The organism is Chryseobacterium taeanense (genome assembly GCF_900099685.1).
GTDB lineage: Bacteria > Bacteroidota > Bacteroidia > Flavobacteriales > Weeksellaceae > Chryseobacterium > Chryseobacterium taeanense.
This window is the reverse complement of record NZ_FNDW01000006.1, coordinates 230,687-288,357: the sequence shown is the minus strand read 5'-3', so window position 1 is coordinate 288,357 and position 57,671 is coordinate 230,687. Positions and strand designations below refer to the sequence as shown.

Annotated in this window: 53 protein-coding genes (1 of these 53 cut by a window edge); 30 read left to right on the top strand and 23 right to left on the bottom strand. The window is 34.3% G+C overall.

What is annotated here, in order from left to right; all coding sequences use genetic code 11:
* Window positions 1-149 precede the first annotated feature (149 nt).
* The 6 genes from BLR30_RS10900 to BLR30_RS10875 all read right to left on the bottom strand — a co-directional run bounded on the left by BLR30_RS10900 (window position 150) and on the right by BLR30_RS10875 (window position 8,003).
* Entirely contained in the window at window positions 150-2,639 is a 2,490-nt protein-coding gene (locus tag BLR30_RS10900) for an exopolysaccharide transport family protein (protein WP_089858276.1), read from the bottom strand.
* A 4-nt stretch (window positions 2,640-2,643) separates the two neighbouring features.
* Window positions 2,644-3,519, bottom strand: coding sequence for a polysaccharide biosynthesis/export family protein (locus BLR30_RS10895; protein ID WP_089858273.1), 876 nt, complete (start codon window positions 3,517-3,519; stop codon window positions 2,644-2,646).
* Between the two features lie 28 nt (window positions 3,520-3,547).
* The gene (locus BLR30_RS10890) at window positions 3,548-4,675 is read right to left on the bottom strand and encodes a glycosyltransferase family 4 protein (protein WP_089858341.1); all 1,128 of its coding nucleotides are present in this window, start codon (window positions 4,673-4,675) and stop codon (window positions 3,548-3,550) included.
* Window positions 4,676-4,764: 89 nt separating this feature from the next.
* Entirely contained in the window at window positions 4,765-5,766 is a 1,002-nt protein-coding gene (locus BLR30_RS10885; RefSeq protein ID WP_089858270.1) for a glycosyltransferase family 2 protein, read from the bottom strand.
* 3 nt (window positions 5,767-5,769) lie between these two features.
* Complete coding sequence (locus tag BLR30_RS10880; protein ID WP_089858266.1) at window positions 5,770-6,840, bottom strand: formimidoylglutamase; 1,071 nt, start codon at window positions 6,838-6,840, stop codon at window positions 5,770-5,772.
* 77 nt (window positions 6,841-6,917) lie between these two features.
* Window positions 6,918-8,003: a glycoside hydrolase family protein gene (locus tag BLR30_RS10875; protein WP_089858263.1), complete on the bottom strand. Its 1,086-nt coding sequence runs from the start codon at window positions 8,001-8,003 to the stop codon at window positions 6,918-6,920.
* 187 nt (window positions 8,004-8,190) lie between these two features.
* On the opposite strand from BLR30_RS10875, the gene BLR30_RS10870 reads away from it, so the two are divergent.
* On the top strand, window positions 8,191-9,261 hold the full coding sequence (locus BLR30_RS10870) for a hypothetical protein (protein WP_089858260.1): 1,071 nt from the start codon (window positions 8,191-8,193) through the stop codon (window positions 9,259-9,261).
* Between the two features lie 95 nt (window positions 9,262-9,356).
* Here BLR30_RS10870 and topA read toward each other — a convergent pair whose 3' ends face one another.
* Genes topA through BLR30_RS10855 form a run of 3 tightly spaced genes read right to left on the bottom strand, consistent with a single transcriptional unit; the run spans window position 9,357 to window position 14,307 of the window.
* Complete coding sequence (gene topA, locus BLR30_RS10865; RefSeq protein WP_089858257.1) at window positions 9,357-11,933, bottom strand: type I DNA topoisomerase; 2,577 nt, start codon at window positions 11,931-11,933, stop codon at window positions 9,357-9,359.
* 52 nt (window positions 11,934-11,985) lie between these two features.
* Complete coding sequence (locus tag BLR30_RS10860) at window positions 11,986-13,134, bottom strand: hypothetical protein (RefSeq protein WP_089858254.1); 1,149 nt, start codon at window positions 13,132-13,134, stop codon at window positions 11,986-11,988.
* 24 nt (window positions 13,135-13,158) lie between these two features.
* Complete coding sequence (locus BLR30_RS10855) at window positions 13,159-14,307, bottom strand: hypothetical protein (protein ID WP_089858251.1); 1,149 nt, start codon at window positions 14,305-14,307, stop codon at window positions 13,159-13,161.
* 169 nt (window positions 14,308-14,476) lie between these two features.
* On the opposite strand from BLR30_RS10855, the gene BLR30_RS10850 reads away from it, so the two are divergent.
* Window positions 14,477-15,613 (top strand): EpsG family protein, encoded by a 1,137-nt coding sequence (locus tag BLR30_RS10850; protein ID WP_089858248.1) that lies wholly within the window; start codon window positions 14,477-14,479, stop codon window positions 15,611-15,613.
* Here the strand turns inward: BLR30_RS10850 and BLR30_RS10845 are convergent.
* A complete protein-coding gene (locus BLR30_RS10845) occupies window positions 15,576-16,607 on the bottom strand; it encodes a hypothetical protein (protein ID WP_089858245.1) in 1,032 nt (343 codons plus the stop codon). The two genes, BLR30_RS10850 and BLR30_RS10845, sit on opposite strands and share 38 nt — an antisense overlap.
* A 172-nt stretch (window positions 16,608-16,779) precedes the next feature.
* On the opposite strand from BLR30_RS10845, the gene BLR30_RS10840 reads away from it, so the two are divergent.
* The 11 genes from BLR30_RS10840 to BLR30_RS10790 all read left to right on the top strand — a co-directional run bounded on the left by BLR30_RS10840 (window position 16,780) and on the right by BLR30_RS10790 (window position 28,538).
* Window positions 16,780-20,430 (top strand): MMPL family transporter, encoded by a 3,651-nt coding sequence (locus tag BLR30_RS10840; RefSeq protein WP_089858242.1) that lies wholly within the window; start codon window positions 16,780-16,782, stop codon window positions 20,428-20,430.
* A 42-nt stretch (window positions 20,431-20,472) separates the two neighbouring features.
* Window positions 20,473-21,387, top strand: a complete 915-nt coding sequence (locus BLR30_RS10835; RefSeq protein WP_089858239.1) for a hypothetical protein — start codon at window positions 20,473-20,475, stop codon at window positions 21,385-21,387.
* A gap of 1 nt (window position 21,388) precedes the next feature.
* The gene (locus BLR30_RS10830; protein WP_089858236.1) at window positions 21,389-22,528 is read left to right on the top strand and encodes a dialkylresorcinol biosynthesis protein DarB; all 1,140 of its coding nucleotides are present in this window, start codon (window positions 21,389-21,391) and stop codon (window positions 22,526-22,528) included.
* A complete protein-coding gene (locus tag BLR30_RS10825) occupies window positions 22,528-22,959 on the top strand; it encodes a hotdog family protein (protein ID WP_089858233.1) in 432 nt (143 codons plus the stop codon). Before BLR30_RS10830 ends, BLR30_RS10825 begins: the two co-directional genes overlap by 1 nt.
* Window positions 22,960-23,028: 69 nt before the next feature.
* The gene (locus BLR30_RS10820) at window positions 23,029-23,472 is read left to right on the top strand and encodes a hotdog family protein (RefSeq protein WP_089858229.1); all 444 of its coding nucleotides are present in this window, start codon (window positions 23,029-23,031) and stop codon (window positions 23,470-23,472) included.
* A gap of 5 nt (window positions 23,473-23,477) precedes the next feature.
* A complete protein-coding gene (locus BLR30_RS10815) occupies window positions 23,478-23,882 on the top strand; it encodes a flexirubin biosynthesis protein DarG (RefSeq protein WP_089858226.1) in 405 nt (134 codons plus the stop codon).
* Between the two features lie 55 nt (window positions 23,883-23,937).
* Window positions 23,938-24,933: a BtrH-related acyltransferase DarH gene (locus BLR30_RS10810; RefSeq protein ID WP_089858224.1), complete on the top strand. Its 996-nt coding sequence runs from the start codon at window positions 23,938-23,940 to the stop codon at window positions 24,931-24,933.
* Between the two features lies 1 nt (window position 24,934).
* On the top strand, window positions 24,935-25,690 hold the full coding sequence (locus BLR30_RS10805; RefSeq protein WP_089858221.1) for an ABC transporter ATP-binding protein: 756 nt from the start codon (window positions 24,935-24,937) through the stop codon (window positions 25,688-25,690).
* Window positions 25,677-26,945 (top strand): ABC transporter permease, encoded by a 1,269-nt coding sequence (locus BLR30_RS10800; RefSeq protein WP_089858216.1) that lies wholly within the window; start codon window positions 25,677-25,679, stop codon window positions 26,943-26,945. The genes BLR30_RS10805 and BLR30_RS10800 overlap by 14 nt, the downstream gene beginning before the upstream one ends.
* Window positions 26,935-27,357, top strand: a complete 423-nt coding sequence (locus tag BLR30_RS10795) for an acyl-CoA thioesterase (RefSeq protein WP_089858213.1) — start codon at window positions 26,935-26,937, stop codon at window positions 27,355-27,357. Before BLR30_RS10800 ends, BLR30_RS10795 begins: the two co-directional genes overlap by 11 nt.
* Window positions 27,357-28,538 carry a beta-ketoacyl synthase N-terminal-like domain-containing protein gene (locus tag BLR30_RS10790; RefSeq protein WP_089858210.1) on the top strand — a complete coding sequence of 394 codons (1,182 nt, stop codon included), beginning with the start codon at window positions 27,357-27,359 and terminating at the stop codon, window positions 28,536-28,538. Before BLR30_RS10795 ends, BLR30_RS10790 begins: the two co-directional genes overlap by 1 nt.
* A 36-nt stretch (window positions 28,539-28,574) precedes the next feature.
* Here BLR30_RS10790 and BLR30_RS10785 read toward each other — a convergent pair whose 3' ends face one another.
* Both BLR30_RS10785 and BLR30_RS10780 read right to left on the bottom strand, forming a co-directional pair.
* On the bottom strand, window positions 28,575-29,366 hold the full coding sequence (locus BLR30_RS10785) for a DUF6438 domain-containing protein (protein WP_089858206.1): 792 nt from the start codon (window positions 29,364-29,366) through the stop codon (window positions 28,575-28,577).
* 18 nt (window positions 29,367-29,384) lie between these two features.
* Window positions 29,385-30,683, bottom strand: coding sequence for a hypothetical protein (locus BLR30_RS10780; protein WP_089858203.1), 1,299 nt, complete (start codon window positions 30,681-30,683; stop codon window positions 29,385-29,387).
* A 306-nt stretch (window positions 30,684-30,989) separates the two neighbouring features.
* Here BLR30_RS10780 and BLR30_RS10775 point away from each other — a divergent pair, with 306 nt between their 5' ends.
* From BLR30_RS10775 to BLR30_RS10725, 11 genes are all read left to right on the top strand, one after another.
* Window positions 30,990-31,529 (top strand): 3-oxoacyl-ACP synthase, encoded by a 540-nt coding sequence (locus BLR30_RS10775; RefSeq protein ID WP_089858201.1) that lies wholly within the window; start codon window positions 30,990-30,992, stop codon window positions 31,527-31,529.
* A 129-nt stretch (window positions 31,530-31,658) separates the two neighbouring features.
* A complete protein-coding gene (locus tag BLR30_RS10770; protein WP_089858199.1) occupies window positions 31,659-31,916 on the top strand; it encodes a phosphopantetheine-binding protein in 258 nt (85 codons plus the stop codon).
* Window positions 31,917-31,993: 77 nt separating this feature from the next.
* A complete protein-coding gene (locus tag BLR30_RS10765) occupies window positions 31,994-33,193 on the top strand; it encodes a beta-ketoacyl-[acyl-carrier-protein] synthase family protein (protein ID WP_089858197.1) in 1,200 nt (399 codons plus the stop codon).
* Complete coding sequence (locus tag BLR30_RS10760; RefSeq protein WP_089858195.1) at window positions 33,190-34,251, top strand: beta-ketoacyl synthase N-terminal-like domain-containing protein; 1,062 nt, start codon at window positions 33,190-33,192, stop codon at window positions 34,249-34,251. Before BLR30_RS10765 ends, BLR30_RS10760 begins: the two co-directional genes overlap by 4 nt.
* A 207-nt stretch (window positions 34,252-34,458) precedes the next feature.
* Complete coding sequence (locus tag BLR30_RS10755) at window positions 34,459-35,202, top strand: polysaccharide deacetylase family protein (RefSeq protein ID WP_089858193.1); 744 nt, start codon at window positions 34,459-34,461, stop codon at window positions 35,200-35,202.
* Between the two features lie 5 nt (window positions 35,203-35,207).
* Window positions 35,208-35,834 carry a flexirubin biosynthesis/transport protein LolA2 gene (locus BLR30_RS10750; protein ID WP_089858191.1) on the top strand — a complete coding sequence of 209 codons (627 nt, stop codon included), beginning with the start codon at window positions 35,208-35,210 and terminating at the stop codon, window positions 35,832-35,834.
* Window positions 35,800-36,435 (top strand): flexirubin biosynthesis protein LolB2, encoded by a 636-nt coding sequence (locus tag BLR30_RS10745; protein ID WP_089858189.1) that lies wholly within the window; start codon window positions 35,800-35,802, stop codon window positions 36,433-36,435. Before BLR30_RS10750 ends, BLR30_RS10745 begins: the two co-directional genes overlap by 35 nt.
* Window positions 36,436-36,442: 7 nt before the next feature.
* Window positions 36,443-37,045 (top strand): outer membrane beta-barrel protein, encoded by a 603-nt coding sequence (locus BLR30_RS10740; protein ID WP_089858187.1) that lies wholly within the window; start codon window positions 36,443-36,445, stop codon window positions 37,043-37,045.
* Between the two features lie 5 nt (window positions 37,046-37,050).
* On the top strand, window positions 37,051-37,428 hold the full coding sequence (locus tag BLR30_RS10735; protein ID WP_089858185.1) for a 3-hydroxyacyl-ACP dehydratase: 378 nt from the start codon (window positions 37,051-37,053) through the stop codon (window positions 37,426-37,428).
* Window positions 37,428-37,904, top strand: a complete 477-nt coding sequence (locus BLR30_RS10730; RefSeq protein WP_089858183.1) for a hypothetical protein — start codon at window positions 37,428-37,430, stop codon at window positions 37,902-37,904. Before BLR30_RS10735 ends, BLR30_RS10730 begins: the two co-directional genes overlap by 1 nt.
* Before the next feature lie 4 nt (window positions 37,905-37,908).
* On the top strand, window positions 37,909-39,081 hold the full coding sequence (locus BLR30_RS10725) for a DUF2062 domain-containing protein (protein ID WP_089858181.1): 1,173 nt from the start codon (window positions 37,909-37,911) through the stop codon (window positions 39,079-39,081).
* Here BLR30_RS10725 and BLR30_RS10720 read toward each other — a convergent pair.
* The gene (locus BLR30_RS10720; protein ID WP_089858179.1) at window positions 39,078-40,793 is read right to left on the bottom strand and encodes a helix-turn-helix domain-containing protein; all 1,716 of its coding nucleotides are present in this window, start codon (window positions 40,791-40,793) and stop codon (window positions 39,078-39,080) included. The genes BLR30_RS10725 and BLR30_RS10720 overlap by 4 nt on opposite strands.
* A gap of 241 nt (window positions 40,794-41,034) precedes the next feature.
* Between BLR30_RS10720 and BLR30_RS10715 the strand changes: the two genes are divergently transcribed.
* The 5 genes from BLR30_RS10715 to BLR30_RS10695 all read left to right on the top strand — a co-directional run bounded on the left by BLR30_RS10715 (window position 41,035) and on the right by BLR30_RS10695 (window position 43,960).
* Entirely contained in the window at window positions 41,035-41,271 is a 237-nt protein-coding gene (locus tag BLR30_RS10715) for a hypothetical protein (RefSeq protein ID WP_139164619.1), read from the top strand.
* 70 nt (window positions 41,272-41,341) lie between these two features.
* Window positions 41,342-41,638, top strand: a complete 297-nt coding sequence (locus tag BLR30_RS10710) for a hypothetical protein (protein ID WP_089858172.1) — start codon at window positions 41,342-41,344, stop codon at window positions 41,636-41,638.
* A gap of 72 nt (window positions 41,639-41,710) precedes the next feature.
* Window positions 41,711-42,238: a hypothetical protein gene (locus BLR30_RS10705; RefSeq protein ID WP_089858169.1), complete on the top strand. Its 528-nt coding sequence runs from the start codon at window positions 41,711-41,713 to the stop codon at window positions 42,236-42,238.
* Window positions 42,235-43,152 (top strand): HTTM domain-containing protein, encoded by a 918-nt coding sequence (locus tag BLR30_RS10700; RefSeq protein ID WP_089858167.1) that lies wholly within the window; start codon window positions 42,235-42,237, stop codon window positions 43,150-43,152. Before BLR30_RS10705 ends, BLR30_RS10700 begins: the two co-directional genes overlap by 4 nt.
* Window positions 43,097-43,960 carry a GLPGLI family protein gene (locus BLR30_RS10695; protein ID WP_089858164.1) on the top strand — a complete coding sequence of 288 codons (864 nt, stop codon included), beginning with the start codon at window positions 43,097-43,099 and terminating at the stop codon, window positions 43,958-43,960. Before BLR30_RS10700 ends, BLR30_RS10695 begins: the two co-directional genes overlap by 56 nt.
* 60 nt (window positions 43,961-44,020) lie before the next feature.
* On the opposite strand, the gene BLR30_RS10690 is transcribed toward BLR30_RS10695, so the two are convergent.
* The 10 genes from BLR30_RS10690 to BLR30_RS10645 all read right to left on the bottom strand — a co-directional run bounded on the left by BLR30_RS10690 (window position 44,021) and on the right by BLR30_RS10645 (window position 56,362).
* Complete coding sequence (locus BLR30_RS10690) at window positions 44,021-46,033, bottom strand: FG-GAP-like repeat-containing protein (protein ID WP_089858162.1); 2,013 nt, start codon at window positions 46,031-46,033, stop codon at window positions 44,021-44,023.
* 29 nt (window positions 46,034-46,062) lie between these two features.
* Window positions 46,063-47,157: a hypothetical protein gene (locus BLR30_RS10685; protein ID WP_089858159.1), complete on the bottom strand. Its 1,095-nt coding sequence runs from the start codon at window positions 47,155-47,157 to the stop codon at window positions 46,063-46,065.
* A gap of 229 nt (window positions 47,158-47,386) precedes the next feature.
* A complete protein-coding gene (locus tag BLR30_RS10680; protein WP_089858338.1) occupies window positions 47,387-49,075 on the bottom strand; it encodes a C45 family autoproteolytic acyltransferase/hydolase in 1,689 nt (562 codons plus the stop codon).
* Between the two features lie 68 nt (window positions 49,076-49,143).
* Window positions 49,144-50,676, bottom strand: coding sequence for a phytoene desaturase family protein (locus tag BLR30_RS10675; protein WP_089858156.1), 1,533 nt, complete (start codon window positions 50,674-50,676; stop codon window positions 49,144-49,146).
* Between the two features lie 79 nt (window positions 50,677-50,755).
* The gene (locus tag BLR30_RS10670; RefSeq protein WP_089858153.1) at window positions 50,756-51,640 is read right to left on the bottom strand and encodes an LpxL/LpxP family acyltransferase; all 885 of its coding nucleotides are present in this window, start codon (window positions 51,638-51,640) and stop codon (window positions 50,756-50,758) included.
* A gap of 115 nt (window positions 51,641-51,755) precedes the next feature.
* Window positions 51,756-52,010 (bottom strand): acyl carrier protein, encoded by a 255-nt coding sequence (locus BLR30_RS10665; RefSeq protein WP_089858150.1) that lies wholly within the window; start codon window positions 52,008-52,010, stop codon window positions 51,756-51,758.
* A gap of 4 nt (window positions 52,011-52,014) precedes the next feature.
* The gene (locus BLR30_RS10660; RefSeq protein ID WP_089858146.1) at window positions 52,015-53,235 is read right to left on the bottom strand and encodes a beta-ketoacyl-[acyl-carrier-protein] synthase family protein; all 1,221 of its coding nucleotides are present in this window, start codon (window positions 53,233-53,235) and stop codon (window positions 52,015-52,017) included.
* Between the two features lie 74 nt (window positions 53,236-53,309).
* A complete protein-coding gene (fabG, locus tag BLR30_RS10655; protein ID WP_076396267.1) occupies window positions 53,310-54,041 on the bottom strand; it encodes a flexirubin biosynthesis SDR family reductase FlxB in 732 nt (243 codons plus the stop codon).
* A gap of 16 nt (window positions 54,042-54,057) precedes the next feature.
* Window positions 54,058-54,840 (bottom strand): hypothetical protein, encoded by a 783-nt coding sequence (locus tag BLR30_RS10650; RefSeq protein WP_089858143.1) that lies wholly within the window; start codon window positions 54,838-54,840, stop codon window positions 54,058-54,060.
* Window positions 54,830-56,362 (bottom strand): flexirubin biosynthesis tyrosine ammonia-lyase FlxA, encoded by a 1,533-nt coding sequence (locus tag BLR30_RS10645; RefSeq protein WP_089858140.1) that lies wholly within the window; start codon window positions 56,360-56,362, stop codon window positions 54,830-54,832. The genes BLR30_RS10650 and BLR30_RS10645 overlap by 11 nt, the downstream gene beginning before the upstream one ends.
* A 98-nt stretch (window positions 56,363-56,460) precedes the next feature.
* Here BLR30_RS10645 and BLR30_RS10640 point away from each other — a divergent pair, with 98 nt between their 5' ends.
* Window positions 56,461-57,671, top strand: the 5' portion of a protein-coding gene (locus tag BLR30_RS10640) for an NAD(P)/FAD-dependent oxidoreductase (protein ID WP_089858136.1). The gene runs 28 nt beyond the window's last position; the window shows 1,211 of its 1,239 coding nt (coding positions 1-1,211); it begins with the start codon at window positions 56,461-56,463; its stop codon lies beyond the right edge, outside the window.

The window sequence follows — 57,671 nt, the reverse complement described above, 5'->3', positions numbered from 1 at the left end:
TAATGATAATCTTAATGTTTAGTTAAAAATAAACAAAAAAACATAATTTGTTATAAAGTAAACGATAAACTCGTCAAATTATTCTTTTTTTAATAGAATCAACAGAATTATCACATAATAAACCCCCATTAAATGAGGGCTTAAAAGTATTATTTTTTATTGAATATTTCCCGTACTTTATTTCTAATTCTTATTAGCAACGGTTCTTTATAATTTTTATCCTCATCAAAATAGCCATATCCATAGCCGTAACCGTACCCATAACCATAGCCGTAGCCTTGTTTACTGACATAATCATTATATACTATTCCAAGATTTTCCGCTTCTCCTTTATGATACTTTTCCGTAATCATCTTCAGCATATATTTCTCTGTGTACTCATGGCGCACAACGTAAATATTGGCATCTGAATATTTCATCAATTCATAAGAATCTGCCACCAGCCCTACCGGTGGAGAATCGATAATGATAAAATCATATAGTTTTTTAAGATCTTCTAGAAATTTGATATTTCTTTCACTCATTAAAAGTTCGGAAGGATTTGGCGGAATTGGCCCCGAAGTGGCAACATCAAGATTCGGGATTCTCGTCTTATTGATAATCTGCTCCATTTCCACTTCTCCTGTAAGGTAATTTGAGATCCCGAATTTGTTATCAATTCTGAAATCTCCGAAAATTTTTGGCTTTCTGAGATCCATCCCCAAAAGAATTGTTTTTTTATCACTCAGCCCCAGAACAGAAGCGAGATTGATAGAAACGTAGGTCTTTCCTTCTCCTCCGATGGAGGATGTTACAAGAATGATCTTGCTTCCGTCATTCTCTCCAGAGAGAAATCTTATATTAGCACGTATCCCTCTAAAAGCCTCAGAAACAGAAGACTTCGGCTGCTCAAGAACCGTGAGCATATTTTCATTATTATTATTTCCTATTACGCCGAGAAGCGGGATACGAGTAGCATTCAGCAATTCTTTAATGTTTCTGATCTTTGTATCAAGTACTTCGCCGATCAGGATGAAGAGTAAAGGAATAACAAGCAAGCCGCCCATAATCGTTATTTTCACTACTTTCACATTCGGACCTATCGCTGCCTGCCCAAGATTTTTAGCAGGGTCAATTACCGTAATATCCGACTGATTGGCAGCCATTTTCATTTGGGTTTCATTTTGTCTGGTAAGCAGACTATTGTAAGTAGCCTCAATCATATTATATCCTCTTTCGGCATCCAGATATTTTCTCTGTTTTTCCGGATAGGCATCAAGATCAGAATTGGCTTCCGAAACTTTTTCATTGATCTTCTGAATGTCTTTATAATACTGAGCGTAATAATTCGTCAATACTCCACCGGAATTCATTCTGGCTTCATTAATCAATTTATTGATTTCAATCATCGGTTCAGAGTTTGGCGTATAAATCAATGCCATTTCACGCTTTTTCAGATACAAAGCTTTTAACTCTGAAACTGATGCGGTAAAGGCTCCATCCTGAAATCCTGCCGCACTGGTGCTTATCATCTTATCGAAATTCTGAGTGGCAAGTGATTGTTTTATTTGATTTAATGAACTGATTTTACTTTCCAGGTCTGCTTTTTTAGCCTCCAGATCTTTAATTTCGTTGAGAGATTTTTCGTCTCTGTCTTTAATATCGTAAAGCTTTTCATTCGTTTTCATATCATTCAGAACATTGGCACTAGAATCCAATTTCTTTCTTATTTTGTCTAAACTTTCCTGAAGATAAGCCTCTGTATTTTTGTCTACTATCAGTTTGTCAGCCTGTCTTTTTTTCTGTAGCTGACTAACTGATGTATTAAGAAAATTAACCGTTCCGTTGAGATTATAACCTGTTTTGGTAATAATCATAATGGTATTAATTTCTTTATCAAAGTCGACCGATATGGTAGAAACAATATCATTTACTGATTTATTCACCGTATTTAGCCTAACAATGATATTTTCGAGCCTGATTTTAGGAACAATCGGATTTTTCACCAGCCTGAACCTAAAATTCGGGGAAGTGTACCACTCTCCTATCGAAATTATTTTATTGACAGGTCTTTCATATTGATCCACCATTGAAAAACCTTCCGTTTCATAACTGTACAGATTAATTGTATGCCCGTCTTCCGGCTGCACCACTTCATACCTGTCATTTCCTTTAGGAACCAAAGTAAAAGGATAATCAACCTGCTGAAGATGCTTCTTATCTATTTCTATAAGTACGGGAACATCATCTTTGTCCAGATATGTTGATTTTATTGCTCCTTTTGTGGAATAATTCACATAAAGGGCAAGCTCTTTCACTAAAAATTCGTTATGGGTTCTTGATAAAAGCATCTTTTTCAAATAAACACCATCCTGATTTCCTCCATTATTCCAGATAAGGTTGACAGACTGGCTCGGGGTAAAATAGCTCGCTGTACCATTAGAAATGCTTAACGACAAATTAGAGGCGTAAATACTCTGCGCATAGTATTTACTGTATATCCATGATACTGAATATCCAATAAAAATCATTATTACGAACCAATACCAGTTTTTGAGGATTCTTCTTAAAAAATGTTCAATATCAAACAGTGCGAAAGAACCGTATTTCTCCTTCTGAGAATTTGTTTTCTCTGTAGTTGTATCTTTTCCGGGGATCATGATTTTATAGATTTTTAAGAAGAAGATAAATTGATAAAGCTGTCGTAATAACAGAGACTCCTGTTGTAAGTGTCTGAATAGGATCTTTTCCTAAGCCATTCAGGCTTTTTGATCTTGTATTCAGATAGATTTCGTCTCCGTTCTGTACGTAATAGTAAGGTGAATTCATTACATCTTCTCTCGTGAGATCGATCTTCGCTATTTTAATTCCTTCAGGAAGTTTTCTGTGAATAACAATATTTTTTTTATCAATAGTCCTGTTTAGTCCTCCGTTGATAGCAATCGCTTCGGAGATATTGAGGGTATTTTTGTGGGCTACCTTTTCCCCGGTAAGTCCGGTCGTTTCTACGTCTCCTATCAGATAGTAGGTGATCCCGTCGGTATTCAGCCTTACTTCAGATTTTCCTTCCTGAAAATTTTCATTAACCTTGGTCTGTATTTCCTGAGCAACCTCATCAATTGTCCTCCCTTCAGCTTTAATATATCCTATACCGAATACATTAATATCTCCGTTGGAATCTACTTTCAATCCGTTAAAATAAAAAACAGCATTTCCTCCTGCCCCTGATCCTCCACCGATTCCGTTACTGCGGCTTAATGCGGGCGAAGAATTACCTGCTCCTGCGGTCACGGCAGATCCGGAAGTATTCAGAGAAGAATAAAACTGAGCAGCATCTCCTTTGGGAGTGGTAACGATATTAAGATTTAAAATATCATTTCTGGTAATCCTGTAAACAGGAATATTGTATGGAACAAGACCTTCTTCATTGATGACAAGGCTTTCGTTGGGTTGCATATATCTGACATCTTTTGTTGTAATGCAGGATGTCATCACAAAGGGCAACATTAAATAAAATAAATACTTGTATTTTTTCATCATATTTGTAAATTAATGCAAAAGTAGAGATTTAATCTTTAGTGTTTTTAATATTTTTAAAAACATAAATAAAATCCGGAATATAAGCTCCTAAAAAGCCTAAAGATAAGATTACGAGCAATAGAATATTGACGTTCATGTGTCTGAGAAAATAAGCTACACTTACCACAAAAAGATAATACATAATAATATAGAAAGATGATCTTCTGTGAGTAAGGTTGAGCTTTAAAAGCTTGTGGTGTATATGATTTTTATCCGCATCAAACGGAGATCGTTTGTTGAGTATTCTTACGATAATCACATTCAGAGTATCTACAATCGGCAGAATGAGAATAGCAACAGCTACAACAGGGGCAGACTGAAGATGATACCTGGGAACATCGGGAAGTTTTTTATCTATAAAAATATCGATAAAGCATATTGAGGTAAATGCCAGCAGAAATCCCAGCAGCATGGAGCCGGTGTCTCCCATGAAAATTTTATTTGTGCGATAATTGGAAAGATTATAATATAAAAAAGCCAGAACGGCTCCAATGATAATCACTGACAAAATCACAAGGGGATAATTATACTCTCCCAAACGGTAATAACTAATCCCAAACAGTGCGCTGCATATAAAAGAATAACCTCCAGCAAGTCCGTCGATACCGTCGATAAGATTAAAAGCATTGATAAGAATAATAAAGGTAATTATGCTAAAAATAACACTCACGAAATATTCAATCTCATAGATTCCGAAAATACCGAAAAGATTTCTTATCCTGATATCTGAACCGATAACAATAAGTATAGAAACAACAACCTGTGCCACGAGTTTTTTGTAGGCTCTCATCACCACGATATCATCCATCACGCCTACATACAGCAGAATAACCAGAGAAGCAAACAGGAATTTATAAAGATCAAAAAGTTCGTAAGCAAAAATAGGTGCGCAGATTCCTATCGAATAGAAAATAGCAATTCCTCCCAGATTAGCGATTTTCCGCAAATGAGAACTTCTGATTCCCGGCTCATCCATCAGATTTTTCCTTCTGGAAATTTTGATAATGGTAGGTATGGAAAAAAATGTGATTAAAAAAGAAAATAAAAACCCCAGTATTATCTTGATACAAAATATAGGGAGACCTGTCTGGTTTAGGAACAATTCAAAATTTTTCATCTTTTTTTCATTTAAAGCACTGCTTCTCATGAAGAAATTCGGAATAAATATGTGTTATTTTTACTTCCGAAACAGTACTAACATTTGTGTTACATTAATTTTCTTATCAGTTTTTTCTGCCTGGCAAAAAACAGAAGATAAAATATACTTTTTTTCAAAGGCAAAGATAATAGATAATTCTTACCAAAACGAGTATAATTCAAAATATTTTTCAGTTTTATATCACTTTTATGTATGAATTGTTCTAAATTTTCAGACATTCTATAAAAAACATCATCATCTTTTATAAAAGCGAGATAAGCAATAAAGGAGTATATGCCTTCAAAAATCAGAAAGTTTTCAAGCTCTTTTTTCCGATCTGCATAAGTCGTTTTATTGAAAAATTCCTTTACGTCTTCTATTGCTTTAAAAATATCAAGACCCTTTTCGGTATGTGTTTTTGTAATGGAGTCTGATCTTTCAAGATATTGATAATGGAAATTCTGTGTCTGAGCGATGGTTTTACACATTAATAAAAGCTGCGGGATCAGCTGAATATCTTCAAAATGAACATTTCTTTTAAACCTTTTTTCATTAAAAAGCGTCTTCCTGAATAATTTATTACAGGCAAAATAACTTATATCCGAAAACACAGAAAAATTCTTTTCAAGATCAATTTTTTCGGGCATATTGGGAACCTGAGTCAGCTTCTGTACAATCTTTCCTTTCTGATTTACTTTCTGAATATTACAGATCACCATCTCTGCGTTATGCTTTTCAGCCAGCCCAACCATATCTTCATACATGTTGGGCGTAATATAATCATCACTGTCTACAAATCCTATATAATCGCCGGCCGCCCTGTCGATACCGAAATTTCTGGCATCACTCAGTCCGCCGTTTTCTTTATTGAAAGATTTTATTTTATCGGGATATTTGCGCGCATAATCTGTAATAATCTGTGCAGAGTTATCTGTACTCCCATCATTTACCACCAGAATTTCGACATTCTGATAGGTTTGACGGATCACAGAATCGAGACATTTTGCAAGATATTGCTCTACATTATAAACAGGAATAATTATAGAAATTTTTGAGGGAACTTGTGTCATGAATTAATTTTTCGTCAGTCGTGTGTTTAGCCAGCCTTTTTTAGCTTCATCAAAATCTTTTCTGGAACAGGGGACGCAGTTTTCTATATTCTCATCATCCCCGAAATACCAGAGGTTACTGAAAGTATCCCGCTTAAAAGTGTACTGTCGGTCATCAATCAACACATAGAATATTTCGTAATGCCTTTCTTTCGGGTGAGATCTCTGAATATTAATTCCTTCGATCAGATACCAGATCATTTGTGCGAGAAGCTGATGATTGAGCTGATTTTCAGAATAAATATTATAATTAAAAATCCCTACGGATTTAAGGTTTTCACTCAATCCTATTTCTTTCATATAGGCGCAGACCTCCCTTCTGTTCAGTCCGTTTACTTGCGGGTTCATGGAAAAAGGTTCACCAAAGCTTTCAATCGCATCACAATTTACCGTCACAAGATCTGCCTTTCTGAAAAACGGCTCCGTTTTTTCCGTAGAGTTCATCATTTCAGCAAGACGAACGATGTCAAATTCCACTTCCTTGATTAATCTTACAGAGTCTGCTTCATTCAGATGTTTCTGATATCCTAAATGATGATAATTCTTAATGGAAAAATTCTTGGATCCGAATATTTTGCTTAAAAAAGTATATTCGTCAATCATCTCACCCTGTTTCAGGGAAATAATATTACTAATCTGCGTATAATTAATATTTTTAGTGTGAAAATTCAGCGCCGAAAAAAGGGAAAAGGCAAAATCGTTGGAACCTCCTATAATCACCGGAATAGCTCTTTTATAATGACAGGCCGACAAGACTTCCTGTAAAATATAGTGAGAATCCTGAACCGTTTTTCCGGAAACCAGATCTCCCAGGTCTACAACAGGAATCTCAAAGTCAAGTTGTGACAATTTATAAAACTCTCTTCTGATCCCGGTAAAATCCTGCACCTCAGCATCACCGTTCGCTCCTCTGTAGTCGGAAACGAACAGCAGGACAATACTGTCTTCTTTAATATTTTTTGTGATATGATTCCCGATCTGCCAGCTTTCTGTCTTGAAATTTCTGGGCGAAATGATAAAATCTTCAAAATCCATTTGTAGTCCGCATTATTTTCACAAACTTACAAAAAGTTCGCGGCTTAATAACTTTGTTAAAGTTATCCAGAGAAAAATTATTTTTTATTTAAAATCTCAAAAACATAAGTTGTAGAAGTTTCAAATTCTCCTCCTTGCGTTGCTCCAAATAAAAATCGCGGAGTTTCTCCATCTTTATCCAACAAAAGCATAGGTCTTTCCAGCCTTCCGAATCTGTTTAAATTCTTAGGAGGAGTTGGTTCGGTGATATAACTTTTCATATTAAGATAAGCGACTTCAGGTTTCGACCAGTGAATACCGTCTTTTGTGGTTAGATGTAACCCAAATTCATGATTAAAAAATCCCATATCACGAGCAATCATATGATATTTCCCTTTTTGTTTCCAGACAAAAGCGTCTTCCAATTGAGCATTATCCGGCAATGATGAAAAATCAATCACAGGATTTTCGGATATTTTTATGTAAGGCCCTTCCGGGGAATCTGATTTTGCTAAACCATATTTTCTATTTCCACGAATTGATCCTTTTTGAGTTTCGTATTCATGAGTGTTCCATGATTTATAAAATAACCAGTATTTTCCGTCGTTACCTTTCACAAAAGCAGGATTTGTTGTGCAATGGTCGTCCCACGAACCCTCTTTTCCGGGAAGCAATAAAGGTTCATCTGGTCTTTCCCATTCTCCATAAAGACTTTTTGAAGTTGCTAAACCAATTCTTTTGGTATTGGTTTTTCCATTGGAAGTTCCCATAAAAAACAACAAATATTGATTTCCGACTTTCTTAATTAAAGGATTGTGACAAGTCGTTGCGTCCCAAAAGCTTCCACCTCTTGGCGTAAGAATGACTTGCTTATGTTCAAATGTATCAAATGGAGAATTTGCTTCTGCACGACAAATTTCAGAACCGTTGAGCCAACCTCCCATTCCTTTTTCTTTTTTCCATCGGGAATAAAAAAGATGAACCTTTCCATCTTCGCCCCAAATCGGAGAACTGCACCAAATGTAATATCCTTCCAAAGCAAGCGATCTCCCAATTGGTTTTAAATTGAAATATGGTTTTTCGTCTGAAGACAATAAGCTCGTAAACGATGATCCAAAAAATACAGCCGCAATTCCTAACGCTGAAGTTTGCAGAAATTCTTTGCGCGTGAAGGGTTTTTCCATTGCACTTATTTTAAGGCTAATTTAGAAGAAACGGATAAATTATGTATCCTGCGCTTTGGGGCATAATAATTAAGAAAATTCACAATAAATATACATTAAGCTTTTTTTAAACTTACTTTGGATTATGGTTTTCCGTAAATTCAAAGTTAAAATAAGCAATATATTTGAAAATTCCTTAACTACTTAAATGAAAAATAAAGTTCTATTTGGAAGTATGTTATCTTTAGTTTTTGGAACTGCAATTTATATATTGTTCAGATCTTCTTCGTTAAAAATTTTTAATTGGTTAGAAGTGTTAAATATAGATTTTTTAAGTTCAGATTTCAGAAAATTCAGTATTTCCCACATCGAAAGCTTTCCAGATTGGTTTCTATATTCTTTGCCAGATGGTTTATGGATTACTTCTTATACATGTCTCATAATCTATATATGGAATTTCAAAATTAAATTACAAAGTATTTTTTGGATCAGTATAATTCCTTTCATCGCAATTTCATCAGAAATTGGTCAAGGGGTAGATTTTGTGCAGGGAACTTTTGACTCTCTGGATTTACTATTTTATGTACTTGGCTTTATTATCCCTTTAATATTAATATTTAAAAAAAACATTATAAATTCTAATACTATGAACAAAATTCTAAAAACTATGGCTTCAATTGGAACATTTGTATTTTTTATCTTTATCGCTTTTGGAAGTGAAGACGAAAAAAAATCAGAAACTTCAATTACTACATCTATCGAAAATAAGAAAAATGCCTTATCTACAATACCTTTAAAAACAAGATTAGAAAATAATATTAAAAGTTTAAAATCTGATGATTTTACAAAAGATATTAATTCTCTTGATGGAATTGTTATTTCAATAGCATTATATAAAGCATATTTTCAAATAATAAAAGAAGGTAAAGAGAGTCAAAATCCGGAGGAACAAAAACTAGCAAAGCAACTTGAACAAAAGGTTTCAAATTCACAAATAAAAAACTTTCCTAAATTACGAGCTAAATATGCCAAGCTAATTGGGGATAAACTATGGGAAAACGATGTAGATGTTAGTGTTGGTGGTGTAAGAAATATCAATTTAAATTTAACCGCTCATTATTTTGCATCCAATAAAAATATTAAGGAAAGCCAAGAAGCACTTCACGAAATGTTAATTAATCTACGTTTCAAACAAACTAACTACAGATGGTATAAAGGTGAGGATGAATATACATATTATACTATTGAATCACCGAAAGATTCAGAAGTTATAGAGTAAAATTAAATAAAATAGCAAATCAAAATGACGAGTTAGTCTACCAAACCAAAAAAGCACAGACCAAAAATCTGTGCTTAATATTTTATAAAAACTATTTATTTCTTCGCCGCCGGTTTCTTCGCCGCCGGCTTTTTCGTTGTCGTCGTTGTCTTTTTCACAGTTGCAGCTTTCTTCGCCGCCGGTTTCTTTTTCTCTGCAAAAGCTTTCGGATCCTGATCGGTGATCCATTTTTTAACCTCATCCAAAGAAACTTCTTTCAGCTCTTCGGCATCGTATTTAGAATCATCCTTTTTCTTCGGAATCTTGAACATTGCTTTTCCAAATTTAACGAAAGGTCCCCATCTTCCGTTTTCAATGGAGATCTTTTCTTTTTCCCATTGCTGGATGTATCGATTGGCTTCTTTTTCAAGTTTAGCATCGATCAATTCGTTGATATCGCTTTGAGAAAGATTTTCAAAATCATATCTCTTCGGAACGTTTACAAAAATACTCTGATATTTAATGAAAGGGCCGAATCTTCCTGTTCCTTTTGTTACAGGTTCACCTTTGTATGTAGCAATCGGCGCGTCTGCAATTTTCTTTTCGTTGATAATTTCTTCCGCACGTTTCTGATCTACAGAAAGCGGATCTTCACCTTTCGGAATACTGATGTAAGTTTCTCCCCATTTCACATAAGGCCCAAATCTTCCTACACCCACTGAAACCGGCTGTCCGTCAACTTCACTTAAATCGAACGGGAGCTTGAATAATTCCATTGCTTCTTCGAAAGTGATGGTTGCGATATTCTGACCAGCCATTAATGAGGCAAAAATTGGTTTTTCTTCGTCGTCCGTTTCGCCAATCTGGATCATTGCTCCGAATCTTCCGATTCTGGCATGAACATTTTTACCGGTTTTCGGATCAACCCCAAGAAGTCTGTCGCCCGTTGCTCTGTCAGCATTTTCTTCTACATCTTCAATTCTCGGATGGAATTTTGAGTAAAAGTCCGTCATCATGTTTTTCCATTTCTGGTCACCGCTTGCAATTTCATCGAAGCTTTCTTCTACTCTGGCTGTAAAACCGTAGTCAAGAATTTCCTTAAAATTATCTGTAAGAAAGTCATTCACGACTTCACCGATGTCCGTAGGAACGAATTTATTTTTATCGCCCCCGAATTTTTCTTCGAGGACTTCTTTTTTAATTTTATCTTTTGCTAAAGAAATCTTTACCACTTCTCTTGTTTGTGGCTCGATTTCACGCTTATCAACATATTCACGATTCTGAATGGTCTGAATGGTTGGCGCATAAGTAGAAGGACGGCCGATTCCCAATTCTTCAAGCTTTCTTACCAGGCCAGCTTCGGTGTATCTTGCACTTGGCCTTGTGAATTTTTCTGCCGCTGTAATTTTTTTATAGTCTAAAACTTCTCCCACATTTACTTTCGGAAGCAGTTTTTCGTTGTTTTCTTCGTCGTCGTCTTCAGTTTTTACAATACCGTACGCTTTTAAAAATCCATCGAAAATAATAACCTCTCCCTGGGCTTCAAAATGCTGCGGCAATTTGGCATTACCAATTTCGATTACCGTTTTCTCAATTTTAGCATTCGCCATCTGAGAAGCTAATGTTCTTCTGTAAATCAGCTGGTACAATCTGTTCAGCTGTGCATCTCCGATACTTTTCACGGTAAAATCAGTCGGACGGATCGCTTCGTGAGCTTCCTGAGCCGATGATGATTTGGTAGTATAATTTCTTGGTGAAGAATACTCAGCTCCGTATTCTGAAGTGATCTGCTTTTTTGCTCCGTCAATAGCTTCCTGAGAAAGATTTACCGAGTCAGTTCTCATATAGGTAATGTATCCCTCTTCATATAATCTTTGTGCCAGACGCATGGTGTTGGTCACATTATATCCTAATCTGGAAGAAGCTTCCTGCTGTAAGGTAGAAGTCGTAAAAGGCGCTGAAGCAGATCTTGTTCCCGGTTTTGTCTCAACATTTAAAACTTTAAATTCTGTTGTTTTTGCCAGTTCCAGAAAATTTTCTGCATCCTGTTCCTTATCAAAATCTTTTTTAAGTTTTGCTGAAATCTCCTGGCTGGTTTTATTCAGGAAAACACCATCAACTTTGAAGCTTGCTTTCGGAACAAATTCACGGATTTCTTTTTCTCGCTCAACAATCAGTCTCACTGCTACCGACTGCACTCTTCCGGCAGATAATCCCGGTTTCACTTTCTTCCATAGCACGGGTGACATTTCAAAACCTACGATTCTGTCGAGTACTCTTCTCGCCTGTTGGGCATTTACGAGATTCTGATCGATATCTCTAGGGTTATCGATTGCTTTTAGAATGGCATTTTTAGTAATTTCATGGAAAACAATTCTTTTTCTGTTTTCAGGTTTCAGTTTCAGCTCGTCTGCAAGATGCCATGCAATGGCTTCTCCTTCACGATCTTCATCGGAAGCCAGCCAAACCATATCGGCTTTTTTCACAGCAGCTTTCAGTTCTGTTACCAATTTCTTTTTGTCTGCAGAAACTTCGTAATCGGGACTGAAGGTAGCCAAATCGATCCCCATTCCTTTTTTAGGCAGATCACGGATGTGTCCGAAACTGGATTTCACTTCGAAATCCTTTCCTAAATACTTCTGAATCGTTTTTGCTTTTGCCGGTGATTCGACGATTACTAAATTTTTCGACATTCTAAAAATTTTTTGCAAAAGTAAAGTTTTTTTATTAGATAGGTTTTTGGAATTACATTTTATTTAATAATTCTATAGGTGCAATGAACAGTCTGTAGAATATTCCTTCAAATGTGAAACCTCTTCCTGACATTTCAACTCTATAGATGAGCGAGAAAATAATGATGAACATGGTGATGTAAAATTTCCTGTTCACGACTATTGGTTCTGATGCTAAAACCGAGTCGCTTTCAGGCAGTAGCAGGGTAAAAGCTACGATAATAAGCATCATATGAATATACATCCATCTTCCCCAATCGATCGCCAGATAAAATAGCGGAAGCGAGAACAAAAAAGCGCCGATTAACAAAATAGATATAACCTTTCTGTCTTTTAGAAATTTTAAATAATAATAAAGATGAAAAATACTGAACGCTAAACTGATGAAATATAAAAGATATTCACCCCAATGTTCTTTAATGTAATCTCTTTCATTAATATTCCAGTAAAATATTCCGTAAGTGGGATGAACACCTCTTGAGGCGAGAATTTGTAACGACTGTCCTTCATTTACATTTTTCCCGAACGCTAAAATCAGCAAAACAGGAATTCCGGCTGAAAGGAAATATTTGATATATCTTCTGTACTCGAACTTTCCTTTCTTCAGATACAGTGCAATGGCAAAATACGGAACGTAAAAAAGAACTACTTCGTGCAGAAAAGTTGTTATAAAAATTGCCATACAAAAAAGATATTCTTTATTTTTTGAAAGCTTATCGTTATTGAGCAGATACACGAAACAGGTGAAGATCAGAAAGACAATAAATTCTTTCTTGCCAACATAAGTAACCGTATTTAAAAGTCCGACGAAACCCAAAGACGACATCAATAGCGACAGATAAAGTAAGTCGGTGACTTTATATCGTATAAGCTTGGTGTACATCAGAAAAAAGCCTGAAATAATGAGAAACTGAGCGAAATAGACAAGATAATTAAGCCTTAAACCTGTTAAGTCCTGTAAGAGAAAAAAGAAACTGCCGGACAATCCTCTTCTTTTAAATCCTCCATCCTGATAATTAATCAGCCAGTCGGCGAGAATGTAGCCGTCGTCTTTAAAGTTGTAGTAATAAGTAAATACAAGTGTATAAACAGCCGTAACTGCAATTAAAAAATAAATAAAAATCTTAATGTTGAAGTATTGTGTAGGCTTCTCTATCATCATTATGTGTTTTAATAAATTGAACGTTTAAAAAGAATGAATTCCGAAAAGGTGCAGAAAAAATCTTAATGGCAGCCCTGTTTGTATTCCTATCAATGCGGAAGGAACTCTGTAGACGAAATCAGCCAATAGAACAAGGAAGATAAAAATCAACATTCCGCGGTTCTTGAAAATCTCAACGTTAAAAAAACTGGTTTCAGAAACAGGAATCAGAGAAATAAGAAGTATTTCAAAAAGAATAAAACTATTGTAGAACCATCTTCCTACATCAATAGCAATTAGAAATAAAGGAATACTTATGAAAAAAGCAAGTGCAAAAGAGATTAAAAGTTTTTTTCTGTTTTCCGGCGGAAACTTCTTCAGAAACATATAAAATATCACAAAACCTAGTTGAAGCGCCACACTTATAACATACAAACTCAGGTTTTTAATTTCTTTTGTGTAATAATCTATTTTAATAAGTTGCGTTTCTTTCCACTGGAAAATATTTTCTTCCTGAAGATTAATCTTGCATTCTCTGATGATCTGTAAGGTTTTATGGTAATCGGTATTGATTCCTGTCAATAAGATAATTCCTGCCGGAATGCCAAACGAAAGCATAATGAGTAGAAACATTTTGACATCAATCTTTTTATTGTGAAAGTAGAGAGCAATTAAAAAGTATGGAGTATAAAAAACAAAACTTTCATGAATGAACACCGAAACGGCAAATAATACCAGAAAGATATATTTTTTGGTTTTGGTAAGCTTATTTTGTGAAAGATAGTAGATAAAAGCAACAAAAAGTAGCCATAAAATGCCATCTTTCCTTGCTCCTATCGCAGGATCGGAAAAAAATCCCCACAGGCAAAACGGAGTGAGGAGAAACAAAGCATCTATTATATTGGCTTTTTTAAATCTGAGAAGTTTATAAAGAAAATAGAAGAACAATACATACACAATCGTTTGTGTGAAGAACACCGAGTACTGAACCTTTATCGAAAATACTTTATATAAAAAAATAAAAACAGTTCCGGATAAACCTCTCCTGCCGAAACCTGCCTCCTGATAATTAATCAGCCAGTCGGCAAATGCATATCCGTTGCATGTAATATATGCAAAATATACTTTGAAAATACATAAGAAAATAACAATAATGAAATAGAGAACGAATTGATAACTTGTGTTTTTTTTCATCTTTAAAATTTGATTGTGTTAGAATTAATCTCATTTTTAAAAGAGCTTGATTTGTGTTTATCAGATGTGCGAAATTACGCATTTTCTTTTAAGCTTTACTTATTTTTAATTACTGTATATTAATTATTTCATTACTTTTGCATCACACAGACTTTGAAAAACACAATTTATGCATCTATTGCACCCCTACTATTTAGTTCCCTTCATTATCATTCTATGCCTGAGCTTTGCCGAAGCCTACCGGGACGAAAAACCAAGTACAAAATACCTGATTCCCATTGCTGCATGGTTTATCCTTGTTGTCGGTTTCAGAGATGCCGGGCCGGATTACGGGAGTTATAAAAACATTTATCTTTGGTACAGTTCCCACACGAATTATACAGATATTTTCAGGAAAGCACTTAAATTGGATAGCCCGCTGGATATGGAATGGCTGTATATTCTTATCAATAAACTTATATTTGATGTTTTCCTGGCACCACCTTTCTATATAGTCACCTTTTTTCTGGCATTGATCTCTATTCCGTTAAATTATATAAACATCAAAGAAAATTCTCTCTACCCTTATACCACAATTCTACTCTTCTTTTTTCCGAGTTTCTTCATTGGGGAAAACGGACAGATGCGACAGGCGCTGGGAACAATTATCTGTTACTTTTCAATACGTTTTATTAAAGAAAGAAAGGTTTGGTATTATCTTATCTGCATTTATTTGGCAATGGGAATCCATAATGTGTGTATCTTTTTCCTGCCTATGTATTGGCTTGCCAGAGTTCCTATCAATAAAACGATTATGGCAACCGCTATCATAGGATCAATGATTCTTTCTCCATTTGAGATATACAAATATTTCGGCAGCTTGCTCCCCGAAGAAAGCAGTTTAATGACCGGATTCAATAACTATATTAATCTGAGTTCTACCACGGAAAGACTGAATGGCGGAATTGGTGTTCCTGAAGGAAATGCTATACTTTCCACAATATTTTTATTTGCATTCGACAATAACATGAAAGAAAAGTATCCTTACTATGAATACATGAGAAATTTTTGTGTATTGGGAATATGTTTCTTTTTTATCTTCAGAGGAAGTACTATATTTTCTTCCAGACTTACCGGCATCTTCTTTACGGCAACAGGATATTTAATGCCGTATGCCATGTATTCGGCGAATAGTGGCAACAAAAAAATAATACACACGATCATTATCTGCTACAGCCTTTTCAACTTTATTATTTTTTCCAGCTTTAAAAATATCGAAAGAGGAAAATTTACGATTGATACCTATTCAAATTTTCTTCTTCCTTAGTTCTTTCGACTTCAGTTTGTGAAGCCGCTATTATTCCCGTAATAATCAATGGTAGAAAAAGTCTTGTTTCCCAGAAAAGTCCTACCGAAGCAATCATAACGAGATAAGGTGAAGAGAAAATCAGATATTTGCAGATCAGTAGTTTTCCTGTTTTTTCAGACATTTTATAGCTGAAGTAAAGGCTTAATATTCCGAACAAAAGTCCCAGAAGGTTGTAAGGGCTTGTGAAGTTTTTAACGAAATAAATTCCTTCTGCAAATGATGCCTGCTGCCGGATCATCAGCCGCAAGCCAATATACGGCAAAACAAAAGCAAGTACCAGGAAGAAAGTTTCTTTAAAAAAGACAAAATTTCTTTCGCTAAGACTTTCATAATTAATAAATATCGCTGCAAAAAAAGCAATATTAAGACAGGCCGTTTCTCTGACGAACGTCGAAATAAAAATAATCAAGCCTAGAACAATCAGATCTGAACGTTTTCTTTTTTGCCAATATTTCAGGGTGAAAAAGATTCCTAGAACGTAAAAAAAAATCGCTAAACAATCGCAGTTTGTAGGAACGTACTGCACAATCACAATGAAAAATACTGCGATCAGATGAAGCATTCTTTTCGCATTTTCATTTAAAAGAAGCGTAACAGGTTTTAATTTAAAAATTTTATCCAAAAAAACAGAGGTAAGAATAAAGAAGAATACATTAATAAGAAAAGTACTGTGATAAAAAAATGATCCCTGTTTCAAAAGAAAGTTTTTTGCAGAAGGCAGGTAATTATCAACTATAAATATTACTGATTCCGTAACATGAACACTTAAATAATTCGGGATAACACGATAGGCATACACCGAAGAAAACATAAAATCAGGCGCTTTTTCCCAGGATTTGATTCCTATTACATAAGAAGTTTCAAATCCATAATAGGACATGAAAAATAATAGGAACGGGAGTGCAATGACGAACAAAAATTCGTTTAATTTTTCATCAAATGTTTTAAACATATTAGATCTAAGCGTACACTCAGGTATTTATATTATTAATGGGGGACTCTTACAAAAGTATATATTTTTTTTATTTCAATTAAATATTTTATTGATTTTCAGACAAACTTATGTTAAAAATTTTCAAACTGTGATGAAAAAATTAAATTTGCAAACTTGATTTAATAATCTGATGCATCGTTTTTTCATTTTTTTATATTACCTGATTTCTAAAAACAGGCTTCTTTCCATACTGCTTGCAGTCGGAATTGCTGTCATATGCAGTTTTTTCGCTTCAAAAATTAATTTTGAAGAAGACATCAACCAGATTATTCCGAAAAACGAAAAGTCTGACCTTACGGCAAAAGTTCTTCAGCAGATCAATTTTTCTGATAAAATCATCGTTATTATTGAAAACAAATCCAGAGAAGACAATTTTCAGCTTTCTGAGACGGCCGATATTTTTTTGAAAAAAACCGAACCTTTACAAAAATACATAAGCTCGGTTCAGGGAAAGGTAAATGATAACGAAATTTCAGAAACATTCGATTTCGTCAACCAGAATCTTCCTTTATTCTTAGATGAAAACGATTACAAAAGCATCGATCGTAAGCTGAATAAAGACAGTCTTGCCAAACAAGTTGAAAGCAATTACATTTCATTATCTTCCCCGACAAGTCTGGTGACCAAAGAATTTATTAAAAAAGATCCTCTCGGCATTACTTTTTTAGGAATAAAAAAACTGAACGCCTTAAATATCAGCAAAGATTTTAAACTCGAAAACAGCTACATTGTTACCAAAGACAGAAAAAATCTTCTGCTTTTTATTGATCCGAAAAATAAAAGCAATGACACTAAAAACAATGAAGTTTTTGTCAATCAGCTTAATGAAATAAAGGACAACCTCAACAAACAATTTAAAGGAAAAACAGAGATCAGCTATTTTGGTTCTCCGGTCATTGCGGTTGCAAATGCCCAGCAGATCAAAAAGGATATTCAAAATACGGTAATGATTTCCATGACTGTACTTTTGATTTTACTGATCTATTACTTCAGGAACTTCTTTACTCCGATTATTGTTTTTCTGCCAACGGTTTTCTCGGTTTTGCTGGCCTTATTGATTCTGTACTTTATTAAAGACAAAGTTTCGGCCATTTCGTTGAGCGTTGGCGCTATCCTGATCGGGATAACGATCGATTATGCTCTTCACATTCTTACGCATTACAAACACAACAATAATATAGAAGAACTTTATAAAGAAATTACGCAGCCTATCTTACTAAGCAGTGCGACAACAGCTGTTTCGTTTCTTTGCCTTGTGTTTGTTCGCTCCGAAGCACTGAAAGATCTGGGTCTTTTCGCTGCCATTACGGTAATATTATCATCCTTTACGGCATTAATTATCGTTCCTCAATTGTATCATCCGAAAAAGGAGAAGAAAGCCAATACCAATTTTATTGACAAAATCGGATCTTATCCCTACGAAAAGAACAAACTTCTGATTATCGGTTGTTCTGTCATCATTATTGCTTGTCTATTCGGGTTCAAGCATGTCGGATTTAATGAAGACATCGGCGATTTAAATTATATTCCAAAAGATTTGAAAATCAGTGAAGCCAAACTTCAGAAACTTTCTGATATCACTTCAAAATCAATTTATACGATTTCTTACGGAAATTCTGCGGAAGAAGCACTTACGAAAAATTCAGAGCTAAGTAATTTTCTGGAAAAAGAGAAGGATCAGGGAAAAATATTAAGCTATAGTTCTTTGGGAAAAGTGGTTTTATCGGAAAAAGATCAGCAGAAAAAAATAAAAGAATGGAATGAATTCTGGACGAATGAAAAAAAGTCTAATACCATTTCTGAATTAATCAAAAATGGTAACACATATGGCTTTAACAGCACAGCATTCAGCCAATTTAATGATAATTTGAATAAAAGCTACTCGCCATTAACTCTTAAAGATTACGAAAAAATAAAAGCACTGCAGATTTCCGAATTTCTGAACCAGGAAAACGGATTTTATACAGTATCAAACGTCGTAAAAGTAGATAAAGACAAAAGAGATGCTTTCATTAAGGATGTTGAAAAGAAACAGGATGTTCTTGCCATCGACCGCCAGCAGATGAATGAAAATTTCCTGGGTTTACTGAAAAGGGATTTCAACACGCTGATTAATTATTCACTTTTAGCTATCATTTTAACGATCATCGTATTTTTCAGAAATTTTGAGCTTACTGTTTTGACCATGTTCCCGATTGTTCTGACCGGAGTTGTAACCGCAGGGATCCTGTATTTTCTCGGACTGGAACTGAATATCTTCAGCACTGTTGTCTGTACCCTTATTTTTGGGGTAGGCGATGATTTCAGTATTTTCCTTACTCAGGCCATGCAAAAAGAGCATACCACGGGTAAAAATGAGCTTCCCACATATAGAACCTCTATTATCTTGGCAGTTTTCACAACGATATTATCAATTGGTTCATTGATCTTTGCCAAACACCCTGCTCTACATTCGCTTGCTTTGGTAGCATTGATCGGGATGTTCTCAGTAATTATTATCACATCAACACTATATCCTTTTTGGTTCAGATTACTGATTACAAACAGAGCCAGAAAAGGACTGTCCCCGATTACATTCAGACTTTTTTCACATTCGGTGCTTTCTTTCTTGTATTACGGATTAGGAGGTTTATTCTTCTCGCTGGTTATCAGCCCTTTTACAAAAAACGCTAAAGTAAAGTCATTGAACTTTTTTAAATTAATTTCCGCAAGGTTTTTAACTTCTGTTCTGTTTACGAATCCATGGGTAAAGAAAAAGATCATTAAAGCTACGAAAGAAGATTTCAGCAAACCGGCTGTTATCATTGCCAATCATACGTCGTTTCTGGATACGCTCGCTATTTCAATGGTTACCCACAAGTTTGTTTTCCTTGTGAATGACTGGGTTTATCAATCTCCTATTTTCGGGAAAATGGTAAGAGCCTTGGGATGTTATCCTGTTTCTCAGGGTATAGAAAACGGAGTCGACAGACTGCAGGAAAAAGTAAACCAGGGCTATTCTCTTGTCGTCTTTCCTGAAGCGGAACGTTCTTATACGAACGATATCAAAAGGTTTCATAAAGGAGCATTTTATCTCGCAGAAAAATTTGGTCTGGATATTTTACCGGTTTATATTCATGGGAATTCTGAGGTTTTGCCTAAAGGAGATTTTATTATCTATGATGGTGCTATTACTGTGAAAATTGGTGAAAGAATTAGAAAAGAAGACGAAAGTTTCGGGAAAAATTACTCGGAGCGTACCAAGAAAATTAATGCATACTTCAGAAAAGAATTTGCAGTTCTAAGGAATGAACTTGAAGATGAAAATTATTTCAGAAAAAAGCTTTTTTTGAGTTTTTTATACAAAGATAATGAAGTTGTGAATGAGGTGAAAGAAGATTTTAAACAGAACAAATCTCTCTATTTTGAACTCAACAAGCACATCCCGAAAGATGTCAATATTCTTCATATCGCAAATGATTTTGGGCAGAAAGATGTTTTACTGACTCTGCAACAGGCAGGAAGAACAATTTTCAGTTACATTAAGGATGAAGAAAAAAGACAGATTGCCGAGCAGAATTATCTGGTAAAAAGAAGAAAAATAAATTATATAAAAAACAGTACCGAAATCACTAAAAAAATTGATTTACTGCTGGTTTCAGATGAAAATTTCGATATCAATACACTAGAGAAATTCCCTGAAACGATTATCTTTTGTACCAGAAAAAATAATATATTCAATAATGCTGATTATACATTAAAATTCAGTTCTGAATCATTAAAAATATTTAGTTCTGAATAATACATATGAAAAGCATATTTTTGTAACGGATAAAAAGAATTAATGAAAAAAAATATACTTGTTATATATTACACCCAGTCCGGACAGCTGGAAGATATCGTGAGAAATATCGCCCATCCGTTTGAAGAAAAAAGTGAAGAATATAACGTGACATACTACAACATCAGACTAAAAAAAGATTTTCCTTTTCCTTGGTCAGGTGATATATTTTTTAACACTTTTCCAGAATCTTATCTTCAGATTCCTAGCGAAATACTTCCTCCTCCCGAAGAAGTTGTCAATAAAAAATTTGATTTGGTAATTTTTGGATATCAGGTTTGGTATCTTACTCCTTCGATTCCGATTATATCATTCCTGAAAAGTGGATTTGCAGAAAACATCCTTAAAGACACTCCTGTCGTTACCGTGTCAGGAACCAGAAATATGTGGATGTTTTCCCAGGAAAAACTGAAAGTTTATCTAAAACAAATGCAGGCTAAACTTGTCGGGAATATCGCTTTGGTAGATAGACACGACAATTATACCAGTGTACTCACTATCCTTCGCTGGATGACTACCGGAAAAAAAGAAAAATCCGGGATGCTTCCGGCAGCAGGAGTTTCAGATGAAGAAATTAACGGCGCTGGAAAATACGGCAGAATTATTGAAAAACACTTTTCCGGAAATACGCTGGAAACCCTTCAGCCCGATCTCGTAAAAAACGGAGCAGTAGAAATACGTGCGTTTTTAGTAAGAGTCGAGAAAGTAGGCAATAAGATTTTTAAAGTATGGTCGAATCTTATTATAAAGAAAAAAGAAAAACGCCCATTGCTTATTAAATTCTTTAAGATATATTTGATGGCAGCTATATGGGTTGTATCACCTATAGTTCTGGTATTACATTTGCTTACAACACCTATCTTTTGGTTTAAAAGAAAAAAACAACGAGAATATTTACAAGGAATTAATATAAAATAGAATGAACGACGTATTTATAACAAAAGCATTTACATACTTACCTAATGAGCCGGTATCCAATGATGATATGGAAATCTATCTTGGTTATATAAACGGCGCTCCTTCAAAAGCAAAATCCCTGATTTTAAGAAATAATAAAATAACCACAAGGTATTATGCTTTAGACAAAGAAGGAAATCCTACACATACCAATGCCCAGATTACCGCAAAAGCCGTAGAAGGTCTTTTTGATGAAAATTTCAGTAAAGAAGATATAGAGCTTCTTTCATGCGGAACAACTTCTGCAGACCAGATTCAGCCTTCCCATGCATCCATGGTGCACGGTGAACTTAATATCGGTAAATCTATTGAAATCAATACTTCTACCGGACTCTGTAATTCCGGGATGAATGCTTTAAATTATGGATTTCTTTCTGTAAAAGCCGGCGTAAAACAAAATGCAGTATGCGTAGGCTCAGAAAGGTTTTCCTCTTGGATGACTGCAGATAAGTTCAATCATGAAGCGGAAAATCTGGTTCTTTTAGAAGAAAGACCTATCATTGCCTTTAAAAGAGAATTCCTGAGATGGATGCTTTCTGACGGCGCCGGAGCTTTCCTACTGGAAAATAAACCAAGAGAAAACGAAGTTTCTTTAAAAGTGGAGTTCATTGATTTCTATTCTTATGCTCACGAAATTGAGGCCTGTATGTATGCCGGTTGCGAAAAGCAGGAAGACGGAAGCCTGAAATCATGGGCCGATTATCCTTCTGATGAATGGCTGAAGCAATCTATTTTTGCATTAAAACAGGATACAAAAATTTTAGATCAATATATTTTGGTAAAAGGTGCCGAAAGCTTAAGAGCATCCTTCGACAAGCACAATCTTGATCCAAATACAATTGACCATGTGCTGGCGCATATTTCGTCAGGATATTTTAAAGAAGGCTTGAAAAACGAATTTGCCAACGTAGGTTTGGATTTCCCGTGGGAGAAGTGGTTCTACAACCTTTCTGAAGTAGGAAACATCGGAGCCGGGTCTATTTTCATTGCTTTGGAGCAGCTAATGAATTCCGGTAAATTGAAAAAAGGAGAAAAAGTACTACTTTGTGTTCCTGAAAGCGGAAGATTTGCTTACTCTTGTGCTTTATTAACTGTTTGCTAATGGAAAACAAATTACCAACATCTGACCAAAATTTTGTGGAAAGCTTAATTCCGCAAAGGTTTCCTTTTGTAATGGTAAACAGCATTCATGAATACTCTGAAACACAATTGATTTCAGGATTTGAAGTAAAAGAGGAAAACATTTTTGTTCAGGACGGGATTTTTCAGGCTTCAGGTTTGGTAGAACATCAGGCGCAGAGCGTGGCTTTGCATACCGGCTACAAATATTATTTATTGGGAAAAGAAGCCCCAACCGGTTACATTGGTGCCATCAAAACATTTGAAGCCATACAATTACCTAAATTGGGAGATCAGCTAACGTCAGAAGTTTCTATTATTAATGAAATGATTGGTGTTACATTGGTAGATGTCGTAACAAAGCTTAATGATGAGGTAATTGCAAAATCCCAGATGAAAACAGTTGTAATGTAATATTAAATATTTGAATTAAAACTTTGTGACATTTGCGTTAAAATTTAATTCAAAACAATATAGAATTTAATGGAAATCAAGGAAGAAAACATCATCAATATCCACAATTTTTTGCCACATCGCGAACCTATGCTGATGGCCGATTATATCCTGGAATTGACTAAAGAAAAAGTGGTAACTTCCTTTGAGATCAAAGAAAACAACATTTTTGTTCATAACAACGAGTTTCTAGAAGCAGGCCTGATTGAAAATCTTGCACAAACCTGTTCCTCAATTTTAGGGCAAAGCTTTTTCGAAAATCCGGAGACGGATACAAAGGTTATCGGTTTTATTACCAATATTAAAAAAATCGAAGTTTTTGCGTTGCCAAAGGTTGGTGAGAAAATTATCTCCAGAGCTTCACTGATTTCTCAGTTTGAGAATATCTGCAATATCTTTTGCGAAACTTTTCTTCATGACGAATTATTAATCAGAGCTGAAATAAATTTGTTTATTCAGGAAATAAAAAACTGATATCAATGAAAAAACAGGACCTTCCCCAAGACGAAAGCAACTTACAATCTGCCAACATGACAGAAGTTCTGTATGTTACGGATGAAAACGACAATTATACAACAGCCAACAGCATTGGCTGGGATGCCAAAAAAGCAGCTTTGGAAGAATCGATGGAACTGATCCACGAAAGAATTGAAGAAGCAAGACAGAACGTAGCCAATCAAAAGGTAAGTCCTATCATTTATTTCATGGAACTGAATAAAATGGACTTTCAGGTACTTTCGGCCTACGTAGGAATATGGCAATGGCGGGTAAAAAGACACGGAAAACCCACAATATTTAAAACACTAAGCCAATCGGTTCTAAAAAAATATGCAGATGCTTTTGGAATTTCAGTAGATGAATTAAAAAATTTCGACGGAAAATAAATAGAGACTTTGAAGGTTAAAAAAAACTTCAAGATTTGGTAAAATCAAGCTAAGAATGAAAATTAATTTTGAACACCATCAGACTGCGCATTGCGAAAACGGTGTTGCCTCCAATTTATTATTAAACAAAGGGTTGAAACTAAGCGAACCTATGATCTTCGGAATAGGTTCAGGGTTATTCTTTGTATATCTCCCTTTTTTAAAAGTAAATTTTGCACCCGGATTCAGCTATCGGCCCATGCCGGGAGCGATCTTTAGCAAAGCCGCAAAAAGACTGGGAATTAAAATTAAAAGAGAAAAATTTTCAAACCCTGCTGATGCTCAAAAAGCATTGGAAAGGAACTTAAATAATAATACTCCGACAGGTTTACAGGTAGGCGTTTTTAATCTAACTTATTTTCCGGAAGAATATAAATTCCATTTCAACGCGCACAATCTCGTAGTGTACGGAAAAGAAGACGGAAAATTCCTGATTAGCGATCCTGTGATGGACTATGTCACCACCCTTTCCGAAACCGAATTGGAAAAAGTAAGATACGCCAAAGGAGCGCTTCCTCCGAAAGGTCATATGTACTATCCTACTTACATTCCAGAACATGTAAATCTGGAAGAAGCTATAAAAAAAGGAATTAAAGATACCTGCAAAAATATGCTGGCACCCGTTCCGATCATCGGGGTAAAAGCCATGCGATGGGTGGCGAAAAGCATTCCGAAATGGGCAGCAAAAAAAGGCACTAAAACGACCAATCATTATTTAGGTCAGTTAATTAGAATGCAGGAAGAAATCGGTACCGGAGGTGGCGGTTTCAGATTTATTTATGGTGCATTTTTACAGGAAGCAGCCGTTATTCTTAAAAATGAAAAATTAAACGAACTTTCCAAGGAAATTACCATGATCGGTGATCTTTGGAGAGACTTTGCCGTAGATATTGCGAGAGTTTACAAAAACAGAAATTCGAAAAGCGATATTTATAATCAACTTTCAAAAAATATGCTTCACATTGCAGATCTGGAAGAAGCCTTCTATAAAAAACTGAGAAAAGCAATATAACGTGGAACATTTCATAGAAATAAAAAACCTATACAAGAAATATAAAAATGCAGAAGATTTTTCTGTAAATGATATTTCTCTAAGCATCGATAAAAACGAAATCTACGGAATTCTGGGACCAAACGGAGCCGGAAAAACCACATTAATTTCTATGCTCTCGGGATTGATAAAACCTACTTCCGGGCAATTTAAAATTGATGGACTGACACCGCAGAAAAATGGTTTTAAATTAAGGCAGATCATCGGAATTGTTCCTCAGGAATATGCTTTATATCCAACATTAACGGCCAGAGAAAATTTAATGTTTTTCGGAAGTCTGTATGGCTTAAGTCATAAAAAATTAAAGAACGCAATTGATGAATCTTTAGAAATTATGGGTCTATCAAAATTTGCAGACAAAAAGGTAGAACAGTTTTCCGGGGGAATGAAACGTCGCTGCAATCTGATTGCCGGAACGCTTCACAATCCTAAAGTACTGTTTCTGGATGAGCCAACGGTTGGCGTTGATGTTCAGTCGAAAAAAGCAATTATCGATTATCTTTTAGATTTAAATAAAAAAGGAACCTGCATCATCTACACGTCTCATCACCTTTCGGAAGCGGAAGAGTTCTGTACAAAAATTGCCATTATCGATCATGGAAAAATTCACGCTGTCGGAACGCCGGAAGAGTTGGTAAACAGAGTTTCTAATGCGGAAAATCTTGAAGATGTTTTTATTTCATTAACCGGAAAAGAATTAAGAGATGTTGTTGTATAAATTGTGGAGAAGTTTCGTTAAGGAAATCCTTTTGCTGAAAAGAGATATCGGAGGAATCGTTATTATTTTCGTGATGCCTTTATTGCTAATTATCACGATTACATTGATTCAGGATTCCACCTTTAAAAATCTGGAAGGATCAAAAATCCCAATCATATTTATTGATAATGATAAATCTGAAGTTTCAAAAAATATAAAACAGGAACTTGAAAGCAGTAAAAGTTTTGAGCTTTTAACCAATTTCACAGAAAAATCAGCTCAGGACGCTGTTTTTGGAGGAGATTATCAGATGGCCATTGTTATCCCGAAAAATTTAACGAAAGATATCAATTCTAATATAGATTCAAAAGTTCAGACCATCGTCAGCTCATTTGGACTGGAATCAGATTCTTCTGCGGTAAAGAAAAATGTTTCAAAAGCCCAAGACATTCATCTTTATTTTGATCCGGCTACCAATATAGGATTCAAAAACAATGTGATGAATGCCGTGAATAAAATGGTTTTTGAAATCGAGAATAAAAAGATTTACAAAGCATTTCAGGATCAGCTGGGAACAACAGAAAATCTTGCGGAGAATAAAAACCTGATTAGCTTTAAAGAAATTACACCCAAAAAAGGAAAAACGGATGTCATGCCGAATTCCGTTCAGCACAACGTTCCGGCTTGGGCGCTGTTTGCTATTTTCTTTATCGTTGTGCCTTTATCGATTAATTTAGTTAAAGAGAAAAGTCAGGGTACGAGCGTGAGGGTAAGAATAAGCCCAACTCCTTATTTCATTCATATTTTAGGAAAAACGTTTACTTATCTTATCATCTGCGTTATTCAATTTTTATTGATGGTTGCCGTTGGAATTTATCTTTTCCCGTATATGGATTTGCCACAATTTGACGTTACCGGAAAAATGTTCCAGCTCATTGTTGTCACCATATTTGCTGGTTTGGCAGCGATTGGATTTGGTGTTTTATTGGGAACAGTAGCCGACACACAAGAACAGTCTGCGCCATTTGGTGCAACTTCGGTCGTAGTTTTGGCAGCCGTTGGCGGAATCTGGGTTCCTGTATTTTTAATGCCTGAATTTATGCAGACGATCGCTAAATTTTCTCCAATGAACTGGGGACTGAATGCTTATTATGACATTATTTTAAGAAACAGCGGGATCGGAGGTATTGCCAAAGAAATCACATTCTTATTTTTATTTTACGTAGCCATGGTCGCTATTTCATTATTTTACGAAAGAAAACAAAATGCAGTCTAAAGAAAATTTAACTTGTACCGAAGAAGTTCGCGTAAGATTCAACGAAACAGATCCGCTGGGAATTGTCTGGCATGGCCATTACATTGTTTATTTTGAGGATGGAAGAGAAGCTTTTGGAAGACAGCATGGCTTAACCTATCTCGATATTCAGAAAGCAGGTTATGTTACACCCATTGTAAAAAGTACCTGTGAACATTTTTTACCTTTAAAATATGGTGAGACCTTCAAAATTGTGACAACTCTTGTGAATTCAACTTCTGCGAAATTGATATACCGATACGAGCTTTTTAACGAAGAGAATAAGTTGGTGTGTTCAGGAGAAACCATTCAGGTTTTTCTGGATTCAGATAATAATTTATGTTTATATAATCCTGAGTTTTTTCAGGCCTGGAAAGATAAAATGGGATTGTAATGAAAAAGAACGCTTATATCACAGATTACAATTGCATTACTCCTTTGGGTTTTGATGTTTCTTCAAACTGGAATGCACTTTTAGAAGGAAAATCAGGCGTTGCTTTACATAAAATTATAGAAAATCAGGAGCCTTTTTATGCATCGATGATTGATTCTGAGAAATTAGAAGTTGAATTCGATAGATTCTTCGACTCCGCTCAGAATGACAATGTTGAATTCACAAGGCTTGAAAAAATGTTTTTATTAAGCTTAAAACCTTTGGTTGAAAAACATTCTATTTCAGACGGAACCGCTTTTATTTTATCAACTACAAAAGGAAATATCAGTTTACTAAAGAATCAAAATACTTTACCGGAAGGCGTTTTCCTCTCAAATTTAGCTCAAAAAATTGCTGATTTTTTCGGATTTAAAACTAAACCCATTGTTGTTTCCAATGCCTGTGTTTCTGGCGTAATGGCGATCGCTGTTGCCAAAAATATGATTCAGGCAGGAAAATATAGAGATGCTTTTGTCATTGCCGGTGACGAAATTTCTGAGTTTGTGATTTCAGGCTTTAATTCCTTCCAAGCCATCGGAACGGAAATCTGTAAACCTTACGATAAAAACCGTAACGGAATCAATATTGGCGAAGCTACAGCAGCAGTTTATATAACAAGTCATTGCGAGGAACGAAGTGACGAAGCAATCTCAAACGAAAATTTTAGTTTTAAAGTTTTAGGAGATTCTGCCATTAATGATGCCAACCATATTTCCGGACCTTCAAGAACGGGTGATGGACTGTTTGCAAGCATTAAAAATGCAATGGCAGAAGCCAATGTTACCGCAGATAAAATCGACTTTATTTCTGCCCACGGAACGGCAACAATTTACAACGACGAAATGGAAGCGATTGCTTTCAACCGAATGGAATTACAACATGTTCCTCTGAACAGTATGAAAGGTTATTACGGACATTGTTTGGGAGCATCTGGATTGTTGGAAAGTATCATTTCCATGGAAAGTGCTTTGAGAAACATTTTAATTCCATCAAAAAACTTTGAAGAAACAGGAACTTCCCAACCTTTGAATATTATTAAAGAAAACCAGCCTGCAGAAATTAAATATATTCTGAAAACGGCTTCAGGTTTTGGTGGGTGTAATGCGGCCATTGTTTTGGAGAAATTTTTAAATTTTGAATAGACCAAACACTATTCTAATTTCTGAAATCAAAATTAGCTAATATTCCATTTGTTTTTCCTTATCAGTACGTATAAGCTGAGCCTTTTCTCCAATTTCATATAATAATTTTATTAATTGATTACTAATAGCTGGAGGAAACATGGATTTAAAGTATTTCCTTTTACCATTATGGTAAATGATCAATGTTGTGATGGGTGAGTCAGAACCATCTTTCTCTGGAAAATACCATTTTCTCAGATTACTTGTTTGCAAAATATTAATAAATCTTGCATATTCTTCTTCAGAAAGAGTTCCTTTAAAATTTCCGGAATTGATTTTATCATTGAAAATTTCTCTATGTATATAAATATTTTTATTCTTATCGAGTTCTAAATTAATAATAGAGCAATTTCCATAACATGATGTTGTACGATATATCAACTTTTCAAAAGAAATAGAATGATCTATATTAAATTCTTGTCTCGTAAAAATTATTTGCGGCCTATTGTTGAATAAATTTTTAGAAAGTTCAGAGGTGGGAATTAGTATCAGTTGCTTTTCATTCATTTTTTTTATATAAAAATCATATTTACTAAAATAAATTTTATCTGATCCCACTTTAGTATATTTTGTGTAAAAACTCAATGAATCTTTTTTGATCATTATATTTAATTGTTCTTCTATTTCATTGGTAGATAAAATATTGAATCTACTTCCTTCTTCTTTTATCTTAATAAAATCATTGTTTTCTGATATCCAAGTTCCCTGTATAGTGCTTTTATTCTGTGCTTTAATAAAAGCTGCAAAACAAAATAATATTATAAATATTGTACAAATATGATTTTTCATTGGAATTTATAATTAAAATTATGGACATTTTGTTCCTTGGTAGTTCCCTAATGCTGTATTTCTTTCATTATTATTTAGCTGATGCTCTGCTTGAGTCATTGTAGTAATACCAGCTTTAGCCATAGCTCTGGCTGTTTCGAAAGAAAGATCTGGGTTATATGTCATCAATATATTTTGAAGAGTACTTAGAAAAGCTCCAAGTTCCTGATGTTCTGGTAAAAAAGTAAATCGGTTGATCATAATTCCATTAGCTGCATAATCATAACCAACAATAACACTTGGATATTGATCTTTAAAAGCTGTTTCTCCCAATTTAAATAACTCATATTTTAAAAACGCATGAATAACTTCATGATACAAAGTAACCAAGATATATTCTTTTGTTGCATTTTGTAAAATATCAGCATTTATATTAATTACAGCATTAAAAGTTCCAAACTCAGTAGAATATGATGAAAAGGTTTCACCATCCGTAAGACCTAGTCCAGTCTTAGGCTTAAAAGTTATATTGTAATTATTATTATTTTGAAAAATTTGTTTCATAGAAGATGCAAGATCATTAGTTAATGTTGGTAACTGTTGAACTATACTTTGCGCACACGGATATCCTTGAAGATTATTAATTATATCTAAATTTGTAAATAAGATATCTGGAAGATCAAATCCTCCTCCACCTCCACCGTTACATTCCAAAGGATTGCAGAATTCCATTTGTGTAGGATTTCCAGATCCATTCTCTTCTTGCCAGTTGCACTCACTCACCATATTTGATATAGGTTCACAATCAAAATATCCAGAAGGACATCCTACGGTAATAGTTCTATAAACACACTTAAATATTAGTGCCTTTGAATTTTCTGAATCATTGTAAGCTATCTTTTCTTTAACACTTAAATTTTTATTTAACATGACATTGTTAAAGAATTCGATAAAAGCCACATCTTGTTTTTCATAAAAAAAAATTTTACTGTTTTTTCTTATTATTTTCATTACGTGTACAGTAGAATTATTTTTTATAATAGGAACAACAAGATAAGAACTGTCAAAATTTCCAAATGACATTGCATAGTCCCAGTTGACTTCACCATATTTATTTAAAAAATAATTATAATCTACATTTTTAAAAAAAATATGTTGTGCCATTTTGATAAAATTTTCATCCTCATCCCAAGGAGAAAGTTTATTGTACCCTACCTTAACAGACTGCGAATAGTCAATATTTCCCGATGTGTGTAAAAAATCATCACTTCTACATTCATCAAATATAAAAATTATTCCTAAAAATAATATAAGACGGAGAATTGCATTTTTTTTCATTATACTTTTTATCATGGCTATTAAGTACGAAATATTCACCCTTGAGAGATTTTTTGCTAAACTAATACAATTTATAATAATAGGCAATAATTAAAGTTATAAAATATGGCCCTTAATTATCATAGTAATTTATTTTTATATTTGTAAAAATATCTAATTAGTATTGGCACTAAGTTGAATCAATTACTAAAAATAAAGTTGGCTAAAATCTTATTTTGTTTATAGATTTATTACACAACCTGACTAAAATAAATTAGAGAACCAAATTTCGAAGTAAACTTATTAAAAGTCTCTAAAAAAAACTTAATGAAAAAAGTAGGTACTTGCACAATAGAACATTCAAAAATCATGCTCAATAACGAAATTATTTTTGAAACCCCAACCGAAAATTTTTCAGATTTTGTGAAAGAAGCTTATAAAAGTTTAGAATTAAATTATCCTAAATTCCACAAGATGGATAACTTAAGTAAACTCGCTTTTCTTGCTTCTGAAATGATTTTAAAAAATCAAGATAACAGCAGAACAGCTATCGTTTTTGCCAACAAATCATCAAGTTTAGATACTGATTTTAAATATCAGGAAAGTATTAATTCTCAGAAAAATTATTTTCCGAGTCCTGCCGTTTTTGTGTACACGCTTCCCAATATCTGCGTAGGAGAAATCAGCATCAGGCATAAGATGCAAACCGAAAATGCGTTCTTTGTACTGGATGAATTTGACGAAGAATTTTTAAACAACTACTCGGAACAGATTTTGCAGTCAGGAAAGGCTTATAAAGTATTATGCGGCTGGGTAGAACTCTATCAGGAAAGTTATAAAGCTTTTGTATATTTGCTAACATTATAAATTTGATAATTTGAAAATGTGCTAATTTGATAATGCAAAACATCATCAGATTACAACTAAAAATTTAATATCTATCATAATTTAATCCATTTTCAAATTATCAAATTAACATATTTTCAAATTAATTTTATGGAAAACCTAAGAGAAGAATTAAAACACAAAATCATTGAAGTTCTTAATTTAGAAGACGTTGCAGTAGAAGAAATCAAAGACACAGATCCGTTATTCGGCGGAGGTCTTGGATTGGATTCTATCGACGCTTTGGAATTGATCGTTCTTTTGGACAAAGAATACGGCATCAAACTATCCGATCCTAAAAAAGGAAAGGAAATCTTCACGTCTATTGATACCATGGCGAAATTTATCGAAGAAAACAGAACAAAATAAATTAATATACCAATGTATTAATTCAACAGTCTAGCAATTGGTAAACTGTTGCATTGATACATTGGACATTATAAAAGATGGGTCAAAAAATTGCCATAACAGGAATGGGCATTATTTCTTCAATTGGAAATAACGTTGAAGAAAACCTGCATTCGTTAAAATCCGGAAAGCATGGAATATCAGATATTCAAATGTTTGAAACGCGCCATTCCGGAAATATCAAAACCGGCGAAATAAAACTGACTAATGAGAAGCTTATAGCAAAGCTTCATCTTAACGATGAAAAAAATGCTACAAGAACCGCTTTATTAGGAATGATTGCGGCAAAAGAAGCAGTAGAAAGTGCCGGAATTTCGGATATTAATGAATATAAAACCGGACTTATTTCGTCAACAAGCGTTGGTGGAATGGATATTACCGAAAAATATTTCTACAGCTACGAAGACTTTCCTGAAAAGCAAAAATATATTGACTCACACGATGCCGGAAATTCATCTTTACTGATTGCCGATTATTTGGGCTTAAAAGGTATGGTTTCCACCATCAGTACGGCTTGTTCATCAGCAGCCAACGCTATTATGATGGGCGCAAAGCTCATTAAGAGTGGCGTATTGGATCGTGTAATTGTTGGTGGTACTGATGCACTCTCCAAGTTTACTTTAAACGGGTTCAATACATTGATGATCCTTACGGATTCTTACAACACGCCTTTTGATAACGACAGAAAAGGACTCAATTTGGGCGAAGCTGCCGCTTTCATTGTCTTGGAATCCGATGAAATTGTGAAAAAGGAAAACAAAAAAGTTATAGGATATCTTTCGGGTTACGGAAATGCAAACGATGCACATCACCAGACTGCTTCCTCGGAAAATGGACAAGGAGCTTTTCTCGCGATGGAAAAAGCATTGAAAATTTCAGGTTTAGATAAAGAAAATATCGATTATATCAACGTTCACGGAACAGCAACACCAAATAACGACTTATCTGAAGGCATTGCAATGATCCGGATTTTTGGAGAGAATAAAGTTCCTGAATTTAGTTCTACAAAAGCTTTTACAGGTCATACTTTGGCGGCGGCGGCGGGAATTGAAGCGGTATATTCTTTATTAGCGATTCAAAACAATATCATTTTTCCGAATCTGAATTTCAAAACCAAAATGGCAGAATTTGATTTAACACCTGTGACTGTGCTTAAAGAAAAAAATATCAATCACGTTCTTTCCAATTCATTTGGATTTGGAGGAAATTGTTCAACATTAATTTTCTCGAAATCATGAGCGCGGTTTATATAAACGGTGCAGCCTGCATCTCGGTTCAGGACACTTTAAATGAAAAATTTTTCCAAAATCTTAAGCCTGAAAATTCATCTCAGGTTTTAAAAGCTATCGAACCCAATTACAAAGAATTCATTCCGCCTGCAGCAAGCAGAAGAATGTCTAAAACTGTAAAAATGAGTTCTGTAGCATCAAAATACGCCTTACAAGAAGCAGGCATTGAAAATCCTGATGCGATCATCGTGGGAACAGGAATAGGTTGTTCGCAGGATTCTGAAAAATTCTTAAAAAACGTACTGGATAATAACGAAGAATTTCTGACTCCGACTTATTTTATTCAATCAACACATAATACGGTTGCCGGACAAATTGCTTTGGGGCTGCAATGTCATGCTTACAATTTCACCTATGTGAATACTTCTTCATCGCTGGAATTTTCATTTTTAGATGCAAAATTGCAGATCAATGATGGTGAAGCAGAAAACGTTTTGGTAGGCTCAACAGACGAACAAACCGAAAGAACAATGGAATTGTATCAATTAAACAAGACCATTAAAAAAGAAGAAAATCTACCCGTTGATTATTTACATTCAACAACAGATGGTGTAATTTGGGGAGAAGGTGCCAGTTTTTTTGTACTAGGAAAAGATAAAACAGAAAATTCTTATGCTCAACTGAAAGATATTCAGATCAGTAACAGATTAGATTTAGATGAAACACAACAATTTATTGAAGATTTTTTAGCTAAAAACAATTTGTCAACTCAACATATTGATGCTGTGATTTTAGGTTTTAGCGGAGATGCGAAATCTGATGTTTATTATACAAAGGCAATGAGTATGTTTGAAAACTCAGCTTTATTATATTACAAACATTTGAGCGGAGAATTCAATACGGCAAGTGGTTTTTCTACATTTATGGCTTGCCATATTCTGAAAAAGCAGGAGATCCCGGAAGTGATGATGATTAATAATGTTAAAAAAGAAAGTATCAAAAATATTCTTTTGTATAATCATCTTGGAGGAAATGACCATAGTTTGGTTTTGTTGGGAAAGGCTTAGTTTGTTAAATTATTTTTGACGCAGAGAGCGCAAAGATTTTATTCTAAAATTGAAAATATTTTTCGTTCGCAATGGCGTTTCACTCAGCAAAGGTAAACAGAGTTTTTGTCATTCTGAATGAACAAAGTGAAGTGAAGAATCTATTATTAAAGATTGCTTCGTCATTTCATTCCTCGCAATGACTTAAAAAATTCAAAAACAATAAAGATGAAACATTATTCATTTATCCTATTTTATCTTTTCTGTAACGTTTTTATTTATTCGTTTCAGGGATCATTTTGGGTATATCTGTTTTGTTTTCTGATGTTTTCCGCGGTTATCGTTTGGGGATCTTTTGATATTAGATTGGGATATTTCGTCAACAGCATTACTCATAAAAGAACAAAAATCAAGGAAGTCGCTTTAACTTTCGATGACGGACCAACTGAGTTTACGCCGAAGTTTTTAGATCTTTTGAAAGAAAATAATATAAAGGCAACTTTTTTCTGTATCGGAAAACAAATTGAAAAACACCCGGAAACTTTCCAAAGAATTATTGCAGAAGGTCATACTATTGGAAATCACACACTTTCACATTCTAATAATACAGGATTTTTATCTACCTCAAAAATGATTGAAGAAATTAAAAAGTGTGATGAAGTAATGTTAAAAGTAGGGAATTTAAAAACCAATTTATACCGTCCTCCATTCGGGGTTACCAATCCGAATATTGCGAAAGCTATCAAAAAAACTCACAAAAAAAGCATCGGGTGGAATGTTCGTTCTCTGGATACCATTACAGAAGATGAGAAAAAAATTTATCGAAAAGTCACAAAAGGATTGAAAAAGGGAAGCATCATTCTTCTTCATGACACTTCGGAAAAAACGTACAATGTTTTGGTAGATTTATTAGTATTTTTGAAGGATAAGAAATATTCAACTTTTACAATTGATTCAATTATTAAGAATTAAAAAAAATGATTAAAAATATTGCTTTCGGAGCATTCCTATTAGTTTCAAGCTTCTTTTTTGCGCAAAATACGGCAATGTCAGGAGCTGAAGCAAAAGCATTTGTCACAAAAATTTCATCAGAAACGAAAGAAATAAAAACCCTGCAGAGTGACTTTACCCAAACCAAGAAAATGGATTTTTTGGATAAAAGCATCGTAACACATGGAAAAATGTCTTTAAAAACGCCTAATATGCTAAGCTGGAAATATACAAAACCTTACCAGTACAGCATTGTTTTCAAGGAGAATAAAATTTTCATCAACGATCAGGGAAAGAAATCTTCAGTTGATGCAAAAAGCAAAACTTTTGAAAAAATCAATAAGCTGATTGTCGGGAGCTCAAACGGACAGATGTTTAATGATCCTGAGTTCTCTGTTTCTTATCTTAAAAATGGTAGTTTCAACATCGCAAAATTTACTCCTAAATCGGCTCAGCTGCTGAAATATATTAAGCAGATTGAATTATATTTTCCTAAAAATCAATCAACGGTTTCTCAGGTAAATATGACGGAAGCTTCCGGAGATACTACCAATATTGTTTTCAAAAACACCAAGATCAATGCGCCGATTGCTGCTTCAGAATTTAGCTTATAGCCTGATTTTCATATCATTTATTTCATGTAAATCTTACAAGCTGGAAGGTGTAAAGCCTATTGCCAATTCAAAAAAAACTGTTGAAAATCTTTATTTTTCTTCCCATGAAGATTATGTTTATAAATGCCAGATGGATATTTATAAAAATCACGTCAGCGGAATTCTGATATTAAAAAAAATTAATGAAACAGCGCATCGTGTTGTTTTAACGTCAGATTTTGGAAATAAATTAATTGATTTTACCATTTCTGATAATGATTTCAAGCTTAATCATGTACTTCCTGACCTTGACAAAAAAATTGTCATTAACTTTTTAAAGAGTGATTTCCAGGAGCTTTTAAGGCAAAAATATCCTGTAACAGAAAGCTTTGAAAATGAAAATCAAAAAATTTATATTTCAAAAATTGAGAAGAACGTGTATTATCTGTTCTTTAACAAAGAAGATGGTTTAATGAAACAAATCATTTATACAAAGAATAATAAGGAAAAAATCGATTTCACTTTTGATGCAAAAAAACATATCTTCGCGGATAGTTTGAATCTTCAGCACAAAGACTTTAAAATAAACATAAAACTATTCCAAATAACCGAAAACGAATAAACTTTACATGAAAAAAATCATTTCTTTATTTACATTAATTATTTCAGGTTTTTCCTTAGCCCAAGTAACTTTTAATCCAGGAATCAGGGCTGGTGCCAATTTTTCACATTTTACAAATAAAGCGCAGTGGTATTCTTACATGGATTTCGATTATTCAAATAGTACTGAAGCCGACATAAACTTTAAAAATAAAACAGACTTTTATATTGGTTTATTCGGAAATATTCGCTTTGCTAAATTCTATGCCCTACAGCCGGAGATAAACTACTCAAGACAGGGTACAAAACTTGACACTAACATCAATAACTGGGATGGTCAGACCATCACGGCTTCATATATTGGGTTTCAAATCGTTAATAAATTTTATTTTAATAAATTTAATATTCATGTAGGACCAACAATGGACTTTTTGGTTGAGCAGAAAAATTTCGAAGCTACGAATGAAGTTGACCTCGGTATTACGGCGGGTATCGGAGTTGATATTACGAATAATTTTGGTATTGAAGCAAGAGTAAAAAAAGGCTTTATCCCGGTCTATACTTTCTATAACGACCATTCAAATATAACTTTCCAGGCCGGAGTATATTATACATTTAACATGAAAAAATAAATTTTATGCAGACTATTCTTAGAGACTTTTATACTTTACAATCATACGATCAGGCGGAAAATGGTAGCTTTACGGCGCATATTTCGCTGAACAAAGACCATGACATTTTCAAAGGTCATTTTCCGGGCAATCCGGTAACTCCGGGAGTTTGCATGATGCAGATTGTAAAGGAACTTTCTGAAGAATTTACCGGGTTAAAATTATTTTTGAAAACGGCTTCCAATGTGAAATTTATGGCAATTATCAATCCTTTTGAAACGCCGGATCTTACATTAAAGTTGGATATTTCGCAGACAGAAGAAGAAGTGAAAGTAAAAAATACGACTTCTTTTGGCGAGACTATTGCATTGAAAATGTCAGTTAACTACCAAAAATTGACATAATGAAACTTATCTTTTCATTCATTGCAGCTTTTATTATTTTTTTTCAATCGGAAATTGAGTCTTTGAGAGATAGCTACGCCAAAGCCAATTTGTCTAATGCCAATACGGAAGCATTTATAAATACTGCAGATAAAGCATCAGGCTCTGATGCCGTGACACAAGGTTACAAAGCAGCTGCAAAAATTATGGAAGCTAAAATCACAAAGCACAACAGAAAAGCTTTGGTAAAATCAGGCGCTACAAATCTTGAAAGTCTTATTAAAAACAATCCGAATAATATAGAACTGCGTGTTATCAGAATGAGTGTGCAGGAAAATATTCCGAAAATAGTGGGATACCGTGGAAGTCTTAAAATAGATAAGACCTTTATAATCAATAATTATGGAAAACAAAACACGGCTCTGAAAAACTATATTAAACGATTTGCAGCACAATCTAAAACTATGACCGAAGCTGAAAAAGCTAGTTTAAAATAAAACAATGACTCTGCCCGAAGTACAAAGCGCAATTTCTGAAAAGAAAATCTGTGTTTTAATACCTACTTACAATAATGCAAAAACTCTGAAAAGAGTAATTGACGGTGTTCTTGAATACACAGAAAATATAATCGTTGTAAATGATGGGTCAACCGATTCCACGCAGGAAATTTTAAGTCAGTATCTTCATATTACCGTTATTAATTTACCGGAGAATAAAGGAAAGGGAAACGGATTAAAAATCGGTTTTAGAAAGGCAAAAAAACTAGATTACAATTATGCCATCACCATCGATTCAGATGGGCAGCACTATCCCGATGATATTCCTGTTTTTGTAGAAGCATTGCAGAGCGAAAAGGAAGATGTTTTATTGATTGGGAACCGCAATATGTCTCAGGACGGAATTCCCAAGAAAAGCAGTTTTGGAAATCGTTTTTCAAATTTCTGGTTCTGGTTTGAAACAGGAATTAAATTAGAAGATACACAATCAGGATACCGATTGTATCCTTTACACAAAATTCCGAAGAAATATTTCACCCCTAAATTTGAATTTGAGATCGAAATCATCGTAAGAACCGCATGGAGACACATTCCGGTAAAAAACGTTCCGGTAAAAGTTCTTTATGATCCAGCAGAAAGAGTTTCGCATTTCAGGCCTTTTAAAGATTTCACGCGAATAAGTATTCTGAATACGATTTTGGTAACTATTACTTTAGTGTACATTATTCCGCGAAATTTCGTGAATAATTTCAAAAAAAAAAGCTTTAAGAGATTCATCAAAGAAGACGTTCTGGAAAGTGACGGGACCAATCGTACAAAAGCTTTTTCCGTCGCACTTGGTGTATTTATCGGCTTCTCTCCTTTTTGGGGATTTCATACCCTTTTGACGATTTCGTTAGCTGTACTTTTTAAACTGAATAAAGTTCTGGCATTTATAGCTTCCAATGTCAGTTTACCACCTTTTATTCCTTTCATTATTGTGGTTTCGCTATTTTTAGGATCGCCTTTTGTACATGGTGAGAGCAATTTTTTAAGTCAGGAAATAAACTTTGACCTGGTAAAAAACAATCTTCTGCAATACCTGATCGGGAGCGCCATATTATCCGTTACCATGTCGGTAATATGCGGAATTGCTACTTTTCTATTTCTGAATAAGGTGAGCCCGGAAAATAATTAATTATCAAGTTCTCTTTTTCTATTTTTAATAAAATCTTTTGGACGAACACCATTGATTTCATAAAACAGATTAGAAAAATTCTGCCTCGAAGCAATTCCACATTCTTCAGCGTAACTTTCTATTGTATAATTAAGATATGTTTTGTTATTATAGATTTGCTTTGTGATGTAATGAATTCTCAGTTCGCTCAAATATTTATTAAAATTTGTCCCTTTATATTCATTAATCACCTGCGAAAGATAGTTTGCATTGGTTCCCAGTTTGGAAGCCAGCTTTGTAATCGTAAGTCCTTTTTGATTAAACTGTTTTTTCTCTTCAAATTCTCTCAGTTTTTCAAGTATATTCTTGATCTTATCATCATCAATTGTGAACTTTCTTTCCTTTGGAACTTGGAAATTATCTTCGGTTATAGTATTGTTATTTAAATAATCTTTACGAATCTTTTCTTCTAACAAAATATATTTTCTCCGAATGTTTATTTCTCTCTTATATCTAATTATTAATAATATTATGAGCAAAACCATTAACGCAATAAGCCCATATATAATAAAAGTACCCCATAATTTCTCCTTTTTTAGTTTATTTTTCTCATCATTCAGTACTCTGGCATCGTATTCTTTATGAATTTTTGATGATAAGTAAACAAAATCCTTCGCCATAATGCTATCAGCTTTTAAAAGTTGCTTTGCATAATATAATTCCTTATTTAAATCTAATTGCTTTTTACTGTACCTGATTAGTAATTTATAGTTTTCTCTTATCCCTGAATGAATGAAATTATATTTCTGAAAGATGGAGTCTACCTTTTTAAAATTTTCAATAGCCATTTTCTCATTTCTAATATTATGGTAGCTTGCTCCTAAATAAAAATAGTTTACAGATGCCCACGAAAAATTATTGTTTTTGAGCATTCTGGGTAGAGACCTATTTAAATATTTTATAGCATTCATATAATCTTTCTTATAATAGCATGAAATGCCTTTACATTTTAAAAAATAACTTTCTTCCTGGCTAAAATCTCTAATGCCTGTAGTGTTTTTTAATCCAATTTCAACTAAAGAATCCAGCTTTCTATAATTATTAACATTCAAATAACAAACCGCCATCTGATGAATACTATTATAATAGCCTTTTTTGTTATTAAAAATAATATTAGGATGAAGTTTCTTTTTTTTAATCTCAGAAGAAAAATAATTTGTGCATTCTTTAAAATGAATTAAAGCGTCTTCATAATATCCCAGATAGCTTTTCACAACGCCTAAATGATAAATAATTTTGTGTCGCAGATATTCATCCTGTATTGTTTTAGAATATTGGTAAGCTTGGAGGTATTCATTCAGTGCCAGCTGATATTTCTTGTAATTAAAATAATATACAATTCCTTTCCCTAAATAGGCCATGCTTATCAGCTCTTTGTTTCCTGATAATTTAGCTGCCGAGATAGTACTATCTGCATAAGCTAATTTGTTTTCATTTCGAGAAGAATAAAAAACTGCATCCTTATAACCCTGTACAAGCTTAGCATAGTTCTTTTCTTTTTTTGCTTTATTGATGTATTGGTTAATATGATAAAAAGCACTGTCATCATTCTCCTCATAACGTTCATACTTTTTTCTAATATTTTCGAAACTTTCATCTTTCTTTATATTAGAGTGCAAAAGATTGAAAAATATTAAAAGAAATAACGAAAAAGTAATTCCTTTAGTAATCATAAATAATATTAGTTTTCAATATAAAAATAAAGAAAATACACAAATTATCACTGTATTTAGAATAATTTTAATCAAACCTTGTATTAATAGGGCTTAGAATAGAAGATTATATGTGTTAATTCGCAAATAAGCACGTATCAATTCCCCCATAGAGACAAATGTTGTTTTTCATGTGACATTATTTGCCCTAACTTTTCAAAACCGGAATAAGCTCTATCTCAACACCTTAAATAACAGAACCATGAAAAAGCATTTTCAAATCGCCATTTTAGTAATGATATTTATTCCAATATTGAATTCGTGCAGACAAGATGACAATTCAAATGAATCTACCACAGAAGATCTGATAAAGATCAACAAAAAGAACTCTGAAACATCAAAAAGCGACACCATAGACAAAATACCTCCAACTGATCCACCGGTAAAGGACGGACAGCAATGGAAATTAAAAAATAATTATCATTCATCTGAAGTGTAGTGCGCAATACATAAAGATGAATATTAATAGTGTCAATCAATCAAATTTTTAATTTCAAAATTTTAAAGCCATGAAAAAAATTCTTCTTGCATCAGCTGGAGTTTTAGCAATTTCACTAATGTCTTTCACAGGAACTAACAACAAAAAACTAGGACCCGTAATAACAGTATCAGGAAAAACGGTAACTGTTACAAATACACAACTTGTAAAAGCTGCTGACCTAAATTTCCTTGCTCAAAGTTTAGTAGGTTGGTCCGTTTGTGATTACCAAGCTATGAGCAATGAGTGTACAACAAGGTACAGAGATTTTCCGGATGATGCTCAAACAACGGCTCAAATCAAGTTAATTATTGCACGTTATCAATAATTTAATCTTAGACAGGGAGCGCAACAATGTTGCTTCCCTGTCTTTATAAAATAACCAGCAAAATCGTTAATGATGTCTCGCAAACCAAATAAAATAGAAATTACCATATTTCTGATAATTATTCTTAAAGTATTTGCTACAGGAATACTAACAACGATCTCAAGCTTCTGCGAATTTTATGAATACAACCAACCTAAAATAGCAGAAAGAGTAAACAATAGTGTCCTATATAGAAATCCCATTTTCACTTATACTGGCTTTGACACCGGATACGGTTTTTTTGCGCCCAATGTTTCCAGCAATTTTGTTATTTATAGTGAAGATTCGCACAATGTGTATAATTCTTCAGAACTTTTACATACAAATGAGGGTAAGACGCGTTTCATAAGCGCAAATGCTATCTTCTTTAATAATTTCGGAAATAAAAAGAATGAAGACAAAATGGCAGCAAACAAAATTATTCTTAAACGAATTAATAAAATGTTTGAAAAAAAGTACAATTCTAAATTTACTACCACAGTTTACTTATATGAATATCCAAGGCTGGGCGAAATTAATACTAAAAAAGAACACTTAATAAAAATTGATGAAATAAGATGAAAGCACTAAACAATTTCTTCTCAAAATCTTTTACTCCTGATTTTATTGTTTTTTTCAGAGTTTCTATAGGAATTATTGTTCTTATGCATTTCTTATCTTTCTGGAATGATTTTGATTTGCTTTATACGAATAGCAGCATTATTCCTTTGGAACTACACACCATTTATGGTGCATATCATATTCTTACCGTAGAAAGTATATTATTATTTTTAAATAACTTTTTTGATGACTATCAATCTATCCTATTTTTCAAGTTTTCCTACATTTTTCTTTGTCTGATGGTCATTTCGGGCTTTTTTAGCAGGCTTAGTGCCATAGCCCTTATCATTTTGCAGATTTCATTTATAAAATCCGGAAGCCTCTTCTTTTATGGCGCCGATTTTTTCACAAGTATGTCTTTATTTTATATTGTAATTTTCCCTTCAAGTTCCTATTTTTCAATTCAAAAAAAATTATTCCCGACATTTTCCGAGAGTAAGCAATCAATAACACTATGCAAAAGATTGATACAAATACACTTGTGTCTTGCCTATTTTTTTTCAGGGTTAGATAAGATTTTGGGATTTAACTGGTGGAATGGAGAGTCAGTATGGAAAGCGGTTCACCTGCCGAACCTTTATAGCTTTGTAGAAATCGGAAACCATATACAAAATCCCATTTTTTATATTGTACTTGGATGGGGAGTAATTATTATTGAGCTTTTTTATCCTATCTTTATCAATATAAATAAAACGAGAAAGATTTGGCTTATGCTTACCATCTCAATGCATCTGGGCATTGTTCTGAGCTTTAACCTTTTCTTTTTCTCTTCCATAATGATCGTATGGAACCTAACATCATATTATTTTAATTATTACCATGAAAACAAGATTATTCAGGCCAATTCTGATACTTCTCCTAGTAGTATTTATTAATTCCAAGGCACAATCATATAAAATTATTTATGATTTTAAATGGAAATCAGAGAAAAAAAGTTCAGAATTTAATAATGAACTCTGTGCACTGATTACGAAAGATAATCAGTCTTTTTTTGAATCTTATAAAAAATTCAGAGCAGATTCCTTAAAAACAAAAATAATAAACGATTACAGTAAAAATAATAGCAGAGGGCCTTTGCGGCTTCCGTCTGATGAAAAAGAATCTTTATTTCGTTCTTTGATCATCAAAAACCCTGCTGACAATAAAATAATTGTAGAAGAAAAAGCATACGTAAAACTACTTTCAGTAACATACACCTGCCCTATACATTGGAAAATAAAATCAAATACCCCTGAAAAAATTCTAGGTTACGATACTCAGAAAGCAGTTTGTGAATTTGGAGGGAGAAAATGGACAGCATGGTTTACCCGTGAAATCCCAATCATGGATGGACCTTATAAATTCTTCGGACTTCCCGGACTTATATTAAAAATTCAGGATGCCGAAGAAAATTATCTTTTCGAAATAAAATCGATCACAAAAGAAAATAATGATATTGGGCATCGTAATTTCGGTTCTTCCAAGGTAGCCAATTTAACACCCAAACAATGGGACACATTTTGGAGCAACTATCGAAAACAACCATCTATGGTGCTGGAAAATCTTAATACAGAGAAAACAACTTATGTAATAAATGGAAAAGATGTTAACAGCCGTGAAGTAAAAGATGCATTTAATAAAAAAGAATGGGAAGCCATGAATTTTTTTAAAGACCCTATAGAATTAAAGACAACCTGCGATTGATATTAAAAACTGCAAAGCCATTTGACCTTGCAGTAATTATTTAATTAAGCCTAATACTTTCTATTTTACCGTTAGCTTTTGCGACTGGGTTTTTCCATTTTTATCTGTTAAAACAAACATATAGTTGCCCGTATTTAATTCTTTTACAGAAACTGAATCTCTCTCAACTTTGGTTTGCAGAACAAGTCTTCCGGTAAGATCATATATTCTGGCTTCCACCGGAATAAAATCTTTTTGAGTCCTGAAATAAACAATATCATCAACAGGATTAGGATATAACGTGAAAAGCTGTAAAGCAGTCTGTAACTCTTTAGTTTCCAGAAAAGAACCTTCCACTACATTTAATGTTGTATTAGGCGTAACGTTATTGATAACATCTACAATTCCGGAAGGCCATCTTACAATAACCTTTGTAATAGCCGTAGCCTGACCGATTCCGAAATGGGCATTCAAAGTACTCATGTTTCCAAAGCCGGTTCCACTTTGTATATCTCTGATTTGTTTTCCCCAGGATCCGTAAATTTCCACTCTGGCTCCGATTCCGTTTCGGTTGCTTTGAGTGCCTTTAAGCGTCACTTTCAGCCATTTGTTTGTATTTCCAGCATTCATCATGATGACATTACCATTCTGAATATCAAGAAATCCATCATTATTTAAATCCCCTATTGGCCTGTCGAAATTATTCAGGCTGTAAGGATTTGCATTTGGGGTAAATGTAAAATCACCATTTCCGAACATAATTGTATTTCCCGCTCCCAATACATCCAAAAATCCGTCATTATCAAAATCATGAGCTACATATTCCCTGCTTAAAGCATTATTGCTATCATAACCTGAGCCAGCTGATTTATCGGTAAATGTTCCGTCTCCGTTATTCTTCATCACTTTGCTAAAGCCGTTGCTGGTGGAGTTGATTCCTACTACAGCATCCATCCATCCGTCATTGTTGAAATCTCCCCACGCTGTAGACCAAGTTTGGGTAGGATTTGCCATATTAGCCGTAGCTGCAACATTGGTGAAAGTTCCATCCCCGTTATTCCGGTGAAGTTCGTCTATATTTCCACCGGGGCCGGAACCTCCTCCGCTACATTTTGCAATAAAAAGATCCATATCGCCGTCGTTATCATAATCGATCCAGATAGATCCATAGTTACCTCCGGAAGGGAAATCTCCCAAACCACCCTGATTATGATTCATATTGGTGCCGTCATTCATATAATACCTGTTCGGCGCATTGTCGTCACAAACGAACGCGTCCAATCTTCCGTCATTATTAATATCTATAAAATTGGTTCTCTGAACCAGAAAAGACTGTTGTTTTCTGTCGGAAGTATAGGCCGTACCATCAGAATTTGCCTTTAAAAAAGCGATTCCGCTTCCTGAACCATAGACAAGATCATTAAAACCATTGTTATCATAATCACCTGCCGCAATACTCCAAGAAGGAGTTATTATGGTAGAAGGAACTGTATAAGCCACATTGTTAAAAGTACCATCGGACTGCTGATAAGAAATCACAATCTGAGTCGCACTTACCACGGAGACAATATCATCAAGATAATCTCCGTTCATGTCTACAATACAGTTATTAAAAGTTCCGGCTACTGATACCGGCTGTGTCACAAAAGACAAACGGTCGGGCACTACAACCACTTCAGAAAGTGTAATATTAAAACCTGCCGAAGAGAATTTATTATCAAATACAATATAATACGTTGTTCCGGCAACAGCACTAAAAGTAACCTCAGAAAATGTTCCTGTAGAATCATCATTGGCAGTGAGACAATTCAACGCACCACAACTTCCTGTAAATACAATAAGACGGGTATCGGCACTTTGCCCCGCTAATGAAGTTTTAACTCTGATATTTTTATTTTCCGTAGCTGTATATTTATACCATAAACCTTTTGTACCCGGTGTACCCAATGTACACGCCGTTGCTGGTGGATCTCCCGTAACACTAGGAGCAGTAATCGTTCCCAGGTCGACAGAAATTGCTGTGGCACATGTCAATTGTGCAATTACCCATGTGCTATTCAATAATAAAACAAAAAGGGGGAATATTTTTTTCATGAATTAGAAGTTTTTGTTATTATTAGTTATTATGGACAAGTTTGATTTAAAGAAGAAATCCATTGTTGCAAAAGTTCTACCCCTTCATCATGAACGATCGTTCTTCCCAACAAAGGCATTCTGTTACTCTCATTTACTGAGCTAAGCCTGAAATGCATTACCGATTTCGCGGGATTTCCGGGAGTAATAATTCTTTCTAATGATGGATTTATAGGCTCATCTGCCATCACACAAACACCTAATTTTGACAGGTTTGATGTCTGATTGAAACTTAAACGTATGGCCCTGTAATCGCACCTTGCATTATCCTGATGGCAATGGGCACAGTTGATATCAAGATAAGACCGCAGACGAATATCCAGAGGTTTACTGGTGTCTTTATAATTCACCGTGGAAACAATATTAGACGGATAGCTTTGCAGATAACCTTCCTCCACGAGTTTTTGCAGCTGATTTTTAATTCCACTCTGATAATTATAAGACACATTTAAATTCTGAGGTTTTACCCCGATCGGAATGGGTTTATTATCCAGTTTATGACAGGCTAAACACTCAGTTTCTGAAGGGATTCTGTAGTCTGTAGTGATATTCTCACCTGTCTCTTTTTTAAAAGTTATGTTTTTAGAACTTCCGCTTGTAAAATCGCTACCGGTAACCAATTCTGCCTCTGTCTGAGCATCATTCCAAAGATATTCTGCAAAAATCCAACCGGTTGATTTCTTAATCATTAGCCTTGTTTCAATAATCTTTGTCGTATTTCCAGGCTGGATGGTATTGTAGTAAAAATGCTTGATGAGAACCGTTCCTAACGGAAAATTAAGGATTTTGTCGTCGGTATCATAAGTCGCTTTCACACCGCCCGGCATCCAGATAAATCTTTTCTTAAGTGCGTAATCGGTAAAAAGTGCGCTTGCTGGCTCGTAAGGGACAACTTTTCCGTTAGGCTGTAAATTTTTCAGATCTCCCGTAAAAAACATATACGTTGATAATTTCGCATACGGAACGGCATCAATATTAAAATTAACAAAAGAACTTTCAGTTTCTACACTTTCAATTTTTTCGTCGTTTTTACAAGATATTAAGCACAGAAAGCAAATTAAAGAAAGCAGATAGATTTTTTTCATTCATTAACGATTTATAAAAAACGAATATAAATAATAAATTTAAATAAAAACAAATTTTTATTAATAAAAAATGCGATTTTATTAAAATAAAACAAAATTAAAAGCTTATTTATGAAATTCTATTCAAACCATCAAATAAAAAAGTAAAGAAAATAAAAATCAACGAAACATTCACCAACACATTAGTTATATGCTATAATTAAAAAATTCAACAGATACCTAAAGTGAATTATTTCAATCTCTTAAGTGTTTTATGTAAATATTTTTCCACATTTTTTTTGTCGGGAACTGTTGTGATTTCTTTTGTCAGAGCTTTTTCGAATTCAACTTTCGCTTTAGAGTATTCTTTTTTGTTAAAATAATATTTTCCTGCCTGATAATAAACCAGCCAAAAATCCGGGTTCAGCGATTGATAATAGGAAATAGAATCGTTTCTCATAGCAATTTCTCCATCAATCGCATTATTTACTTCTGAACTCATTCTTTTGAACTGTTCATAATTTTTAAATTCTTCAGAATCTAAAAAAGGATCTTTTGGAATATTTAATTCAGATTTTGAAAACTTTCCATTTTTCAGTCTTTGATCGGAAAAAATTTCATTCAAATCATAACATACAAATTCTCCCAACTGATAAGGATTTGCAGAAACCCACACAAGCTTTTTCTGAGGCGAAAAGATGATTGCATGATGTGCGAGTAACTGATTAAGTGCTTTTTCGTTGCCATATCCGATTTTTTCACCTTTCAGCCCTGACTTATCTCTTAAAACAGCAGCCATTTTTTCAGGATTGAGCTTTTTATTTTCCTGTAAAAGTTCCTGTAGTTTTTCGTAACGGTATTCGGAATGGCTTTCCAGAATATGCTTCTGATTTCTTTTATCATTTTTGTAAGCATCCGACTGGAAATGATTGGTACAGAAGACACGGCTTGTATTTTCAACCTTAAATACTCCAAAATTATCTGGTGAAACCTCAATAATCACGGCATTTTTATCATTTGCACTTCCTACCAAAATAGATTCTGAAACAAAAACTTTTCGTTTTTTTGCAATCGCAATTGCTTCATCAATAGTTGTAGCATATTGTAAAATTTCTCTTGTAACCAAAGAAATCGGTGTTTTAGCCGTTAACGGAATTTTAGATTTTCCGGCATTGATAGTTACGGTAATTCCTTCTTTATTCATTCCTGAAACCACGCCAATCATTCCCGGCCAGGCAACAGACATATAAGGAATTCCATCTTCGGATTCTACGAACTCGATCAGTTTATTTTTGGCAAAATCATCACCTACATAGAAGTCAAAATTTCTGCCGATCAGCAAATCTCCGTCTTCTGTATTTTCGTTCCAGACCGCAAGAGAGGTGCAGCCTACCATCATCAGATCCTGCATTGCATGGCCGATATCGTGAGCGCCATGCAGATACATACTTCTCAGGAATTTTGGAGAAATAAAATTATATTTATCCGATGAATATTGAGATAAACCATACAATTCTGCCTGATAATCTTCCCTTACATTCAGATACATTTTCCGGTTATACCATTTCAGAAAACCTCTCAATAAATTTTGTTTAAACTTCGACGGAACAAAACCTTCCACTTTTGAAAAGAAAATTTCTTCCTGTTTCTGCATCAAATTTTGCGTTAAAGCACCGTTGTTATACCCCAACTGTAAAGGATTTCCTTTAATGTATAATTCCCAAAGCTGCTGCTTATTTTTCGTTAAATAATTTTGATTAAAGCTAAAGGTTGAATCGTTGATTGTATGAACTTCCGGAATTTTAAGGGAATATTGTTTTACATCTGGAATGTGTTTTATGGATTTTCTTACACCGCAGGAGATAAGGTTAAGGATAAGGTTGATGCTGAGAAATAAAAAAATGAAACATCTGACATTACGACGAAAGAAGCAATCCATTTTTAATTTAGATTCTTCATTACGTTTCGCTTCATTCTGAAAAATACCGCTCAACAAATTTTTATTTTTCACTTTTTATTTTTGTTAATAAATTGTGTTAATCTTTTATCAATCAACTCTTTCCCCAAAACTTCCGCACAAGTATTAAATGCACCGATCGTACAACCCAAAATTCCATGCATATTTACAGATTGCCCTGTGAGAAAAAGATTATCAATCTTAGTTCTTGGTGAAACCATGGTTTTCAAAGGATTTTCTGAGCTTTTACAATATCCATACATATTGCCGTTGAAACTTCCGATGTAATCGCGGTACGAGAGCGGTGAAGATGTATAAATGTTTTTAATACAATGTCTTAATTCAGGAATTTTCTTTTCCAAAGCAGCAATCATTTTTTCTGCTTTCTCGGATTTAAAAAGATCATATAATTCTCCCCTTTCCTGTTCGTCTGTAATCGTATTAAATGTGCTCTCCCATTCTTTTACTTCTTCAAAATCCATATAAGAAATAGCCGTAAGACTTTCTGCAAATTCGGTATCATGCTTCGACGGTGTGGAGGATAACATATACGTTTGTGGCCATTTATTTTTATCATAACGATAAGCATTCCAGACTTTATCCTCAGAAGAAAAATGATAAATATTGTAATTGAAATTACGAATCGTCTTAGGCTTCAGAACAAAATACACACTAAAACATGAAGGCCCCGGTTCCCAGCTTAGTATCCGGTTTAAAAATGATTTCTTTAAACGATTTTCACCAATCAATTTTATTGCTGAACGAATTTCTATATTGGAAATAAACTTTCCTGCAAAATATTCTTTCCCTGCTTTTGTCCTTACACCCGTTAATACATCGTTTTCATTAAAAATAAACTCTGAAACTTCAGCATGTTTGTGAACTTCAGCACCGTGCTCACGCAGTTTTCGAATGAGTAATTTTGAGATCTGACTTCCGCCATTTATGCATTTGTAGGCACTTTGAATGTAAGAATTTAAGGTCAGAGCATGAACGTAAAAAGGCACATTTTCCGAATCACCGGCATATAAAAAATTGGAACCTAATAATACCGCCTGCAATTTTTCGTTCTGGGTAATCGACTCAATAAATCTTTTGGTATTTAAATGGAGAATTTCTTCGTTATAATAATCTTTTCCGACAACATTATACCTCGGAAACTGACTGCAAACTCTCTGAATTTCTTCACAGTAATTCTCCAGATTTTCCTTTTCCTCGGGGAAATATACAGATAATTGCTTTACAAAATTTTCATAACCTTGCGCGTGAGGATATTCGATATTATCATTTCCGAAAGTAATTTTATCATATCCGTCTTCATCCATTTTCTGTAGATGAAGCTTATCCATGATATCCAGATAAGAAAAAAACTGATGTAGATTTTGCCCTTCTGAAAGACCTCCCAGATAATGAACACCGGTATCGAAAATAAGCTTATCTCTGGAAAAAGTCTGCAGATTTCCTCCGTATTGGTTATTCTTTTCCAGGACACAAACTTTAAGGCCTTCTTTCGCCAAAATAAGAGCCGAAACAAGACCGCCTAATCCGCTGCCAATTACAAGTATGTCGAATTCTTTTTTCAAGGAGGAATAATTACTAAGAAATTTAGCAATAATTTTTAACGCAAAATATTAGCTTTTTATGAAAGTAAAAGTAGGAAAATTAATCAATATCATCCCAAAAATCAAAATAATTGAACCATTGGAGCGGATATTTTTTTATCATGGATTCCAGATTTTCAGTGTAAGAATTTAAAAGCCCCTGTGCATCGCGCTTTTTAACATTTTGTGCGACTCTTGCATACAAATGATAATGCAGATTTTTCTCTTTCATCACATATACATATACCACAGGAACGCTCAATCTTGAAGCAATAAGAAACGGGCCGGCCGGAAATTTTGCAGTTTTCCCCAATAAATTTCCTTCTAAAAATTTAGATCCTTCAAAATAACGGTCACCAGTGAAACATATGAGCTCATTTTTTGACAAGGCTTCATTAATTTCGAAGATATGTGACATATCATCTTTTACGTAGATAAATTTAATGCTGCTTGCCTTTACAGAAACACTTTCCAAATATTCTTTAATAACCGTAACTTCCTGATCTGTTGTTACTAAATTGATCTGACAATCAAAATCAATATCTGCAAAAAAATGTTCTGCGATCTCAAAGTTCCCGATATGTGCACTGATAAGTACTCCGCCTTTTTTTTCTGCTAAAAGATTCCTGAGATTTTCAATGCCGTCGAATTCATAAGTGTATTTTTCTCTTAAGCCTGCTGAGATTGCGGTTTTATCGATCAGAACTTTTCCGAAAGTAAAATAACTTTTAAAAACAGAAGCTTTTGCTTTCCAGAAGTTGTAGTTCAGTCGTTTCCTGAAATAATAAGAAATATATTGATTGCTTTTTTTTTCAAAAATGAAATAATAAGCCGCTACAAAATAAAGTACAACATATGAACTACGGATCCCGATATTTCTAATACACCAGACGAATATTCTGTAGCCCAGAATCGTCCCTTTAGATTTACCTTTCCACTTGTTCATATTTTTTTGTTCTTAACGCAAACGGCGCAAGGATTTTTTAACTGCTAGATATTTTTAAGTTCGCAATGGCGTTTTACTAAGCAAAGACCGCGTTTTATCGAGTTTATATCAATAATTATACGTTTTTCCCGGCAATTTTGTTCTCGATAGTTGAATAGAAATCATCAAAAGTCACGATGTTTTTGAAATCAGCTTCGCCCAATTTCACTCCGAAATTAGACTCTATTACTACCACAAGATCAATATAATCTAAGCTGTCTAAGCCTAATGTTTTTTTAAAGTTTGCATCATTGCTGATCTCATCGCCATCTACCTCGAATTCATTGACTAAAAAGTCGTTGACGATCGCAACAATTTTTTCCCTTTCCATGTTTTTAATTAAATTTTTTAACGATTAATGCGGAATTGGTTCCCCCAAATCCGAAAGAATTCGACAAAAATACATCAATTTTTTGACTTTTTGTTTCAGCGATCAAATTTATCTTTTTTGCTTCATCATCAGGATTTTCCAGATTAATATTCGGTGCGATAAAATCGTTCTGCATCATCAGAATAGAATAAATAACTTCACTGGCTCCTGCCATCCAGCATTCATGACCGGTCATTGACTTTGTAGAACTTACAGGAACTTCTCCTCCGAAAATTTCGTAAATCGCTTTAGCTTCATTCGCATCGCCGATTGGTGTAGAAGTCGCATGCGCATTAATATAATCAATATCTTTTGCCGTTAAACTCGACTGCTTCAAAGCTCTGTCCATTGCCAAAGCCGGACCGTCTACATTCGGAGTTGAAATATGTCCGCCGTTTGAAGAAAAGCCATAACCAACGATCTCTGCAATGATATTAGCGCCTCTTTTCTGCGCCGATTCTAAGCTTTCAACGATTAAGCTTGCTGCTCCACCACTTGGAATCAGCCCATCTCTTCCGGAATCGAAAGGTCTTGAAGCTTTTGTAGGCTCATCTTCTCTCACGGAAAAAACACCCAATCCGTCAAAACTTGCCATAGAATATTTGTTGGTTTCCTGTGCTCCTCCACAAACAATCATATCCTGAAAGCCGTTTTTAATCATCATGAAAGCAAGCCCCAAAGAATGAGAACCACTTGCACACGCCGCACTGATGGTTAGATTAATCCCTCTCAATTTAAAAATGGTGGAAAGATTCATCGTTACCGTAGAGTTCATCGATTTAAAAATTGCTCCTGAACCCATTAAAGTGGTATCTTTTTTCTCTCTTGCAATGTCTATGGATTCTACCACTGCCTGAGAAACACTGTCATTTCCGTATAAAATTCCTACTTCGTGCTGGTCTAAAAAATCCTGATCGATATTTGCCTGTTTTAAAGCATCAAGTGTTGCAATGTATGCATACTCGCTTTCCTCACCCATGCTTACACGCTGCCTGCGATTCAGAAGGTTTTTGAGATCTGGCTTTGGGACAACACCCGTTAATCCGGATCTGAAACCGAATTCTTTTCTTTCGTCCACTAAATAAATACCGGATTTTCCCTGAAATAAAGATTCTTTCACCTCTTCCAAAGAAGTTCCGATGCAGGAATAAATTCCCATTCCGGTAATGACAACCCTATTTTCCATGTAATGTTCAAGGTTTTAGGTCGCAGATTTTAGGTTGCAGCTAATACCTGCTATCTTATATCTGCTACCTGATTTTATGAATAAATTCCTCCGTTAATATTAATCACTTCACCTGTAATGTACGATGACTTTTTAGACGCTAAAAATGCAACCAGATCTGCTACTTCTTCCGCTTCACCAAATCTGTTGGCAGGAATCATTGCTTTTAATTCATCTTCATTAAATTCCTGCGTCATATCTGTTTTAATGAATCCCGGTGCCACCGCGTTTACGGTAATATTTCTTTTTGCTACTTCTTGAGCCAAAGCTTTTGTGGCTCCTACCAAAGCTCCTTTTGCCGCAGAATAATTCGTCTGCCCCGCTGTCCCTTTTACTCCGGAAACGGAAACCATATTGATGATTCTGCCATATTTGTTACGCAACAGCTTCTGAATGAAGAAATTGGTTACATTGAAAAACCCATTTAAGCTGGTGTTAATCACAGCGTTCCAATCCTCACTTGGCATCCACATGAACAATCCGTCTCTTGTAATTCCGGCATTATTTACGATCACCTCAACAACGGATTTAGGATTATTTTCCTGCCATTCTGTTAAAACTTTTTGGGTTTCTTCGGCATTTCCTACATCAAATTTCAAAATTTCTCCGGTAGATCCCAGTTCTTCAACTTTAGCTAACGTTTCTTTAGCTGCCGCTTCGTTTGAAGTGTAGTTGATTAAGATATGATAGTTTTTTTCTTCAGCCAGTTTTATACAGATAGCTCTTCCAATTCCTCTTGAGCCTCCTGTGACGATTGCACATTTCATGTGTTGTTATTATGTTTTATTTTTTTTGATTTTCTCTGTTAAGAAGTAAACTTAAACATTCATTCTCTTTAGCATTTATTGCCCCTTCCCACGCTATTGATCCTTTTCCTGCTGCTGTAAAATCATAAATACCTGGTTTAACTTCTAATGTTATAGCTAAAGGATCATAACAATTAGCTTGTGAAACAATTACACCTTTCAGAGTACCTAATATTTTTTTATTTAGCCAGACTTTTATATGTTCTGCTTTTTTTAAGTCTGACCAAAAACAAATATATGCAGATTCAAAAGGTTTTTCTACAAGATTTTGTTTTTCCAAATCATACATAAAATACAATTCTAACGTTTCTGACTTATCATCAAAACCAACTTCGATAACAGCTTTTGCATCTTTAATAGATGAAATAGTAACAAAAGTCAATGAATTTTTAATCCAATTGCCAACAACAAACTTTTTTATTTCATTATTCTGAATTAATACTTTTGCATCTGAACAAATATTATAATTGTTGGTTGCTTTTACTAAATGCCATCCGTCAATTATTCTGTCTGGAAAATGTTTTATAGCAGAAAAAGTATTCTTTAAAGTCTCAATTTTTCCATCAACTTTATTTTTTTTATCTATCATATTCCTAAATGAAGCTATTTCATTGGAAATTCCAGATAAATCAATGTTATTGTTTATTACAACATTACTATTTTGTTGGCTAAATAATTGATATCTAACACCTAAATTAGTTTGAGACAAAAGCATAACATTCCAAAAAAGAAAGAGAAAAAATAAAGATTTAGATTTCATAATATTTTGCCTTTAAATATTTCTTCACTTCTTCCAGATAAGGATACATTACCATATCATCTGAAAATGCAGGAATTATTTTTCTTATTTCATCGTACAATTCCTTCGTTGCCGTTGAAACTTTATCCTGAAAACCAAGACATTCAATCGCCTGAACGATGGTAATCGCTTCAATCGTCAGCACTTCAAAAGCATTTTCGATAACTTTTCTGCAAATGACTGCTGCATTCGTTCCCATACTTACAATATCCTGATTATCATTATTATTAGAAATACTGTGAACATACATCGGATTTGATAACATCTGGCTTTCCGCTGTCGTAGAAGTAGCCGTAAACTGTACGCCCTGCATTCCAAAATTAAAGCCTAATTTACCTAAATTTACAAAAGGAGGTAAAATCTCGTTGATTTTAGAATTCAGTAAATAATTCAGCTGTCTTTCTGCCAACATTGTCAGTTTTGTTACCACAATTTTCAGCTTGTCCATTTCCAAGGAAATGTAATCTCCGTGAAAATTTCCGCCATGGTAAACATGCTGATCTTCAACATTTATGATCGGATTATCATTCGCTGAATTAATCTCATTTTCCAGTACTTTCTCCGTATATTCTAATGTATCCAAAACAGGACCAAGGATCTGCGGAACACATCGTAAAGAATAATATTCTTGAACTTTTTCTTTGAAAACCTTTTCCTGCTCTTCAAAATGAGTGTATAAATGGTCTGCTCTTTTTCTTATTAATTTACTGTCGGATAAATGAGCGCGCATTTTTTCTGCAATTTTCTGCTGTCCGGCGTGAAGTTTTGTCCCATTTAATACTTCCGACATATGATCGTCATAAGCCTGAACAATTTCATTAATGGCACAAGATAGTTTAATGGAAATATCAGTTAACTGATTCGCTTTATGCGCATTAACAACTCCAATCCCGGACATCACAGAAGTTCCGTTCATCAAAGCCAGCCCTTCACGAATTTCCACCTGAATTGGTTTCAGACCTTCAGCTTCGAAAACTTCTTTGGTCGATTTTCTTTCATCTTTATAAAAAACTTCGCCTTCTCCGATTAAAACCAGAGCCAGATGAGCCAGCTGTACCAGATCTCCGCTTGCTCCAACACCTCCATGCTCGAAAATCAACGGCGTAATATCTCTGTTTATTAATTCTTTAAGTAATTTTACAACAGAGTGATGAACTCCTGATTTACCCAGAGATAACGTATTTAATCTTGCCAGCATACAGGCTTTTGCCTCGTCAGCAGGAAGAGAATTTCCCATACCGGAAGAATGGCTTCTGATCAGATTATACTGAAGCTGATGGGTATCTTCATCACTAATTTTGAACTGTGCCATCGGTCCAAAACCGGTATTCACACCATATATTACTTTATTTTTTGAAAACTCTTTCAAAAACTGAAAACTTTCATCCACTCTGGCAAGGAGCGTTTCATCCAGTTCAATTTTTTCTTTTTCAATAATGACTTTTTTAAAGTCTTTCAGTTCTAAAAAGCTATTTATTTTCATTAATTAAAAGTAATAATATGATAATTTTGTTATTATTAATTAATTGTCATTAATTTTGCGGCAAAGATAGAAGTTATTTATAAAATAAAAAATCAAAGATGAGCAAAGAGTTTGTTGACGTACTTGTAATCGGTGCCGGCCCGTCCGGATGCGTATCTTCTTCATACTTAAAGAAGAACAACGTCAACGTAAAGGTGGTAGAAAAGACAAAATTTCCAAGACTTGTTGTCGGGGAAAGCCTTATTCCGCGTGTGATGGATCATTTTGATGAAGCAGGACTTTTTCCTGCGCTTGACAAAATGGGTTTTGAAAAGAAACTGGGCGCACGTTTTTTAAGAGGTGATGAAGTCTGTATTTTTGATTTCAGTAATAAGTTCGGAGAAGGCTGGGACTGGACTTGGCAGGTTCCCAGAGCGGATTTCGATAACGTTCTGGCTCAGGAAGTTATCAAGAAAGGAATTGATCTTGAATTTGAAACGGAAGTGATCGGTATTGAATTCAACGGAACAGATTCTGTGACTACTGTAAAAAATAAGAACGGAGAGACAAAAGAAATCCACGCTAAATTCGTGATTGATTCGAGCGGCTACGGAAGAGTATTGCCGAGACTTTTAGATTTAGAAAAACCTTCCAAACTTTCTCCCCACTCTGCTATTTTTTCTCATGTAAAAGATATTAACCGTGAAGAAGGCACGGAAGGAACATTAATCTCTTTTGATATCATTGAAACGGAAGTCTGGCTTTGGGTAATTCCTTTTTCCAATGGAAATACGAGCGTAGGAATTGTTGGTCCGACTGAATTTATTGATAAATTATCTGAAAATGGTGATACTGCAGAAGCGTTGAGAAAAGCCATTTCTCTTTCGGATTATTATGTAAAACGTTTCGGTGATGTAGATTTCCTTTTTGAACCAAAACACCTGAAAGATTATTCATGTTCGGTAAAAAGCTTATTCGGAGATGGATTTGCCTTAACGGGAAATGCTTCGGAATTCCTTGATCCGGTTTTCTCTTCAGGAATGGCTTTTGCGACAGAATCAGGAATGCTGGCCGCAAAATTAGCTTTAAGACAGCTCAACGGCGAAAAAATTGACTGGCAAAAAGAATACTCCGATTATATTTTATATGGTGTGGATGTTTTTACAACCTATGTAAAGGAATGGTACACCGGAAATCTCCAGGAATTATTTTTCCACCAACCGGAAAATCCTGATGTGAAAAGAAAAATCTGTGCGGTTCTGGCAGGATATGTCTGGGATAAAAAAAATACATTCGTGAGAATACACGATACTGCGATAAAAAATCTTGC

Bases quoted from the DNA above. Each gene is read 5' to 3' on its own strand.
- BLR30_RS10695 (WP_089858164.1), top strand. From the start codon at position 43,097: ATGAAAACAAGATTATTCAGGCCAATTCTGATACTTCTCCTAGTAGTA.
- BLR30_RS10690 (WP_089858162.1), bottom strand. From the start codon at position 46,033: ATGAAAAAAATATTCCCCCTTTTTGTTTTATTATTGAATAGCACATGG.
- BLR30_RS10720 (WP_089858179.1), bottom strand. From the start codon at position 40,793: ATGATTACTAAAGGAATTACTTTTTCGTTATTTCTTTTAATATTTTTC.
- fabG (WP_076396267.1), bottom strand. From the start codon at position 54,041: ATGAAATGTGCAATCGTCACAGGAGGCTCAAGAGGAATTGGAAGAGCT.
- BLR30_RS10880 (WP_089858266.1), bottom strand. From the start codon at position 6,840: ATGGATTTTGAAGATTTTATCATTTCGCCCAGAAATTTCAAGACAGAA.
- BLR30_RS10875 (WP_089858263.1), bottom strand. From the start codon at position 8,003: ATGGAAAAACCCTTCACGCGCAAAGAATTTCTGCAAACTTCAGCGTTA.
- BLR30_RS10740 (WP_089858187.1), top strand. From the start codon at position 36,443: ATGAAAAAAATCATTTCTTTATTTACATTAATTATTTCAGGTTTTTCC.
- BLR30_RS10650 (WP_089858143.1), bottom strand. From the start codon at position 54,840: ATGAAATCTAAATCTTTATTTTTTCTCTTTCTTTTTTGGAATGTTATG.
- BLR30_RS10700 (WP_089858167.1), top strand. From the start codon at position 42,235: ATGAAAGCACTAAACAATTTCTTCTCAAAATCTTTTACTCCTGATTTT.
- BLR30_RS10890 (WP_089858341.1), bottom strand. From the start codon at position 4,675: ATGAAAAATTTTGAATTGTTCCTAAACCAGACAGGTCTCCCTATATTT.
- BLR30_RS10895 (WP_089858273.1), bottom strand. From the start codon at position 3,519: ATGATGAAAAAATACAAGTATTTATTTTATTTAATGTTGCCCTTTGTG.
- BLR30_RS10795 (WP_089858213.1), top strand. From the start codon at position 26,935: ATGCAGTCTAAAGAAAATTTAACTTGTACCGAAGAAGTTCGCGTAAGA.
- BLR30_RS10800 (WP_089858216.1), top strand. From the start codon at position 25,677: ATGTTGTTGTATAAATTGTGGAGAAGTTTCGTTAAGGAAATCCTTTTG.
- BLR30_RS10645 (WP_089858140.1), bottom strand. From the start codon at position 56,362: ATGAAAATAAATAGCTTTTTAGAACTGAAAGACTTTAAAAAAGTCATT.
- BLR30_RS10760 (WP_089858195.1), top strand. From the start codon at position 33,190: ATGAGCGCGGTTTATATAAACGGTGCAGCCTGCATCTCGGTTCAGGAC.
- BLR30_RS10785 (WP_089858206.1), bottom strand. From the start codon at position 29,366: ATGAAAAATCATATTTGTACAATATTTATAATATTATTTTGTTTTGCA.
- BLR30_RS10670 (WP_089858153.1), bottom strand. From the start codon at position 51,640: ATGAACAAGTGGAAAGGTAAATCTAAAGGGACGATTCTGGGCTACAGA.
- BLR30_RS10870 (WP_089858260.1), top strand. From the start codon at position 8,191: ATGAAAAATAAAGTTCTATTTGGAAGTATGTTATCTTTAGTTTTTGGA.
- BLR30_RS10850 (WP_089858248.1), top strand. From the start codon at position 14,477: ATGCATCTATTGCACCCCTACTATTTAGTTCCCTTCATTATCATTCTA.
- BLR30_RS10735 (WP_089858185.1), top strand. From the start codon at position 37,051: ATGCAGACTATTCTTAGAGACTTTTATACTTTACAATCATACGATCAG.
- BLR30_RS10665 (WP_089858150.1), bottom strand. From the start codon at position 52,010: ATGGAAAGGGAAAAAATTGTTGCGATCGTCAACGACTTTTTAGTCAAT.
- BLR30_RS10775 (WP_089858201.1), top strand. From the start codon at position 30,990: ATGAAAAAAGTAGGTACTTGCACAATAGAACATTCAAAAATCATGCTC.
- BLR30_RS10730 (WP_089858183.1), top strand. From the start codon at position 37,428: ATGAAACTTATCTTTTCATTCATTGCAGCTTTTATTATTTTTTTTCAA.
- BLR30_RS10660 (WP_089858146.1), bottom strand. From the start codon at position 53,235: ATGGAAAATAGGGTTGTCATTACCGGAATGGGAATTTATTCCTGCATC.
- BLR30_RS10770 (WP_089858199.1), top strand. From the start codon at position 31,659: ATGGAAAACCTAAGAGAAGAATTAAAACACAAAATCATTGAAGTTCTT.
- BLR30_RS10725 (WP_089858181.1), top strand. From the start codon at position 37,909: ATGACTCTGCCCGAAGTACAAAGCGCAATTTCTGAAAAGAAAATCTGT.
- BLR30_RS10825 (WP_089858233.1), top strand. From the start codon at position 22,528: ATGGAAAACAAATTACCAACATCTGACCAAAATTTTGTGGAAAGCTTA.
- BLR30_RS10780 (WP_089858203.1), bottom strand. From the start codon at position 30,683: ATGAAAAAAAATGCAATTCTCCGTCTTATATTATTTTTAGGAATAATT.
- BLR30_RS10860 (WP_089858254.1), bottom strand. From the start codon at position 13,134: ATGATGATAGAGAAGCCTACACAATACTTCAACATTAAGATTTTTATT.
- BLR30_RS10745 (WP_089858189.1), top strand. From the start codon at position 35,800: ATGCGCCGATTGCTGCTTCAGAATTTAGCTTATAGCCTGATTTTCATA.
- BLR30_RS10685 (WP_089858159.1), bottom strand. From the start codon at position 47,157: ATGAAAAAAATCTATCTGCTTTCTTTAATTTGCTTTCTGTGCTTAATA.
- BLR30_RS10835 (WP_089858239.1), top strand. From the start codon at position 20,473: ATGAAAAAAAATATACTTGTTATATATTACACCCAGTCCGGACAGCTG.
- BLR30_RS10705 (WP_089858169.1), top strand. From the start codon at position 41,711: ATGTCTCGCAAACCAAATAAAATAGAAATTACCATATTTCTGATAATT.
- BLR30_RS10715 (WP_139164619.1), top strand. From the start codon at position 41,035: ATGAAAAAGCATTTTCAAATCGCCATTTTAGTAATGATATTTATTCCA.
- BLR30_RS10845 (WP_089858245.1), bottom strand. From the start codon at position 16,607: ATGTTTAAAACATTTGATGAAAAATTAAACGAATTTTTGTTCGTCATT.
- BLR30_RS10765 (WP_089858197.1), top strand. From the start codon at position 31,994: ATGGGTCAAAAAATTGCCATAACAGGAATGGGCATTATTTCTTCAATT.
- BLR30_RS10750 (WP_089858191.1), top strand. From the start codon at position 35,208: ATGATTAAAAATATTGCTTTCGGAGCATTCCTATTAGTTTCAAGCTTC.
- BLR30_RS10885 (WP_089858270.1), bottom strand. From the start codon at position 5,766: ATGACACAAGTTCCCTCAAAAATTTCTATAATTATTCCTGTTTATAAT.
- BLR30_RS10790 (WP_089858210.1), top strand. From the start codon at position 27,357: ATGAAAAAGAACGCTTATATCACAGATTACAATTGCATTACTCCTTTG.
- BLR30_RS10820 (WP_089858229.1), top strand. From the start codon at position 23,029: ATGGAAATCAAGGAAGAAAACATCATCAATATCCACAATTTTTTGCCA.
- BLR30_RS10815 (WP_089858226.1), top strand. From the start codon at position 23,478: ATGAAAAAACAGGACCTTCCCCAAGACGAAAGCAACTTACAATCTGCC.
- BLR30_RS10680 (WP_089858338.1), bottom strand. From the start codon at position 49,075: ATGGATTGCTTCTTTCGTCGTAATGTCAGATGTTTCATTTTTTTATTT.
- topA (WP_089858257.1), bottom strand. From the start codon at position 11,933: ATGTCGAAAAATTTAGTAATCGTCGAATCACCGGCAAAAGCAAAAACG.
- BLR30_RS10830 (WP_089858236.1), top strand. From the start codon at position 21,389: ATGAACGACGTATTTATAACAAAAGCATTTACATACTTACCTAATGAG.
- BLR30_RS10855 (WP_089858251.1), bottom strand. From the start codon at position 14,307: ATGAAAAAAAACACAAGTTATCAATTCGTTCTCTATTTCATTATTGTT.
- BLR30_RS10810 (WP_089858224.1), top strand. From the start codon at position 23,938: ATGAAAATTAATTTTGAACACCATCAGACTGCGCATTGCGAAAACGGT.
- BLR30_RS10710 (WP_089858172.1), top strand. From the start codon at position 41,342: ATGAAAAAAATTCTTCTTGCATCAGCTGGAGTTTTAGCAATTTCACTA.
- BLR30_RS10840 (WP_089858242.1), top strand. From the start codon at position 16,780: ATGCATCGTTTTTTCATTTTTTTATATTACCTGATTTCTAAAAACAGG.
- BLR30_RS10755 (WP_089858193.1), top strand. From the start codon at position 34,459: ATGAAACATTATTCATTTATCCTATTTTATCTTTTCTGTAACGTTTTT.
- BLR30_RS10900 (WP_089858276.1), bottom strand. From the start codon at position 2,639: ATGATCCCCGGAAAAGATACAACTACAGAGAAAACAAATTCTCAGAAG.